The organism is Amycolatopsis sp. NPDC049691 (assembly GCF_040675005.1).
In the GTDB taxonomy this organism is placed as follows: domain Bacteria; phylum Actinomycetota; class Actinomycetes; order Mycobacteriales; family Pseudonocardiaceae; genus Amycolatopsis.
In genome coordinates this window covers 112794-168151 of sequence record NZ_JBFANX010000012.1, presented here as the reverse complement: position 1 = coordinate 168151, position 55358 = coordinate 112794, and the positions used below count along the sequence as shown (strand labels likewise).

The following is a 55358-nucleotide window of genomic DNA, read 5'->3' as shown; positions in this document are numbered from 1 at the left end:
GCGGGCCAGCAGCTCCCGGCTGAGCGGGCGGTTCAGGACTTCGTCGATGGCGCTCTGGTCCATGGCGGGTCACTCCGTGATGGTGGTCGTCGGGCCCCAGAACGGCCGCAGCTCGAGCCATTCCCCGACCGGCTCGCCGTTCTTGCCCGGCGCGGCCGACAGCTCCGCGGCCAGCTCCAGGGCACGCTCGTAGCTGTCGACGTCGATGATCGTCCAGCCGGCGATGAGGTCCTTGGTCTCGGCGAACGGGCCGTCGGTGACCGGCGGGCGGCCTTCGCCGTCGAAGCGGACCCAGCTGCCCTGCGGGGCGAGCGCCCGGTGCTCGACGAACTCGCCGGTCTCCTCCAGCCGCTTCCCGAAGTCCTCCATGTACTTCACGTGGGCCGAGATCTCCTCCGGCGTCCACTGGTCCATCGGCACGTCGTTGACCGAAGCCGGGGCGCCTCGGTAGTGCTTCAGCAGCAGGTACTTGGCCATCGTCGTTCTCCTCGGTGCGGGTGCGGCCCATCTTGGCCGCGTTCGCACCGGGGACGCAGCCGGTCACGCGTTCTCGACATCGCCGCCGGAGAAATTTTCAGGCGGTCGGCCGGCCCGCTCCGGCGTAGTCGTCGCCGTCCTTGCGGTAGGAGTGGACCTGCACGGCCTGGCCGGTCTGCGGCGCGTCGATCATCTGCTGGTTGCCGATGTAGAGGCCGACGTGGTGGATCTTCGTCGCCGGCTCGCCGTAGAAGATCAGGTCGCCCAGCTGCGGATCGGTCACGTGCGGCACGCTCCGGAACTGCGTGTCGGCCGTGCGCATCAGCTTGACGCCGGCGCTCGCATACGCCGCCGTCGTCAGGCCGGAGCAGTCGAAGCCCGGGTCGTTGCCGCCGGTGCCGTTGCCGCCCCAGATGTAGGGGAGGCCGATCTTGTCGATGGCGAAGTTCACCGCGCTCAGCACCGCCGGGTTCGGCGCCGCCGAGCCCTGGCCGACCGTGCCGTAGACGTTGACCGTGGCCAGCGTCCGGTGCAGGAACAGCGGCGCCGACTGCAGCTTCGCGACCGCGTCCCACCACGGCTGGCCCTGGGACAGGTCGGTCCCGCCGTCGCACAGCGCGCGGCCGGTGGTCAGCGCGGCGTCGTCGATGTTCTGGACGTCGGGCTTCCCGCCCGCGTAGCTCGCCTGGTACTTCGCCCAGAGCGCGGGGGAGAGCTGCATCGGCCCGGCGGCGTTCGGCGTCGAGACGACCTTGTTGTAGAAGTCGCGGACCTCGATCGTGCCGAGCGGCTTGTCGAGCACACCGGTGGTGCCGATCTGCCCGCCGCGGGCCCGGCCGTGGTCGGAGGTCACCTTCCCGACCGCGGCGAGCGTCACCCACGAGAGGTGGCAGCCGGGGATGTCCTTGCCGATTTTCGTCGTCGCCTTCGCGTAGCCCACCATCGCGCGCAACGGGACGTCGAGCCACTGGCTGGTCTTGGACGCCCAGGCGTCGAACTCGCTCGCTTCCGGCACCTTCGGCGGCGCCGACGTCTGCGGGTGCGTGGTCGTTTTCGCGACGGACGGCGTCGGCGTGCCGGTCGCGGCCGCGTTCGTGGTCTCCTGCTGCTTCGGCGCGAACTGCACGCCGACCACGAGCGCGGCGGCGACCACGACCACGGCGGCCACCACGACGGCGGCTCTCCGGCGGCGCGGCCCTGCCTTCTCCTCCGGCACGACCTCGGGCTCTTCGCTCACCGCGCGGCCCCGGTCAGCCGGTCGAGGACGAAACCGCGCAGGCCGTCGAGGTCGGTGTCCACCGCGACCTCGATCGGCCGGCCGGGGGTGAACTGCGGATCTTCCTCACCGAGCTTCCGCCGGTCGACGAGCGTCTGCCCGCGGGCCGGCCCCAGCCCGCAGTCGACGTCGACGCGGTAGGTCTCGGTGTGCAGGATCCCCGGCGAAATGGCCTCGGCGACGGCGACGGCGTCGTGCATGACCATCCGGTCTTCGCCGAAGACGCGCGTGTAGTGCTGCCGGTAGGTGGAGGTGAGGCCTTCGAGGGTGGCGCCGACCGGCCCCGACGCCGCGAGCTTGGCCAGCCACTCGCCGTCGACGGCGCACCGGTGCGTGAGGTCGAGCGGCACGAGCACGACCGGGACGTCCTCCTCGACCAGCACCCGGCGGGCCGACTCGGGGTCGCTCCAGATGTTGAACTCGGCGGCGGTGGTGCTGTTGCCGAACGTCACGCCGCCGCCCATGATCACCAGCCGCGCGATCTTCGCCGCCGCGCCCGGGTGGGCCGCGAACAGGGCGGCGATGTTCGTCAGCGGCCCGATCGGGGCGATGGTCACCGGCTCGTCCGCCGCGTCGAGGAGGTCGACCATCAGGCGGACGGCGTCGCGCTCTTCGAGCGGACGGGTCGCCTCGGGCAGCGTGTAGGAGTGGCCCGAGAGGCCGTCGCCGCCGTGGACCTCCTTGGCGTCGCGTGGCTTCGAATAGACCAGCGGCCTGCTCGCCCCGGCGGCCACCGGCACGTCGGCGCGGCCGAACAGCTCCAGCAGCCGGCGCGCGTTCGCCGTCGTGCGGTCGAGGGGGACGTTGCCGAAAACCGACGTCACGCCGAGCAGGTCGACGTCCGGGGACAGCGCCGCCAGCGCGATCGCCAGCGCGTCGTCGACGCCCGGGTCGGTGTCGATGATCAGCTTCGTGCCCACTCCACGCTCCCCTTGCCTGTGAACCCGTCCCGCACACAGGTTACGGTCACGGGCATGACGTCGATGTGGGGTGCGCCCGCGCTGTCGCGGGTGCGGGCCTGGCGCCGCGCCCGGCAGGACCCGCGGCAGGCGAAGTTCCTGACCGCCGACTCGCTGCGCTGGGTGCTGCGCAACCGCGCGTACACGCCGTGGTACCTGGTCCGGTACTACCGGCTGCTCAAGTTCCGGCTCGCCAACCCGCACATCATCCTGCGCGGGATGTTGTTCCTCGGGAAGGACGTCGAGATCCACTGCCGGCCGGGCTACGGGCGGCTGGAGATCGGCCGCTGGGTCCACATCGGCGACGGCAACGCGATCCGCTGCCACGAGGGTTCGCTGCGGATCGGCGACAAGTCGGTGTTCGGCCGCCAGAACGTGATCAACTGCTACCTCGACATCGAGCTCGGCGCGGCGACGCTGGTCGCCGACTGGGTCTACATCTGTGACTTCGATCACGTCATTTCGGACATCCACGTGCCGATCAAGGACCAGGGCATCGTGAAGTCGCCGGTGCGCATCGGGCCGGACACATGGCTGGGCACGAAGGTGAGCGTGCTGAAGGGCACCCGCATCGGCCGCGGCTCGGTGCTGGGCGCGCACGCGGTCGTCCGCGGCGACATCCCGGACTACTCGATCGCGGTCGGCGCGCCGGCGCGAGTCGTGCGCAACCGCGAAGAGGACTACGCGGCCGACGCGGCCCGTCGCGAAGCCGTCGCCGATATGGCGCGGAAGGCGAACAAGGCGCTGCAGAAGACCCTCGAGCAGTAGATCTACTCAGGTCGTGTGCTCCTTTTCCGGGCACACTGGCCGGGTGGGGGATCTCCGGACCGCGTGGTCTTCGCTCGTCGTGGCGTTGTGCGCCGTGGGCCTGCTGCTCGTCGTCCCGTTCCTGGTGCTGCTGGGCTTCCTGGCGAGCATCCCGGTGTTCGGCGAGGCCGGCGACGGCGCCCGCGGCTACCTGACGTGGGCGTCCTGGCTCGGCGCGGGCCTGCCGTTGATGGGCGTGGTCGTTTCGGCGACAACGCGGCGCCGCGGCTGGACGTGGTTCTTCGGCATCTGCCTCACCGTGGCGGCGGTGGTCGCCGCTGCGAGCTGGGTCGACCACGTGCGGCACGCGCCGCCGCCACCACCGGGGCCGCGCCACTGCGTCGAGCGCAGCGGCGGCGGCAACGACTGCCCGGGCGGCTGACCTACTCCTCGAAGGTCATCTCCGGCGGCGGCCGCCGGAAGCCGCGGGTGATCGCGGCCAGCACCACGAGGCCGATCGCCAGCCAGACCAGGCCGAAGACCAGCGCGATGCCGTCGAGGTTGACCAGCAGCCACAAATCGACCACGGCGCCGATCACCGGGAAGACCACCCAGGTCAGCACGCGTTTCCCGGTCCGGTCGCGCAGCCACGTCGCCAGCACGCTGACGTTGACGAACGTGAACGCGGTGAACGCGCCGAAGTTGATGAACGACGTCGACGTGCTGACGTCCAGCGCCAGCGCGACCAGCCCGACGAGCCCGGTCAGGACGATGCCGAACACGGGCGTCGCGAACCGCGGCTGCAGCTTGCCGAAAACGCGCGGCAGCACGCCGTCGCGGCCCATCGCGAACATCAGCCGCGACGCGCTCGCCTGCGCGGCGATCCCCGACGCGAACTGCGCGACCACCAGGCCGGCGAGGAAGAACGACGCGAAGAGGTTGCCGCCGATCGTCGTCGCGATCTCGAACGCGGCGGACGACTCGTCGGTGAACGCGCTGCCCGGGTGCGCGAGCTGGGTGAAGTAGGCGAGCACGACGAAGATGCCGCCGCCGATCAGCGCGGTCAGCAGGATGGCGCGGGGAATCGTCCGGCGCGGCTCGGTCGTCTCCTCGGTCAACGTCGTGACGGCGTCGAAGCCGAGGAACGAGTACGTCGCGAGCGCGGCGCCGCCGGAGATCGTGCCCAGCGTGCTGCCCGAGTGGAAGAACGGCTGCGTGCTCGCCAGCGAACCGCCGACGTGCAGGACCTGCTTGACCGAAAGAACGACGAAGAACCCGATCACCAGGATCTGGAAGGCCATCAGGACGAAGTTGGCCTTTTCGGCGATCTTGATGCCGAGGACGTTGAGGATCGTCGTCACCGCGATGAAAGTGATCAACCAGATCCAATGGGGCACGGACGGGAACTCGGCCGAGAGGTAGGCGCCGCCGATCAGCCAGATCACCATCGGCAGGAAGAAGTAGTCGAGCAGCACCGCCCACCCGACGAGGAACCCGGCGCGCGCGTCGACCGATTTCCGGACATAGGTGTAGGCCGAGCCGGCGACGGGGTGGGTGGCGGCCATCTTCCCGTAGCTCGCGGCCGTGAACAGCATCGCGACCAGGGCGAGCAGGTACGCCGACGGAACCGTGCCCTCGGTCGTGGTCGCGACGATGCCGAAGGTGCCGAGCACGATCAGCGGAGCCATGTAGGCGAGCCCGAACAGGACGACGCCGGGCAGGCCGAGCCGGCGCTGCAGGGTGGCCGGGGCCGCGCCCGTGGTGGTCATCGGTCGTCTCCTTCTCGTGGACTCCAGCGGTCCGGGTCGATCCGGCCCTGGTAGAGCGGCAGCTCCAGCGGAGCGTCGGCGGGGGTGAACTGCGCCCAGACGCGGTTGGTGCCGGCGGTCCCGTCGCGGCGGACGCGGGCGACCTCGTCGAGGTCGATGGTGTGGGCGAGGACGCCGTCGCCGGTTCCCGGCAACGCGCCGAGGACGTCGCCCTCGGGCCCGACGAGCAGGCTGTCGCCCATGCCGACCGGGCCGGCCGTGTTCACGCTGGCGACGAACACCTGGTTGACGATGGCGTTCGACCGGGCGAGGACGAGTTCCTGTGCACGGTCGGGGGTGGTGGTCTGGACGGGGTTGAGCACGAGTTCGGCACCCATCCAGGCGAGGTGGCGGGTCACCTCGGGGAACCAGGCGTCGTAGCAGATGGAGAACCCGACGCGGCCGGCGTCGGCCAGATCGGCGACGACGAACCGGTCGCCGGGGTCGTACGGCTCGTGCGGCCGCCAGGGGAAGACCTTGCGGTACCAGCCGGCCAGCTCGCCCCGCGGGGAAAAGACCAGGGCGGTGTTGAACAGCTCGCCGTGGTCGCCTGCTTCGCACACGGTGCCGGGCGCGAGCCAGATCCCGAGGTCGCCGGCGAGTTCGGCGAGTTCCGTGGTCCGTTTTCCGCGCAACGGCTCGGCGGCTTCGCGCAGTTGACGGGTGCGCTCGTCGCCTTCGCCGTCGACGCCGCAGAGGTGCAGCTCGGGGAACGCGGCCAGCCGCGTGTCCGGAAACCGGCGAAGGACGGCTTCGACCTCGCCGGCGAACCCGCCGTCCCCGACGGGCCGGGGCGGCGCTTGCACCAGGGCGATCGGCAGTGGTCGCGGCATGGACGAAAAATAGTCCATCTTGAACACTTAAACAAGAGTGCTCAAGATGAGCAGTTTGTGCGGTACGGTCGTTTCATGGCGACGGCAGACCTGAGCGCCCCGGCCCTGACCGGCATCCGGCGGTTGTCGGCGCTGGACACCGTCCGCGCGCGCATCGCGCTCGCGGTGGAGCTCGGCCTGCTGAAGCCGGGCGAGCGCCTGCCGTCGAATCCCGAGATCGCGCGGGCCCTCGGCGTCGCCGAGATCACCGTGCGAAGGGCGCTGGAGTCCCTGGTCGGCGACGGCCTGATCGAACGCCGCCGCGGCCGGGGTGGCGGAACATCGGTGGCCGCGAACCCGCCGGCGGAACGGGTCCGCGAGGTCGGCGCCTACCGCGAGTCCGCTGCCGAGGTCCGCGACCTGATCGACCACCGCCTGGTGCTCGAGTCGGGTTTGGTCCAATTGGTGGCGGAGCGGTCACCGGACCTGCCCCACCTGCGGACATTGGTCGCGCGCATGGACTCCGCGAAGGGCTGGGCGGAGTTCCACGAGCTGGACGCGGAGTTCCACCGAACGGTGGCGGCGCCCGGCCCGGCGGCGGCGGTCGCGCAGTACGAGGTGGTGCTGGCGGAGCTGTACCGGTTCTACTTGCCGTACCCGATGGAGAAGCTGCGCGAGTCGAACCGCGACCACGCGAAGCTGGTGCAGGCGCTGTCATCGGGCGACCCGGACGCGGCGGCCCGGGTGACGAGGAAGCACGTGCGCGGCCTGCACCAGACGATGTTCGTCGGCCTCGGCTGAGCGTGGTCCGAAGCCGGCCACCGGCCGCTCCCGGCCGTTCGGCGGGCACCATCGGCTGATCGGCCGATCTGGCGGACACCCTCGCCCCGGCAGCCTGGGCCCATGTCGATCACCCGGTTCGCCGTCCCGCTGTTCGCCGCAGTGGCGCTCGTTCCCGTCGCACCCGCCGTGGCCGTCGCCGAGGGCCTCTCCTGGCAGCTTTGCTCCGCCGTCGCGAAGGGCTGGGACTCCGCTGACCAGCGCACCGAGTGCGCCCTCGTGCCCGTCCCGCTCGACTACGCCGACCCCACTGGCCCGGAAATCGACATCGCCGTCAGCCGGGTCAAGGCGACGGGGCAGAAAACCGGCTCCGTCCTGCTGAACCCCGGTGGTCCCGGCCAGTCCGGCCTGACCATGCCGCGCAGCATCGCGGCCAGCCGCGCCGGGGGGATCGGCGTGCAGCACGACCTCGTCGGGTTCGACCCGCGGGGTGTTGGCTACAGCGCCGACCTGCCGTGCGACGTCGACTTCCCGGAGCCTGACCCCGACGAGGACAAAGCCCGCAAAGCCGCCGAGCGCGCGGCCGCGGCGAACCAGGCCTGCGTCAGTGCCCATCCCGGCTTCGTCCGGAACCTGACCACGCCCACCATCGCCCGGGACGTGGACCGGATCCGGCAGGCCCTCGGCGAGGACAAGATCGGCTACTACGGCGTCTCCTGGGGCACGGCCCTCGGCGCGCAGTACCGGTCGCTCTTCGACGACCACGTCGACAAGATGCTCCTCGACTCCGTCATGCCGCCCGAGCTGAGTGTCACCGAAATGGACGACGACCAGGCGACCGCGGGCGAGAACACCTTCCACGACTTCGCGTCCTGGATCGCCCGCTACGACGGCGTCTACCACTTCGGGACCACGGAACCCGTCGTCGCGAAAGCGCTGCTCGACCTGCGCGACCAGTACGGCGCCACCGTCAACGGCATGCTCGCCAACCCGCGTCGCGAGTGGGCCGGCCTGGCGAAACAGCTCGCCGCCCTCCGCGACGGTGGGACGGCCGAGAGCCGGAAGGTGACCACCGAAGGCTGGGACGGCGAGCCGCAAGCGTTCAACCACTTCCAGCAGACGGCCCTGCTCTGCAACGAGTCGCCGAGCCCGCGGGACTTCGACACCGTCTGGCAGCACCGCCTCGACCGGATGGCGCGGCTCCCCGTCGCGGGCGGCTACGGCTTCTACGAACAGCTCTGCGTCGGCTGGCCACTGGCCGCGCGGCCGTGGTCGTTCGAGAAAGGGACAAGCCCGCTGCAGCTCGTCGGCCACCTCTACGAGCCGGTCACGCCCATCGGCTGGGCACTCCGGATGCAGGAGAAGATCGGCGGCACGCTGATGACCGTCGAGGACGACGTCCACGGCTCGCTGTCCTCGCTGCCCTGCGCCGACGCCGCGGTCGCTTTCTTCGACACGGGTCAGACGACGGCGAAGTCCTGCCCTGGCGCACCGGTGTGAGTCAGCGAGCCCGCAGCTGCTCGCGAACCTCCATCAGCGCGAACCCGAGCAGGTTGAGCCCGCGCCAGTAGTCCGGCTTGGTCGCGTTCTTCTCCTCGCGCGCGAGGCCGGTGCCCCAGACGAGATCCTTCTTGGACGCCTCGACGAGCACCGCGTCACCGGTCCCGAGCAGGAACCGGCGCAGGTCGCGGTGGGTCTTGAACTTGGCCAGGTTGCCGTCGACGACGATGTCGAACCGGTGCCGCTCCCAGGTCGCCGCGTCGAACCCGGCGACCTCGCGGCCGAGCACCTTCGCCGTCTTCGGGTCGGGCGCCGACCGGATCAGCTCGGCCTTCTCGACGTCGCCGAACAACAGCGCCTTGCCCGCCATCATGTAGTGCTCGGCGGTCGGGTAGACGACGCCGTCGGCCTCGAACGGGTCGACCCACCACTGGCTCAGGCAGCTCGCCGTCACCCGGCCGGACTTCGCGGGCGTGTGCCCGTAGAACAGCAGGTATTCGGGCTCCGCACCCTCGTGGACCTTTTCGCGCAGCGCCTCGACACTGCGGACCCCGTCGACCTTCACCATCCGCCTAGTGGACCACGCGCTCAGAGCAGGAAGTGGAACAGGGGGCTGCCCGGCTCGATCCGCTCGACCTGCAGCGGGCTCGCGGCCATCCGGGCCAGCAGCCCGGGGAGGTCGGCCGACCGGGCGATTTCGATGCCGACCAGCGCCGGGCCCAGCTCGCGGTTGGTGCGCTTGACGTACTCGAAGCGCGTGATGTCGTCCTCGGGCCCGAGCACCTGCTCGAGGAACCGCCGCAGCGCGCCCGGCTCCTGCGGGAACCCGACCAGGAAGTAGTGCTTCAGCCCTTCGTGCATCAGCGAGCGTTCGAGGATCTCGCTGTAGCGGCTGACGTCGTTGTTGCCGCCGGAGACCACCACGACGACGGTCTGGCCCGGCTCCACCTGCACCACCGAGCCGAGCGAGGCCGCCGCCAAAGCGCCCGCGGGTTCGGCGATGATCCCGTCGGACTGGTACATCGCGAGCATCTCGGTGCAGATCGCGCCCTCGGCGACCGCGGCCAGCTCGGCGCCGCTCTCGCGGACCAGCGGGTAGGTGACGGCGCCGGCTTCGCGCACCGCGGCGCCGTCGACGAACGAGTCGAGCTCGGGCAGCCGCACCGGGTGCCCGGCCGAAAGAGCGGCTGCCATGCACGCCGCGCCCGCCGGCTCGACGCCGACGACCCGGACCTCCGGGTGGCGCTCGCGCAGCCAGCTGCCGACCCCGGCGAGCAGCCCGCCGCCGCCGACCGGGACGACCACGACGTCCGGCACGAACCCGAGCTGGTCGACCACCTCCAGCGCGACCGTGCCCTGGCCGGCGACCGTCCGGACGTCGTCGAACGCCGGCACGAGCGTCGCGCCGGTGCGCTGGGCGTCCTCGTTGGCCGCGGCGAAGGCGTCCTCGTACGTCTCGCCGACGACGATGACCTCGATGTGCGCGCCGCCGAGCGTCGCGATGCGCTCGCGCTTCTGCCGCGGTGTGGTGCCCGGGACGTAGACGCGGCCGTCGGCGCCCAGCCGGCGACACGCGTACGCGACGCCCTGGGCGTGGTTCCCGGCGCTGGCGCAGACGACCCCGAGGGCGCGGGTCGGCTCGTCGAGCTGGACGATGAAGTTGTACGCGCCGCGGATCTTGTACGACCGGACGGTCTGCAGGTCCTCGCGCTTCACCCAGACCTGGGCGTCCACCCGGGACGACAGCCGCGCGCTCGGCTCCAGCGGCGTGCGGGTCACCACCCCGGCCAGCCGCTCGGCCGCCTTCTCGATGGTCGCCGCGGTCACCGTGTCGATGTCGTGCACCCCGCTGAATCTACGACTCGCGCGAGCCGGGCAACCGCCCGGGCCTCCGGGCGCATCAAAGGGGTGACGAACAGGACAAGGGGGCGCCGGTGCGCGACTTCACCGAGTACGTGACCGCACGGTCGGACTGGTTCCGCAAGGTCGCGTACCTGCTCTGCGGCGACTGGCACCGGGCCGACGACCTGGTCCAGACGGCGATCACCCGGCTGTACGCGAACTGGCCGCGGGCCGCGCGAGCGGACAACCTCGACGGCTACGCGCGCCGGACGCTGGTCAACGCGTTCCTCGCCGAGCAGCGGACGTCGTGGTGGCGCCGGGTCGATCTGCGGGGCACCGACCACGAGCGGACCGCGCCCGGTGCGGACGTCGAAGCGGCGCTCGACCTGCGGGCCGCGCTGGACCGGCTGCCCGCCCGGCAGCGCGCGACCGTCGTCCTCCGCTACTTCGGCGACCTGCCGGTCGCGGACACCGCGCGGGCGCTGGGCTGCTCCGAAGGCACCGTCAAGAGCCAGACGGCGAAGGCCGTGGAAACGCTGCGCGAGCTGCTGGGCGACCCCATCCGGGAGGGACGAGCATGACCGACCACGAGCTGGCCACGAAGCTGAAGGAACTCGCCGACGCGCCCGCGCCGCCGCCCCGGATCGACATCGAGCGGGCGCGCCGGGTGGGGGGCCGCCGCCGGCGCGCGCGGACCACGGCGCTGGTCGTCGGCTGCGCCGTGGTGGTGACGGCCGGCGGCCTGACGGCGGTGTCGGTGTTCCGGCCGACGCCACCGGCCCCGCCGGCGGCCGTCCTGCCCAAGCCCGTGCCCGTCGCGCCGGCGCCCACCGACGACCCGCTGGTGGCGAAGGCGAGCTTCGGCTGGCTGCCGGAGCCGATCAAGGGCATCGAGTACGGCGTCGGCGACCACGGCGACTACGCGCTGGCCATCGGCCGCGGTGAGCTGGCGCCGATGATCTGGCTCGGCGTGTTCGACCGGGAACCGCCGCTGGACCGTAGGCACGACATGGGCGGGCAGGCGGTGCGCGTCCCGGTCCGGATCGGCGACCGCGACGGCTACTGGGTGACGACCGATGCCGGGGACCCGCTCAACCACGGCAACAGCTACCTGCGCTGGCCGACCCCGGACGGTCGCTGGGCCGAGCTGAACGCGTACTACCTCGCCTTGCCCGACCTGCAGCAGGTCCTGCTGAGGGTCGCCGGGGAGGTGACGATCGGGAACCGCCCGGTGCCCCTGCCGCTGCACATCTCCGGACTGCCGGAGACGTTCCGGGTCGCCGACGTCGGCCTGTGGCGCCGGCCGGACTCCGACGGCGTGCCGTGGCGGGCGGTGCTGCAGTACTCGTCGAACGGCGCACTGGCGACGATCACCGTCTCCCTCCCCGGCGGGCGGGCGGACGGTCTCGGCAAGCCCGTGTGCACGACGAAGAACGGGCTGAAGGCGTGCGTCGCGATCGACCAGCCGAAGGCGGCGGGCATCACTTCGCAGGAGCTGCTGAGCCGGATCACGCTGCTCGGCCCGGACGAGTCGAAGTGGACGACCCACGTGATCGGGTGATCAGCCTTTCGGCACCGCCGGGTAGGGGACGAAGGTGCTGGTGTTCTCGTCGACGGTGAGCTGCTTGCCGATCGTCGGGAAGGCGCGCTGGGAGCAGGCCGGCCGTTCGCAGACTTTGCAGCCCATCCCGATGGGCGTCGCGGCGGCCGGCTCGTCCAGGTCGAGACCCGTCGAGTAGACGAGCCGCCCGGCGTGGCGGAGTTCGCAGCCGAGACCGACGGTGAACGTCTTGCCCGGGCTGCCGTACCCGCCGATGTTGCGCGACACCGTGCGCGCGATCCAGAAGTAGCTCTTGCCGTCCGGCAGGGTCGCGATCTGCGTCAGGATCTTCCCCGGCTGGGTGAATGCCTCGTAGATGTTCCACAGGGGACAGGCGCCGCCGACGCGGGAGAAGTGGAAGCCGGCCGCGGACTGCCGCTTCGACATGTTGCCCGCCCGGTCCACCCGCACGAACGAGAACGGCACGCCGCGCTGCTTCGGCCGTTGCAACGTCGAGAGCCGGTGGCACACGGTCTCGAAGCCGACGCCGTAGTGGTCGCAGAGCCGTTCGATGTCGTACCGGAACCGTTCGGCCGTGGCCAGGAACGGTCCATAGGGGAGGATCAGCGCGCCCGCGAAGTAGTTCGCCAGGCCCACGCGGGCCAGCGAGCGCGCGGCCGGGCCGGAGAACGCCCACGAGTCGGCCAGCTCGGTGATCAGGTCGTCGTACTCGAGCAGCGCGATCTGCGAAGCCATGCGAAACGCCTGCTGCCCGACCCGCAGGCTCGGCGCCAGCCGCAGCACGCGCGTCACCGGCTCGTAGCGGTGCTGCTGGCCGGCGGATTCGTCGATGCCGTCGCTGGTCACCTCGACGCCGTAGCGCTGCCAGAGCCGTTCCTTCAGCGCGCCGAGCACCTGGCCGCGCTGCAACGGGATGTCGGCGGCCATCTTCTCGGCGCGTTCGTCCAGCTCGGCGACGTAGTTCTCGCGCTCGTAGAAGAAGTCGCGGACCTCCTCGTGCGGCAGCGGCGCCGCCGCGCTCCCGTGCAGGCCCAGGCCGTTTTCCGTGGTCAGCGCGGCCGTGCTCTCGACGGCGCTGCGGTAGCTGCGGTGCAGCTTGACCAGCGCCTGCGCGATCGCCGGCAGGTTCGTCGCCAGCTCGTTGAGCTCGCTGGTGGTGACGTCGATGCCGAGGACCTCGTCGAGCAGGGCTTCCTTGACGTCGGCGACCAGCCGGGACGTGTCGTTGTTGGCGAAGAACTCGGTGTCGACGCCGAACGCCTGCGTGATCCGCAGCAGCACCGGGACCGTCAGCGGACGCGAGTTGTGCTCGATCTGGTTGAGGTAGCTGGGTGAGATCTCCAGCACACGCGCGAGGTCGGCCTGGCTCATCGCCCGGCTTTCACGCAGATGGCGCAACCGCGCTCCGGCGAAAGTCTTCTCCATTCGTGCCCTCTTTCCCGGAAGGTTTCCGGCCCTGAACGGTTACGTGAACGGTCAAGAACGCGGATTTTCTCCTCGCTGCGAACTCGGCGATTCGCAACCTTTGCAAAGAGCGTACGGACCCTTCGCACAAATTGGCAAATTGGACGACTGGACCTCTTTTTCGCTGGCGTGACAGGGTCGAACCAGGCAAGGCGAGCAATCGCAAACTTCGCAACACCGGGAGAACCGATGACGGAACAGGCCAAGCAGGCGGCCGCGGAGCTGGCGGCGCAGTGGGCGAACGACCCCCGCTGGGCGGGCGTGCAGCGCTCCTACTCGGCCGAAGACGTGATCAAGCTGCGCGGCAGCGTCGTCGAGGAGCACACCCTGGCCCGCCGCGGCGCGGAGAAGCTGTGGAACCTCCTGCACACCGAGGACTACGTCCACGCGCTCGGCGCGCTGACCGGTAACCAGGCCGTCCAGCAGGTCCGCGCGGGCCTGCAGGCGATCTACCTGTCCGGCTGGCAGGTCGCGGCCGACGCCAACCTGTCGGGCCAGACCTACCCGGACCAGAGCCTCTACCCGGCCAACTCGGTGCCGGCCGTGGTCCGCCGCATCAACAACGCGCTGGGCCGCGCCGACCAGATCAACTGGGCCGAGGGCAACACCGACATCGACTGGTACGCCCCGATCGTCGCCGACGCCGAAGCCGGCTTCGGTGGCCCGCTCAACGCGTTCGAGCTGATGAAGGGCATGATCGCGGCCGGCGCCGCGGGCGTGCACTGGGAAGACCAGCTCGCGTCCGAGAAGAAGTGCGGCCACCTCGGCGGCAAGGTGCTGATCCCGACCAAGCAGCACGAGCGCACGCTGAACGCCGCGCGTCTGGCGTCCGACGTGCTGAACGTGCCGACCCTGGTCGTCGCCCGCACCGATGCCCAGGCCGCGACCCTGCTGACCAGCGACGTCGACGAGCGCGACCAGCAGTTCCTCACCGGCGGCCGCACCGCCGAGGGCTTCTACGAGGTCCGCAACGGCATCGAGCCCTGCATCGAGCGCGGCCTGGCCTACGCCCAGTACGCCGACCTGCTCTGGATGGAGACCTCGGAGCCCGACCTCGAGGTCGCGCGCAAGTACGCCGAGGCGATCAAGGCGAAGTTCCCGGACCAGATGCTGGCCTACAACTGCTCGCCGTCGTTCAACTGGAAGAAGCACCTGGACGACGCGACGATCGCGAAGTTCCAGCGCGAGCTCGGCCACATGGGCTACAAGTTCCAGTTCATCACGCTGGCCGGCTTCCACGCGCTGAACTACTCGATGTTCGACCTGGCCCACGGCTACGCCCGCGAGGGCATGACCGCCTACGTCGACCTGCAGGAGCGCGAGTTCGCTTCGGAGAGCCGCGGCTACACCGCCACCAAGCACCAGCGCGAGGTCGGCACCGGCTACTTCGACAACGTCGCGACGGCGCTGAACCCGGAGAGCTCGACCACCGCGCTCAAGGGCTCCACCGAAGAGGCCCAGTTCCACTGATCCCGGCCGCGGCCTGACGGCGGCACCCCCCTCCCGTCGTCAGGCCGCGTCCCTCCCTTTCTTTCCTTCCCCGCACAGCTCGTGGAGGCACCCCATGGTTGCTCGGCTGAACTACCGCATCGAGGTCACCGGGCCGGTCGAGGGCCGGTTCGCGGAGATCCTGACCCCGGCGGCACTCGACTTCCTGGCCAAGCTGGACAACACGTTCGCCGGCCGCCGGCGCGAGCTGCTCGACGCCCGTCGCACGCGGCGCGAGGAACTGCAGTCCGGCGAGAAGCCGCTCGGCTTCCTGCCGGAGACCCGCCGGATCCGCGACGACGAGTCGTGGCACGTCGCCCCGACCGCGCCGGGCCTGGAGGACCGCCGCGTCGAGATCACCGGCCCGACCGACCGCAAGATGACGGTCAACGCGCTGAACTCCGGCGCGAAGGTCTGGCTGGCGGACTTCGAGGACGCGACGTCGCCGACGTGGCACAACGTCATCGACGGCCAGCTCAACCTCTACGACGCCATCCGCCGCAACATCGACTTCACCACCGAGGCCGGCAAGCGCTACACGATCGGCGACGACCCGGCGACGATCGTCGCCCGCCCGCGCGGCTGGCACCTGGTGGAGAAGCACATCCGCATCGACGGGCGCCCGGTGTCGGCGAGCCTGGTCGACTTCGGCCTGTACTTCTTCCACAACGCGCGCCAGCTGCTGGCCCGCGGCGTCGGCCCGTACTTCTACCTGCCGAAGCTGGAGAACCACCTCGAAGCGCGGCTGTGGAACGACGTCTTCCTGATGGCGCAGCGCGAACTGGGCATCCCGCGCGGCACGATCCGCGCCACCGTGCTGATCGAGACGATCACCGCCGCGTTCGAGATGGACGAGATCCTCTACGAGCTGCGCGAGCACGCCGCCGGTCTGAACGCCGGGCGCTGGGACTACATCTTCAGCCTGATCAAGAACTTCGCCGCGCACGGTGCCGACTTCGTGCTGCCGGACCGCGCGCAGGTCACCATGACCGTGCCGTTCATGCGGGCCTACACCGAGCTGCTGGTGAGCACCTGCCACAAGCGCGGCGCGCACGCCATCGGCGGCATGGCCGCGTTCATCCCGAGCAAGGATCCTTCGGTCAACGAGATCGCCGTCGAGAAGGTCCGTGCCGACAAGGAACGCGAGGCCGGTGACGGCTTCGACGGCTCCTGGGTCGCCCACCCGGGCCTGGTCCCGATCTGCCGCGAAATCTTCGACGGCGTGCTCGGCGGCTGGCCCAACCAGCTCGGCAAGCTGCGCGAGGACGTCCACGTCACCGCCGAGGACTTGCTCGACGTGGCCAGCGCGGGTGGTGAGGTCACCGAGGCGGGCGTGCGCGCGAACATCAACGTCGCGCTGCGGTACGTCGACGCGTGGTTGCGCGGCACCGGCGCCGCGGCGATCCACAACCTGATGGAGGACGCGGCCACCGCGGAGATCGCGCGCTGCCAGGTGTGGCAGTGGATCCGCAACGGCACGAAGCTCGAGGACGGCACCGCGCTGACCCGCGAGCTGGCGGTCGAGTTCCTGGACGAAGAGCTGGCCTCGGTGCGCGCCGAACTCGGTTCGGAGAACCGCCTCGACGACGCCTACGAGATCTTCACCGAAACCGCGCTGGGCGAGAAGCTGCCGAGCTTCCTCACCACGGGTGCCTACGCGCGGTACCTCACGGACGCCCGGTAGCAGGGGCCCCGGCCGCCCCTACCTGACGAGGGGCGGCCGGATTCCACACTGTTGGGATGGTGTGGGTCCGGACTGACCCGGCGACGGTGGCTCCCCGTCGCCGGGTCAGTTCACGTTCAGCTCACCGCGTAGGCGCGGATCACGGTCTGCCGCACGGTGTTCCCGTCGGCATCGGCGGCGTTCGCCCGCAGGGAGACGAATCCGGTCGCCGGGTTGCGGACCACGACCGTCCAGTGGTCACCCGTCCGGATCGCGGGTGCGGGCTGCCAGGTGCGTCCGTCGTCGGTGGACACCTCGACGGCCAGTTTCGTGCCGCTGCCACCGCCTTGCCGCTCCACGTACGCGGGGAACGTGAAGACCCGGTTCGCCGGCGCGCTGTTGCACACGTCGACCGCCGGCGCGAAGCGGGTGGTGACGAGCGGCAACGCTTTGCCGTCCGCGGCGGCCGACGAGCGGAACGCCCACTCGGCCGAGACGTCCGTCCACAGTGGCCACCAGTCGGCGTGCCGGTGGACGTCCGCGGTCAGCCGGTACGCGCCGTCGGCGTCCGGCACCGGGATCGTCGCCAGGGTCGGGTCCCCCGTGGGTTCGACCGGGATCGTGACACCGTCCCTCGAGAGGCTCACCGAACCCGGGTCGCCGGGTTCGGGTTTGCGCGGGCGGCCGGCGGCGTCGCCGAACATCGGCAGCCACATGTCGAAGACGCCGTCCTTGCGCCACGCCCACGGCCGCGGCTGCTCGCCCGAGTGCGTCACGGTGAGCCCGCGCAACGACGGCCCGGCCACGGCTTCGTTCCAGCCGAGCCGGTACTTCCGGCCCGCGGCGAGGTCGAGCTGGTCGGTCAGCTCGCCGCGGAACCCGGCCGTCCACACCGTGTCCCACTTGCCGGGGGAGTAGTACTCGACGCGTTCCTGTTGCACGGCAACGGGTTCGGTGTAGCCGTACCCGACCAGCCTGCCGAAGAACTCGCGCCCGGCGACGTACCGGACCTCCCCGGGCGCGTTGTCGTGGTAGGCGGTGCGCACTTCGGCGAGGTCGCGGGTCCGGGGCCGCTGCACGCGCGCGGCCGTCACCTGCCCCTCGACCCCGTCGCCCAGCTCGTACCGGAAGCGCGGCGAGGGACGGCTGACGACCGTCGCCGAGGCGTGGCCCGTCTTCGCCAGCTCCGCGAACCGCTGCCCGGTGACGCTCGGCCCGCTCCAGACCACCGGCAGGTGCAGCGCCGGCAACCCGCCGCCGAGGACCTTGGTCCCGGTCGCCCCGCCGGAAAGGGTGACCACGCCGAGCTTCGCGCCTGCGTTCTCGACGTTCACCAGCCGCTGGTAAGCCTCGTCGACCCGGATGCCGAGCGGCAGCCGGAGGACCACGAGCTTGCCGCGGGCGTCGATCCCGGCCAGGTCCGCGGGCGTGCCTTCGCCGCCGAACACGACCGGCAGCGTGCTGGTCCCGGCCGGAGCGGCCGACTCCAGCCAGACGCCCCGGACGGCGAACGACTGCCCGTCGTCCGCGGTCAGCTCCAGGTCCGGCTCGGTGGCCCGGCGCTCCTGGCTGAAGGCGAAGGTCGCCGACGACGTCCCCGGGACCGTCGCGGCGAACGCTTCCTGGAAGCGCGGGTCGAGGTCGAAACCGTCGGCGAAGACGCACGAGCAGCTCGTGACCCGGCTCAGCCGCTCGACGCTCTGCGTGCCGCCGCGCGCGGCCGGGTTGTCCGGCTCCAGCGACACCGGCTTGCCCTCGCGGGCGTCCAAGGTCTGCGTGACGGCGTGGTCCAGCACCAGTTCGGGGTGGGTGATGAAGCTGTACGACGGTTCCCGGCCCGGCCGCGGCGTCTCGATGACGCTGTTCACGACGTAGCGGCCGCGCGGCAGCCGGAAGGTGCCCGGCTCGCCCTGGGTGAGGGTGCCGCTGTCCAGGTCGACGATCGTCACCGGCGGATAGCCCGCCGGGGTCCACGGCTTCCCGTCGCGGTTCACGAGCCCGATGGTCAGGTCGTACCTCTCGTCCTCTTGCCTGAGGGACAACGCCGTCCTGGTGCTGACGCCGTCGCCCTGCGCGGTGAGGATGCCGGAGAAGGTCCCGGGGTGGCCGTCCCGCGCCGGGAAGGTCAGCTCGACGGGGGTGCTGCCGCCCGCGGGCACGGTCACGGTCGGCGGGAAGGTGAGGCCTTCGACGGACGACCCGAGCGTCAGCGTCACCGGCGTCGCGCTCGCGTTGTACCAGGTCACGGTGGCCTTGCCGGTCATTCCAAGGTTGGGCCACGGAAGGAATGCCGACGCGCTGCCGGTGGCCGTGACGGCCGCGGTCGTCGCGCGGGCGACGTCGACGCGGCCGGTGCCGACCGCGGCGGGTCCGGCGTCGACCGGGGTGGCGGTGCTGGTGAGGGCCGCCTTCAGCCGGTCGGCAGCCCAGTCCGGGTGCTGCTGGGCGAGGATCGCCGCCGACCCGGCCACGTGCGGCGTCGCCATGGAGGTGCCGTCCAGTGCGTGGTAGCCGCCACCGGGCCACGCCGCGGTGATCGACTCGCCGGGCGCCGCGACGTCCGGCTTGGCCGCGCCGTCGCCGATCCGCGGTCCCCGGCTGGAGAACGGGCTGAGCACGTCCTTTTTGGACACACTGGCGACGGCGAGCGCGGCGTCGGCCGCCGCCGGCGTCGAGACGGACTCGTCCTGCCCGAAGTTGCCCGCGGCGATGACGAAGAGCGTGCCGTACTGGCGCGACAAGGTGTTCACGGCTTCGGACACCGGGTCGGTCCCGTCGGACGGCCCGCCGCCGAGGCTCATGTTCACGACGCGGGCGTGCGCTTCGGTCACCGCCCACTGCATACCGGCGAGGATCTCTTCGAAGGTCCCGCTGCCGGAGTCGTCGAGGACCTTGCCGACGGCGAGCGTCGCGTCGGGCGCCACGCCCCGGTACTTGGCGCCGGAGCCGGCGATCGTCGACGCGACGTGCGTGCCGTGGCCCGCGCCGTCCTCGACGCTGCCCTTGCCGGTGAAGTCCCTGCTCAGCGCGACGTGCCCGGCGAGGTCGGGGTGCGCGGCGTCGATCCCGGTGTCGAGCACCGCGACCTCGACGCCGCGGCCGGTCAGGCCCGCCTGCCACGCCGCGGGCGCGCCGATCCGCGGCACGCTCTGGTCGAGGCTCGCGCGCATCTTGGCGTTCAGCCACACCTTCGCGGTGCCGCTCGCGAGCGTGGCGGGCTCGGCGGCGAGCCGGTTCCAGAACGCCGCGGCGCCGGACTTCGGCTCGTCGAGCGCGGTGTAGCCGAGCGCGGACGGCCGGGCGGCGACGCCGGTCCGGGCCGCGATCGCCGGCCCCGCCTGGCGGACCAGCAGCGGCACGTGCGGCGTCCGGGCGTCGTCGTAGCCCTGGCGCAGCAGGCCGGTGACGTTGAACAGCTGCTCGTCGAGCCGCCCGGCCCGGACCAGCCCGGCGGCGTCGCCGGGCAGGACGTACGCGTCGCCGTGGCGCGTGTACTGCCGGAACGGCACCGGCCGGTCCCGGCGGGCGGGCAGCACCCGCACGTCGGCGCCGCTGACGAGCACCTGGTCGCCCGTGACGAGCGTGATCCGCGTGGGCGTGACAGGTGGTTCGTCGGCGGCCGCGGCGGCCGGCGCGGTGAGCACGGCCGCGGCCAGGGTCACCGCGAGGATCGCGGTGAAAGGTCGTTTCATGGGATGTTTCCTCACTGTCGTGGGTCCCTCGGCTGGGGGAACGGGCCGCGCGCCGCCGCGGGTTGCCCGGATTTCGATGCCGGAGCAACCCCGGCGTGCGCCGGTCCCGTTGAAGCGGGTGTGGGGGCGACGAGGAGGAACGCGTGAAACGGTCGGAAGAGGCGGGGTTCCGCGACTACGTCACGGCCCGGATGGACGTCCTGCGGCGGACGGGCTTCCTGCTGTGCCGGGACTGGCACCTCGCTGACGACCTGGTGTCGATCACGATCGGCAAGCTGTACCGGCACTGGCCGCGGGCGCGGCGGATGGCGCACGTCGACGCGTACGTGCGCCGGATCCTGGTGCGGACGTGGCTGGACGAGAAGGCCCGGGCGTGGCGGCGCGAGGAACCGGCGGAGACGCTGCCGGAGCCGGCCGTGCTGCCCGGCGACGACGTCGTCGAACGGCTCGGCCTGCTGGAACTGCTCGACGCGCTGCCGCCGCGGCGCCGGGCCGCGGTGGTGCTGCGCTACTACTGCGACCTGTCGGTCGAGGAAACCGCCGAAATCCTCGAATGTTCGCCCGGAACCGTCAAGAGCCAGACCGCGCGCGGGCTCGACTCGCTGCGCGCGCTGGTCGCCGCGAGCCAGAGCTGAAGGAGGGGCCGTGAGCAGGGAACAGTTCGACGCGGCCATCGGCGTCGTGCCGGTGTCCACTGTGGACGTCGAAGCGGTGCTGGACCGCGAACGCCGCCGCGCGCGGGTGCGGCGGGTGGCGATCCCGTGGACGGCCGCGGGAGCGGGCGTGGCGGCGGTGGCCGTCGGCGCGGCCTTCGTGTTCGCGCCCGGTGAGCCGGCCAGGACGCTGGTGCCCGCCAACCCGCCTTCGGCGCCGGCGTCCGAGGATCCGTGCGCCGTCAGTCCCTATCCGCCGCAGACCGGCGCGCCGATCCCGGAGAAGGTGGACGTCGCGGCGAACCGGCTCAGCGGGGTGCTGACCGCCGCCGTCCAGCAGCGGGTCGCGGCCGGGACGAAGCTGCGGCCGCACGCCCAGGGCGAGTACCCGAAGGGCAAGCAGCACGGTCCGCTGGCCTTCTACCACGTGTTTTCCGCGCAGGTGGCGCACGAGAGCTCGTGCAGCGGCGGCGAGGACTACTTCATGGCCGCGGCGACGACCGTCGACGGGTCGCGCAAGGGCAACGTCTGGGCGATCATCACCCGGCTCGGCGGCAACGCCACGCCGGCCACCGAGTGCGGCAAGCCGCCCGAGGACATGCGGCAATCGTGCGAGCGGAAGACCGGGCCGCACGGCGAGACGATCGTCGAGGAAACGCTCAGCTCGCCGGGGCAGGCGACGGCCAACCGGACGAACGTCACCAAACCCGACGGCACGGGCGTCATGGTGGAGGCGCAGAACGTCGCCGACGACGCCAAGAAGAACCATCCGGACGGGCCGGACATGCCGTCGCCGCCGCTGAGCCTCGCCCAGCTGACCGCCATCGCGCTCGATCCCGGGCTGACGCTCTACCCCTGAGCCAGAAGGACCTTCGCGGCTTCGCGGGCCGTGCTCGCCTCGCCCGGATTGCCGGTGATCGCGGCGAGCACGGTCGCGCCTTCGACGAGGGAAAACAGCTGGTCGGCGACGGTTTCGCCGGAAACGAGACCACGCAGGTAGGCCCGGACCTGGTCCTTGTGCTCGCGGATCGCCGCCGCGACACCGGGCGCCGGCTCGCCGAACTCGCCGAAGGAGTTGATGAACGCGCAGCCGCGGAAACCGGGTTCGGAGAACCAGTTCCGCAGCCAGTCGAAGACGGCGAGCGGGTCGTCGCCGCGGGCGTGGACGAATTCGCGCAACGACGCCCGCCAGCGCTCGTCGCGGCGCCGGAGGTAGGCCTCGACCAGGTCGTTCTTCGCCGGGAACGTCTGGTAGAGCCGCTTGAGGGAGACGCCCGAGCGCGCGCGGACGGCGTCCATCCCGACCGCCTGGACGCCGTGGGCGTAGAACAGCTCCTCGGCGGCCTCGAGCAGCCGGTCGGTCGCCTCCGTGGGGGTCATGTCACCTTCCTCTGGTGCGGAGAATGAGCGTTCTCTAGACTACCGGAGAACGCACGTTCTCCACTGGTGAGGAGAGATCCCATGACCCCACGTCCGCCGTTCCCGCCGTTCGACGAGGACACCGCCCGGCAGAAGGTCCAGGCCGCCGAGGACGCGTGGAACACCCGCGACCCCGAGAAGGTCTCGCTGGCCTACACGGAGGACTCGGTGTGGCGCAACCGCGACCAGCACGTCGTCGGGCGCGCGGAGATCGTCGGGTTCCTGACGGCGAAGTGGGAGCGCGAGCTGGACTACGCGTTGCGCAAGGAGCTGTGGGGCTTCCGCGGCAACCGCATCGCCGTCCGGTTCCAGTACGAGTCCCGCACCGCCGGCGGGCAGTGGTTCCGCAGCTACGGCAACGAGCTGTGGGAGTTCAGCGACGAAGGCCTGATGCGGCGGCGCGAGGCGAGCATCAACGACGTGCCGATCGACGCGTCGGACCGCCGGATCTTCGGCCCGCGCCCGGAGTCCGAGCACGGCGTCCTGCTGCCGGTCTTCTAGGCGGCCGAGCCGTCCCCGGTCCGGGGCGCGCCGTGCGGGAGGACCTTCACCTGGCCGGGCCGGGACTTCGCCGCCAGGACCGTGAAGCGCACGGTGACGGGCTTTCCCGCGCAGCGGAAGGAAACCGGATAGGTGCCGGGCGCGACGGCGGCGACGACGCTTTCGCCGAACAACGCCCACGGCTGGTGTCCTTCGGCGTTGGGGGCCGGAGGTGTCGTGATGCGCAGCGCCTTGGTCGTGACCGGGCCCGCTTCACCGTCGCACGCGACGGTGAGGGAGACCTTTTCGCCGGGATGTCCACTGTAGACGGACAGCCTCAGCCAGGTGGGCAGGGGCGGCGACGTGGTGGTCTGCGCGGCGGCCGCCGGCGTGAGCGCGAGCAGGCACGCGGCGGTGAGGGAGAGGATCTGCACGGTGACCTCCCGGAGTTCGGTTCGTGTAGTCAAGGCGTTTGCGCAGGCCAGGGGGTTGCCGGTCGAGATCCGACTGTGACGCTCGAGTCCGCCCTGAGCGGAACGAAGACCGGCCGGCGGCCACCTTGGGCAGGCTCGGGGCCATGACGGCACCGGAGTTCGGCGGCGAAGTGAGCGAGTACTACCAGCGATACCGCCGCGGCTACCCACCCGCGGTGGCGGACGTGCTGACGACGTCGTTCGCGTTGACCGGCGAGGACGTCGTGCTCGACCTCGGCTGCGGCACCGGCCAGCTCACCCGGGTCCTGGCCCCCCGGGTGGGCGCGGTGCTCGGCATGGACCCCGAACCGGCGATGCTCGCCCAGGCCCGCACGGCGACGTCGGCGCCGAACGTGAGCTGGCTCCTGGGCGCGGACACCGACATCGAGGCGCTGACGCCGGTCGTCGGCCCGGGCCGGCTGGCCGCGGTGACGGTGGCGCAGGCGTTGCACTGGATGGACCACGAGCGCCTGTTCCCGGCGGCGCGCTCGTTGCTGCGCCCGGGTGGCGGCGTCGCGGTGGTGACGAACGGCGAGCCGCTGTGGCTGCAGGACACGGGTTGGTCGTCGGCGCTGCGCGAGCTGCTGTCGTCGTTCTTGGGGACACCGCTGCACCGGACGTGCGGCACGGACCCGGTGAGCCAGACGCGCTACGCGGACGCCCTCGCGGCCGCCGGGTACGTGGTCGATTCCCAGGTCATCTCGTACGACGCGGCGTTGACCGTCGAGGAGATCGTCGGTGGCGTCTTTTCGGCCATGAACCCGTCGCAGCTGCCCGCCGCCGACGAGCGGCCGGCCTTCACCGAGCGCGTCCGGGAGGCGTTGTCGCCGTTCGGGCCACTGCGCGAACAGGTCCGGGTCCGCGTCTTGACGGGAACCCGCTGACCGGTCACGCAAGGCGAATGGGTACCGGCCCGTACAGTTCCGCTGATTGTTTCCCCGGGAACCGGCGCGGATGCTCGCTGCCAGGCGCGTCCGTGCGCCGGCCGTCCCGAGGAGTCCCCATGACCAGCAGGTTGAGAGCTGTCGTCGCCGTCGTCTTCGTCGCGTTGTCGTTTTCGGTCGGTGCCGTGGTCACGACGACCGCGCCCACCGCGGCTCGTCCGGACTGCGTCCGCCCCTGCCACTTCTGAGCGGGCCGCTACCTACAGTTCGGGCACCCCGGCGGCGACGGGCTCGAAGGCGTTCCCGGTCGCGATCTTCGGCCGCGGCAGCTCCACCGGCTCGCCCGGCTTCGCCCGCCGGTAGACCGCGACGGTCGCCTCCGCGATCCGCCCCCAGTCGAAGTCGGCGGCCAACCGGGACTGCGCCGCGCGCGCCCGCTCGGCCGCCGCGTCGGCGTCACCGAGCACCGCCGTCACCGCGTTGGCCAGTTCCGCGACATCGCCGGGGCTGAACGCGAGCCCGGTTTCGCCGTGCACGACGACCTCGCCGAGCCCACCGGCCGTCGACGCCACCAGCGGCGCCTTCGCGGCCGCGGCCTCCAACGCGACGATGCCGAACGGCTCGTACCGGCTGGGCAGCACGACCGCGTCGGCCGCCGCCAGCGCCGCCCGCAGGTCGCGGTCGGACAGGTGCCCGACGAAGTCGACGGCCCGCCGCACCCGCAGCTTCCGCGACTGTTCGACCAGCTCGTCGAAGTGCCGTCCTTTTCCGGCGACGACCACGCGGGTCCCGGGGTGGCGGCGCCGGATGCGGGGGAGCGCGGCGAGCAGGTCCTGCACGCCCTTCTCCCACTCGAGCCGTCCGAAGTACAGCAACAGCGGCGCGCCGGCCGGGCTGTAGACCTCGCGGGCGTGCGCGATTTCGTCCGCCGGCACCTGCCAGCCGCGTTCCTCGATGCCGTTGTGGATCACCGTGACGTCCTCGGCCTCGACCTCGAAGAGGTGCGCGACCTCGCGGCGCATGGCCTGCGAACAGGTGATCAGCGCGTCGGCCCGGTTCGCCAGCCACCACTCGACCGAGTGAACTTGCTGGTTCAGCGGGTGCGACAGCCAGCCGGAGTGCCGCCCGGCCTCGGTCGCGTGGATCGTGCCGACCAGCGGCACCCGCGCGACCTCGGCGATCGCGATGGCGGGGTGCGCGACCAGCCAGTCGTGCGCGTGCACGACATCGGGCTGCCAGCCGCGCAGCAGGTCGTGCGCGGCGCGGATCATGGCGTGCCCCATGGCCAGCGTCCAGGCGACGAGGTCGCGTTCGAACGTCACGTGCATCGGGTCCTCGGCGACCCGGATGATCCGCACGCCCTCGACGACGCGGTCGGTGCGCGGGTGCGTCCCGGCGTCGGTGCCCGCGGCGTGCCGGCAGAGGACGACGACCTCGTGACCCTGCCGGGCCAGGTGCGTGGCGAGCGCGTGTACGTGCCGCGCCAGGCCACCGATGGCCACTGGCGGGTACTCCCAGGACAGCATCAGCACACGCATGGGCAGAGGTTACTCGCGAGTCGGGACGCCCCGGCGGCGCCCGTGCCAGCCGACCGGCCAGGGCGGTCGGCGAATGTGACCCGATTCACTGGCGGCCCCGCCGATCTCTGCCACCATCGGCCGGGATGACTGCACCGGAGGACACCGGCTGGCGCCGGCTCGAACCGCCCTTGACCACCCCCTGGACCGACGAGGTCGGTCCGGACAACGCCCTGCCCGAGTACCCGCGGCCGCAGCTGACCCGGCCGCGCTGGCTGAACCTGAACGGCGTCTGGGAGTACGCGGGTTGGCCGTCGTCGCCGGACGAACCACGGCCGTCCGGCTACGGCGAGCGGATCCTGGTCCCGTTCCCGCCGGAGTCGGCGTTGTCCGGAATCGGACGGCGCGACGAGGTCCTCTGGTACCGGCGCCTGGTCGAAATCCCGCCGGACTGGCGCGACCAGCGGATTCTCCTGCACTTCGGCGCGGTCGACCAGACGGCGAAGGTGTGGGTCAACAACCAGCTCGTCGCGACGCACGAAGGCGGCTACACCGCGTTCAGCGCGGACATCACCGACGTCCTGCGGGCGACCGGGCCGCAGGAGCTGACCGTCCGAGCCGAGGACCGCACCGACATCGAGCCGTTCCCGGTGGGCAAGCAGCGCAACGCGCCCGGCGGGATCTGCTACACGGCGTCGTCCGGGATCTGGCAGACGGTCTGGCTGGAGCCGGTGCCACAGACCCGGGTCGAACGACTCGATCTCACCCCAGACCTCACCGGCGTGACGGTGTTCCCGCAGGTCACCGGCGGCTCGGAGGTCGTGGTCGTCGTTTCGGCCGCGGACGGCGAGGTCGCCCGCGCCTCGGGCGCGGCCGGGACGTCGGTGCGCGTGGACGTTCCGGAACCACACCTCTGGACCCCTGACGACCCGCACCTCTACACGCTGCGCGTCCAGCTGCTCGACCGGCATCGCGCGGTTCTGGACGAAGTCGGCAGCTATGCCGGCCTGAGGACGATCGGCCTGCTCCCGGACGCCGAAGGGCGCCCGCGGATCGCGCTCAACGGCCGGCCGACGTTCCTCCACGGCCCGCTCGACCAGGGCTACTGGCCGGACGGCATCTCGACCGCGCCCACCGACGACGCCCTGCGCTTCGACCTCGAGAAGACGAAAGAACTGGGCTTCAACTTCGTCCGCAAACACGTCAAGGTCGAGCCGGCGCGCTGGTACCACTGGGCCGACACGCTGGGCCTGGTCGTCTGGCAGGACATGCCCTCGCTGACGGTGTCGTTCGACGGCCCGCCCGGCATCGCCCCGGACCCCGTCCCGCGAGCGCGTGAGCTGTTCGAAGCGGAATTGACCACCATGATCGCCCAGCTGCGGCCGGTCCCGTCGATCGTGGGCTGGGTGCCGTTCAACGAGGGCTGGGGCGAGTACGACACGGCCCGTGTCGCGGAGCTGGTCAAGACCCTCGACCCGACCCGGTTGGTGATCGCGAACAGCGGCGTCAACTGCTGTTTCTCCCGCCCGGACACGGGCGCGGGCGACGTCTACGACGATCACACGTACGTGGGTCCGGGGGAGCCGGCGGTGATCGACGGCCGGGCGATCGTCGACGGCGAGTACGGCGGCCTCGGCCTCGTCCTGGACGACCACCGCTGGCCCGGCCCGCCGAACGCGTACGAAATGACGCCGACCCGGGAGCGGCTCACCGAGCGCTACGCGGAGGTGAGCACCGCTCTGGAGCGAGTGGTGGCCGAGCGAGGCCTGTCCGGCGCGGTCTACACCCAGACGACCGATGTCGAGAACGAGGTCAACGGCCTGCTGACCTACGACCGGCGGGTGGTCAAGGTCGACGCGGCGGTGGTCGCGAAGTGCGCCAGGGCGGTGATCGACGCCGGTTCGGCTTGAGGCTGCGGCCCGCAGCCTGGTCAGCTTTCGGCAACGGCTCTGACCAGGCCGTCCCGTCCGTGGTCGAGAGCCGACAACAGCGCACCGCGCAGGGCCGAGTCCGTCACCGCGCCGGCCGCCACCCGGACCGGCCCGGGCGCCGCCGCCCGGACCGTTCGCCGGATTTCGGCCACCAGGCCCGGACGGCTCCCGGCCGGCCCGCCCAGCAGCACCACGTCCGGATCGACGATCGTGCAGATCGCGGCGACGGCCCGCCCGAGCGTCGCGCCGAGCAGCCGCAGCCGTTCGGCGGCCACGGCGTCGCCGTCGGCCTCGTCGAGCGTGGTCAGAATCGCGTCGACGTCCAGCGAAGGCGCGTCCGGTCTGCCGAAACCCTGGTCGGCGAGAGCGGAGGCGAGCGTCGTCCCCGAACTGTCGAGGTACCCGATCTCGCCCGCCAGTCCGTGCGCGCCCCGCACGAGCTGGTCGCCGACGTAAAGACTGACGCCGAGCCCGGCGCCGACGTAGACGTAGGCGAAGCTCTTCGCCTCCCGCGCGGCGCCCTCGCGCCGTTCGGCGAGCGCGGAGAAGTTGACGTCGTTGTCCAGCAGAACGTCACGCCCGATTTCCCCGGCTCGGAGCCTTCCTTCGGGAAACGGCGACCCCGGCAGCTCGACGACCTCGTGCGTGACCGGGTCGACCGGGTTGGCCACCGAGATCGCGGTCGCCCGCACCGGCCCCGGCCCGGCTCCGGCCGCCGCGGCGACGGCGTCCCGGACCGCGGCGGTCATCGGCCGGTCGTCGGGGGCGTGGCCGCCGGTGGCCAGGACCGTCCCGGTCAGGTCGGTCGTCACCGTGCGGATGCCCCGCTGGTTGACCTCCGCGGCGACGACGCGGCCGGCGTCGGCGGCCAGCTCGTAAAAGGTCGCGATGCGACCACGGCGACCGGTCTGGTCGGTGCCGGTGGCCCGCAGTGCGCCCGCCGTCTCCAGGCGGCGGACCGACTCGGAGATCGTCGGCTTCGAGATGCCGGTGGTCGCGGCGAGCTCCGCGCGCGTGGTCCGCCCGTGGACGAAAACGTGGTCGAGCACCGCGCGGTCGGTCATGGCCCGCAGCATCGCCAGGCGCGGAAGCGGCCGGTCGGGGTCGGACATCGCACCTCTTGTGGCGGGAGACGGACAGGGGTTACCGTAGCCGGGACATTCTAGTAAGGAGTCCTAACCAAAAGATCGCGAGGGACACCGATGACGACCACAGAGCTGCCCGCGAACATGTCCGAGGCCGTCTCGCGGACCAAGCACGAGCTGCGCGCCCGGATCGGCGACGTCGCCGGCGCGTTCGCCGGGGTCCGCGACCGGATGCGGCGCGAGGTCGACGCCGTCGCCGCCGACCCCGATGCCTTCCCCGTCGTCCGTTATCGGGACATCGCCGACGGTGCCGTGCCGCAGCGCACGCTCGACGCCGTCCGGCGCCGCGGCTGCGCGGTCGTCAAAGGCACCTTCGCGCGCGAAACGGCCGAGACCTGGGACGCGGAACTGGCCGCCTACCTCGACCGCAACGACTTCGCCGGCACCTACCAGGGCCCGGCCGACGACGTCTTCGCCGGGCTCGCGTCGAGCCAGCCGCAGATCTACCCCGTCTACTGGTCGAAGCCCCAGATCCAGGCCCGCCAGCACGAGCACATGGTCGCCGTCCGGCGGTTCCTCAACTCCTTCTGGCGGCACGAGTCCGAGGGCCGCGTCTGGTTCGACCCCGATCGCGACACGGCCTACCCCGACCGGATCCGGCGCCGCCCGCCCGGCTCGGCGTCGCTCGGCCTGTCCGCACACACCGACTCCGGCTCGGTCGAACGCTGGCTGCTGCCCGCCTACCAGCGGGTGTTCCGCCACGTCTTCGCCGGAAACTGGGACCAGTACGACCCGTGGGACGGCGCCTACCGCACCGAAGTGGACGAATACCCGTCGACGGTCATGTGCTCGGCCTTCCGCACCTTCCAGGGCTGGACGGCGTTGTCGGAAATGCGCCAGGGCGACGGCGTGCTGCACGTCGTGCCGATCCCGTCGGCGATGGCGTACGTGCTGCTTCGCGCGCTACAGGACGACATCCCGGACGACGACCTCTGCGGCGCGGCCAACGGCCAGGCGTTGCCGGTGAACGACAAGTACCACGACGACCTGCTGCCGGCGCTGACCTCGATCCCCGACATCGAGCCGGGCGACACGGTCTGGTGGCACGGCGACGTCATCCACGCGGTCGCCGACGGCACCAACCCGGACCGCTGGGGCAACGTCATGTACATCCCGGCGAGCCCGCACTGCCCGAAGAACGCGGCCTACGCCGAGAAGTGCGGCCGCGCGTTCCTGACCGGTGCGAGCCCGGGCGACTTCGCGCCCGAAGACTACGAAGTGAACTGGACCGGCCGGGCCACGGTCGAGGACCTCACCGCCGTCGGCCGCGAGCAGCTCGGCCTGTGAACGGCGCCGCGCCGGGCCCGAAAGCCCGGCGCGGCCGGCTCACGCCGGGAGAGCGGCTTCGATGGCCTTGACGACCCGCTCGTCCTCGGGCTCGGTCCGCGGCCGGAACCGCGCCAGGACCTCGCCGTCGGCACCGACGAGGAACTTCTCGAAGTTCCACTGGACGTCGCCGGTCTCGCCGTCGGCGTCGGCCGCCTTGGTCAGTTCCGCGTACAGCGGGTGCCGGCCCTCGCCGTTGACGTCGATCTTCTCGAACAGCGGGAACGTGACGCCGTAGGTCGTCGAGCAGAACGTCTGGATCTCCTCCGCGCTGCCCGGCTCCTGCCCCGCGAACTGGTTGCACGGAAAACCGACCACGGAGAAGCCCTGGCCGCCGAAGCGCTCCTGGAGCCGTTCGAGGCCGGAGTACTGCGGGGTCAGGCCGCACTTCGACGCGACGTTGACCACGAGCAGTGCCTTGCCGGCGAGCGAGCCCAGCGAGCTGTCCTGCCCGTCGAGGGTCTTGACCGGAATTTCGTGGATCCCCATGAAGGTCCCTTCAGTCGTGCTTCAGCGCCCGGGCGTCGAGGTGCCCGAACGGTCCGTCGTCGGCGCGGTAGGCCGCGGCCAGCCGCTCGGCCCGCGCGCGGTCGCCGCGTCGCAGCGAATCGGCCAACGCGTCGAAGCGCTCGGTGTGGACCGCCGCGCGACGACGCGCGTAGTCCGCGGCCGAGTCCTTGGTGACCATGAACGCCCAGTCGCTCTCCAAGGCCAGCATCGCCTCGGCCACGGCCTGGTCGGCGACGGTGTCGCGGGCCGTGGCCGGCAACGTGGCAACGAGGTCGAGCAGCCGCCGCTGCAGCGCCGTGTTGGCGTCCACCATGTCCTTGACCTGCTCGCCGTCCCAGACGCGCCAGTCCTTGCCCGACCCCCACGACGACGCCGGCAGGTCGATCGGCTCGCCGACGAGCCCGGCGTCGAGCGCGCCCTTGAGCGTGGTCACGCGGACGCCCGCCTCCGGCAGCGCGCGCAGCACGCCTTCGAGCCACGCCGGGCCCTCGTGCCACCAGTGGCCGAACAGTTCCGTGTCGTACGCGGCGACCACGAGCGCCTCCCGGCCGTGTTGCGCCTTCAGCGAACGCAGCCGCGTGACCACGGTGTCGACGAAGTCCTTGACGTGCAGGCCCAGGACGTCCGCGGCGAGCGACGGGTCGTACGGCGCCTTGTCCACCGGCTCGACCGTCTTGCCGGTGACGCGCGACGCCTTGAGCCCGACCTCGTGCGCCCAGGTGTGGAAGTCGCGGTAGGCCGCGTGGCCGGGGTAGCCGGCCTTCGGCGACCAGACGCGGTAGGTGACCTCGAGGTCTCGTCCGAAAGCGACCACGTCGCTGCCGCCGACCGGCCGCGCCGCCCACGTCTCGCCGCGCAGCGACGGCCCGTCGACCATGAACCGCCGCACGCCCGCGGCCGCGTAGTCGTTTTCCATACCGGGCGCGTAGCCGCACTCCGGCGCCCAGATCCCTTCGGGACGCGACCCGAGCCGCAGCGCCGTGTCGGCGAGGCCCGCGGTCAGCGCGAACTCGCGCACCCGCGGGTCCAGCAGCGGCTGGAACGGGTGGGCCAGCGGCCCGCCGAGCAGCTCGATCGTCGCGTTGTCGACCAGCGAACGAAGGATCGGCGAGAAGCCGTGCCGCCAGCGCGACCCCAGCTCCTCGGCCGCGCGGACCGCGGTCCGGTGCTCGGCCGCGGCCAGCTCGCGCAGGGTCGGGTCGCCGCGCCACAGCGTCGACGCGTGCTGGGCGCGCAGCTGCCAGTGGCCGAGCCAGTCGTGGAACGCGCGGATGCTGTAGGGGTCGTCGAGCTGGGCGGCGAGTACCGGAGTCACGCCCAGCGTCAGCACGTCCTGGCGGCCTTCGGCGGCGAAGCGCTCGAGGAGGTCGACCATCGGCAGGTACGAATGCGCCCACGCCTGGTAGAGCCATTCCTCGCCGACCGGCCAGCTCCCGTGGTGCGGCAGCCACGGCAGGTGGCTGTGCAGAACCAGGCAGAACGTGCCTTCGTTCATCGGCGCACCGCCACGGCGACCAGGTCGAGGCTCGTGTCGAGGTCGTCGCCGTGGACGGCGAACCCGGTGGCCTCGATCGCGGCGACGTCGGCGAGCAGCGCGGGCGGCCACACGGCCTGGCCGGGCAGCGAGCCCATGACCACGTCGAGCTGGGCGTCGATGATCGAGCCGCCGTACCTTTCGTCGAGCGCGCGCACGGCGTCGCCGTGGTGCAGGCCGTGCAGCGATTCGACGGCGAACCCGGCGTCGGTGAGCAGCCCGGCCAGTTCGTCCGGCGCCAGCTCACGAGTGTGGAACGGGTTCAGCGGCGTGTCGCTGTCCGGGGTGAAAGTGAGCCGGTTGGGGGTCGTGACCAGCAGTTTGCCGCCCGGTGACAACACCCGGCGGCACTCGGCGAGGAACCCGGCCTGGTCCCACAGGTGCTCGATGACCTGGAAATTGGCCACGACGTCGACCACGGCGTCGCGCACCGGCAGGAACGCCAGGTTCGCCCGCGCGACGGCGACCTCGGGGTAGCGGCGGGCGACGTGCTCGGTGGTCGGCACGTCGTAATCCAGGGCGAGCACCCGGCGGGCCGTCGTCGCGAGGAGGCTCGCGCCGTAGCCCTCGCCGCAGCCGGCTTCGAGCACCGTCGCGTCCGCGCAGTGGGGGAGCAGGGCGAGGTACGCGGCTTCGTGGCGGCGGAACCAGTAGTTCTCCTCGGCGATGCCGGGGACGGTCCGTTCGCCGGTCAGGTGCAGCGCCTCGGCCCGGGTGGCTGGGGTGGTCACCTCCGCGACCCTAGCGGGTGTCACGTCCGGCCCGGCCGTCTCGTTCCGTGGTCATGCAACGGACAACCACCCGCGTACTGCTCGTCTTGTTCGGCCTCGTCGAGGCCGTCGTCGGAACCTGGCCACTGGTCTCACCCACCGGCTTCTACCAGGACTTTCCCGGGTTCCGCACCGGCTGGGTCGCGATGGACGGCCCCTTCAACGAGCACCTCCTGCGCGACTTCGGCGGCCTCAACCTGACGCTCGCCGCGCTGCTGGCCGGAGCCGCCGTGATCGGCACCACAGCCGTGGCGCGGCTCGCCGGCGTGGCGGGGCTGCTGTTCGGCCTGCCGCACTTCCTCTACCACTTGGGCCACGTCTCGCACTTCGAGCGGATCGACCAGGTGCTGATCGTCGCGACGACCGCGCTCGGCGTCGTCGTCCCGCTCGTGGTCCTGGCGATTCCGGGGCGCCGGGTCAGTACACCGGCGACACCGTGATGCCGAGCGCGCCGGGGCCGAGGTGGGCGCCGATGACCGTGCTCGCCTCGACGACCATGCTCTCGGCCATCGCCGGCACCCGGCGTTCGATCTGCCTGCCGATTTCGAGCTCGTGGTCGCTCGCGCCGAACCGGGTCACGGCGATGTCGGCGCGGAAACCGCCGGACTTCTTGACCGCGAGGTCGACCATCTTGGCCAGCGCCCGCCGCGTGCCGGGGACGCGGGCCAGCGGCGCGACCTCGCCGTCCTTGACCGTGAGCAGCGGCTTGATCGAAAACGCCGTGCCGAGCATCGCCTGCGCGGCGCCGATCCGGCCGCCCCGGCGGAGGTACTCCAGCGTGTCGACGTAGATGAACTCGGTGCTGGTGAAGCAGCGGCGCTCGGCGGCTTCGATGACGCGGGCGGCGTCGGCGCCCGCCGCGGCCGCCCGGGCCGCGGCCACCGCGGCGAAGCCGAGGCTCATCCCGGTGGTGCGGCTGTCCAGGACGTGCACCGGGATGCGGACCTGCTGGGCGGCCTCCCGGGCCGCGCGGACGGTGTCGGACATGCGGCCGGAGATGTGGATGCTGACGATGGCGGTCGCGCCGGACGCGGCCGCTTCCTGGTAGGTCCAGAAGAACGCCCCCGGATCCGGGGGCGAAGTGGTGAGCACCTGCCCGGCTCTGAGCGCGTCGATCACCTCGCCGCGGTCGAAGCGGTTTTCGTCGTCGAAGTGACCACCCAGGTTCAGCTGGATCTGGACGACTCCGATGGCCCAGCGGGAGGCGACGAGGTCGGGCAGGCAGGAGCTCGAGTCGGTGATGACGGCGATGCGCGCGGGCATGGTGGGGGAGGTTAATGCCTGACACCCACTGCGAGTAGGCCGTGGTTGGTCCGATCGGACGAACGGCTGTTCAGGTGGGGTAACCGGTCGACTACCGGGACGATGGTCCCATTAGATTGCGCATCCAGGTGAAAGGCGTCACCTCGGCGGGTGCTGCGCGCCGATCAGCCCTAATCTACCGGCCAGTAGAGCACTGTCCCGTGGTCGACCGCGGGCCACGAACCGGGAGGTCGAAGCAGACCCATGACCAACATCGTCGTCCTGGTCAAGCAGGTACCGGACACCTACTCGGAGCGGAAGCTCAACGGGTCCGACCACACCCTTGACCGCGAATCCGCCGACGCCGTGCTCGACGAGATCAACGAGAAGGCCGTCGAAGAGGCGCTGAAGATCAAGGAAGCCGGCGAGGGCGAGGTCACCGTGATCTCGGTGGGCCCGGACCGCGCGACCGACGCCATCCGCAAGGCGCTGTCCATGGGCGCCGACAAGGCCATCCACGTCTCGGACGAGGCGCTGCACGGCTCCGACGCGATCGCCACCGCCAAGGTGCTCGCCGCCGCGATCGGCAAGGTCGAAGGCTACGACCTGATCATCGCCGGCAACGAGTCCTCGGACGGCCGCGGTGGCGCCGTCCCCGCGATCCTCGCCGAGCTGCTCGGCCTGCCGCAGGTCACCTACGCCCGAGAGGTCACCGTCGAGGGCACGACCATCAAGGCCGTCCGCGAGACCGAGGACGGCCTGACCCGCCTCGAGGCGAACCTGCCCGCGGTGGTCAGCGTCGGCGAGAAGATCAACGAGCCGCGCTACCCGTCCTTCAAGGGCATCATGGCCGCGAAGAAGAAGCCGGTCGAGACGTTCACCATCGCCGACCTGGGCATCGACGCGGGCGAGGTCGGCCTCGGCAACGCCTGGTCCACCGTGACCGAATCCGCGCCGAAGCCGCCGCGCACCGCCGGCGAGAAGGTCGAAGACGAGGGCGACGGCGGCACCAAGGTCGCCGAGTACCTGGTCGGCCAGAAGCTCATCTGACAACGGCTCTTCGAGGAGGAAGTAGAACCATGGCTGAAGTACTCGTCCTCGTCGACCACGTCGACGGTGAGGTCAAGAAGGTCACGCTCGAGCTGCTGACCGCCGCCCGCGCGCTCGGTGAGCCGTCGGCCGTCGTCGTCGGCCCGACCGGGACCGCCGCGAAGGCGAAGCAGGCGCTGGCGTCGCACGGCGCCGCCAAGGTGTACGTCGCAGAAGGCGACGACGCCGCGAACTACCTGGTCACGCCCAAGGTGGACGTGCTCGCCGCGCTCGCGCAGCAGGCGTCCCCGGCGGCCGTGCTCGTCACCGCCAGCGGTGAGGGCAAGGAGGTCGCCGCCCGTCTGGCCGTGCGCCTGGGCTCCGGCCTGATCTACGACGCCGTGGGCGTCAACGGCGACGGCGTCATCGACCAGTCCATCTTCGGTGGCGCGTTCTCGGTCAAGTCCAAGTCCACGAAGGGCGCGCCGGTCGTCTCCATCCGCCCGGGCGCGGTCGAGGCCGAGCCGGCCGAGGGCGCGGCGGCCGAGGAGACCGTCGAGATCCCCGCCGTCGACGCGGCGAAGGCCACCCGCATCACCGGCGTCGAGCCGGTGACCGGCGGTGACCGTCCGGAGCTGACCGAGGCCTCGATCGTGGTCTCCGGTGGCCGCGGTGTCGGCTCGGCGGAGAAGTTCGACGTCGTCGAGAAGCTGGCCGACTCGCTCGGCGCGGCCGTCGGCGCGTCGCGTGCCGCGGTCGACTCCGGCTACTACCCGGCGCAGTTCCAGGTGGGCCAGACCGGCAAGACCGTGTCGCCGCAGCTGTACATCGCGCTCGGCATCTCCGGCGCGATCCAGCACCGCGCCGGCATGCAGACGTCGAAGACGATCATCGCCGTCAACAAGGACCCGGAGGCGCCGATCTTCGAGATCGCCGACTTCGGCATCGTCGGCGACCTGTTCAACGTCGCGCCGCAGCTGACCGAAGCGGTCGAGAAGCGCAAGGGCTGATTGCCTCCTCCGAAGGGCCTTCCGGGACTTCCCGGAAGGCCCTTCGCGCGTTTTCGGGACACGGAACCCGCCATTCACCGAACATGCACTAATCGGTCATCGGATGGCACTCTCCGCGGCTGCCAACGCGCAGGTACACCTTGACCATGACGACGTCACAGCTCCTCGTCAGCACTGATCAGGCGGGTGCCGGCCTCCCCGCGGACGCGCCCCGGTACTCCCTTCTCGTCGCCCACGCGAACGAAGAAGTGGTCGCCGCGCAAAAGCTGCGCCACCGGGTTTTCGCCGAGGAGATGGGCGCGCGGCTGCACTCGCCGGTCGCCGGACTCGACGTCGACGAGTTCGACGAGTTCTGCGACCACCTCGTGGTCCGCGACGACAACACGGGCGAAATCGTCGGCACGTACCGGATGCTGCCGCCCGACCGCGCCGTCCAGGCGGGGAAGCTCTACGCCGACAGCGAGTTCGACCTGAGCGCCCTCGACGCGCTTCGGCCGTCCCTGGTCGAAACCGGCCGGTCGTGCGTGCACCCGGACCACCGCAGCGGCGCCGTCGTCAGCCTGGTCTGGGCCGGGATCGCCCGCTACATGCTGCTGTCCGGCCACCGCTACCTCGCCGGCTGCGCGTCGGTCCCGCTGGTCGACGGCGGGTCCTTCGCCGCCGGCGTCTGGGACGTCCTGCGCACCAAGCACTACTCGGACGAGGCCACCCGCGTCTCGCCGCTGATCCCGTGGGACGCGTCGGGGATCGAACGTCCTGACCGCTCGATCCTGCCGCCGCTGATCAAGGGCTACGTCCGGCTCGGCGCCAAGGCCTACGGCCCGCCCGCGCTCGACGCCGACTTCGGCGTCGCGGACTTCTTCGTCGTGCTGGACCTGCACAACGTCGACGAGCGCTACCTCAAGTTCTTCCTCGGGGTCCAGGGATGAGCCACGCGTGGATGCCGACGTCGCCGTGCGGCGACGGCTGCCTGACCGACGCCGACCCCGTGGTCGCTTTTCCGCGACGGGTCGTGCGCGTCACCGCGGCGATCCTCGTCGTTCTCGCGGCGCTGCTTTCGGCGCCGTTGCTGCTGGTGTCGTGGGGTCGTGAGGGGCGGGTCCGGCTGATCTTCCGCGGCATGCTGCGGGCGTTCGGCGTCAGCCTGGACATCCGGGGCGGCGCCGACTTCCTGACCGCGCCCGCCGGCCGTGGCGCGCTGGTGGTCAACAACCACATCTCGTGGCTGGACATCGTCGCGATCAACGCGCTGCGGCCGATGCGCGCGCTGGCCAAGAAGGAGATCGCGGGCTGGCCGGTGCTGGGCGGCCTGGTCCGCCGCGGCGGCAGCATCTTCCTCGACCGCGAGCGGCTGACGACGCTGCCGGCCACGATGGCGTCGCTCGCGGACGCGCTCCGGACGGGCTCGCTGGTGAGCGTGACCCCGGAGGGCACGACGTGGTGCGGCCTGGCGTCCGGCCGGTTCACGACGGCGACGTTCCAGGCGGCCATCGACGGCGGCGTCCCGGTCCGCCCGATCGCGCTGCGGTACCGCCTGGCCGACGGCCGCGAAACGAGCCGTCCCGCGTTCATCGGCCCGGAGTCGCTGATCGCGTCCCTGCGCCGGGTCGCGGCGCTGCGCGGGCTGGTGCTCGAGGTCCACATCTGCCCGGAGATCGCGCCGGGCCGCGCGGAGAACCGCCGCGAACTGGCCGCGCTCGCCGAGGCGGCCGTGCACTCGGCGCTGGGGACGGTCAAGATCCCGGCCCAGCAGCGGCGCCGAAGCGCTGCCCAGCGGGTCCCACTGGCTTCGCCTCCCGCGAAGTGATGCGGGCCTGTCGCCGCGATCCGGCGACAGGCCCGTTCGCGTTCAGCCGATCGCGAGCGTGAGCTTGCCGCCGGGGTGGCCGTCCTCGCTCTCGATCTGCGCGGCCGCCGCGTCCTCGAGCGGGTAGCTCCTGCCCTGCGCGATCCGGACCCCGCGGTCGGTCACCCAGCCGGCGATCCCGGTGAGGACCTCGCGCGACTGCTCGCCCCCGCTCGAGAACGGGATCCCCAGCTCGAAGGCCGCTCCGTCGGCGATGGTGACGATCCGGTCCTTCGTGCCCCGCAGCTCGACCGACCCGGGCAGCACGCCGTGCCCGGCGGCGTCGAACACGGCGTCCACCGGCCCGGGCGCGGCCTCGCGGACCCGCTCCACCCAGCCGTCGCCGTAACGCACCGGGATGATCCCCAGCGACTTGAGGTCGTCGAGGTTGCGGCTGCCGGCGGTGCCGATGACGGTGGCGCCCTGCGCGACGGCCACCTGCGCGGCGAAGCGCCCGACCGTGCCGCTGGCGCCGAGCACCAGCAGCGTCTCGCCTTCGCGGACCTCAAGCAGCCCGAGAACGCGAAGCGCGGTCTCGCCGGCGACCGGCAGCGCCGCCGCGTCCGCCCACGAAAGGCCGGCGGGCTTGGGCGCGAGCGTCTTCGCCAGCGCGTACTCGGCGTAGGCGCCGGTCTCGGACCAGCCGAACACCTCGTCACCGACGGCGAAGTCCGCGCCCTCGCCGACGGCGTCGACGACACCGGCCACCTCGAGACCGGGGGTGTGCGGGAAGGCGACCTGGAAGTTCTGCTGCATGTAGCCGTTGCGGATCTTCCAGTCGATCGGGTTGATCCCGGCGGCCCGGACGGCCAGCCGCACCTGCCCCGGGCCGGGTTCCGGCACCGGGACCTCGGACAGCTGCAGGACGTCCGGCCCGCCGTAGGTGGAGAAGGTGATCGCTCGCATGGTTGTCTGCGCTCCTCGTTTCGTGACTCTCGAACGTCCTCCCCAACGAGTGAACTCGCGTGGTATTCCTGCGCCTGGAGCCGGTGGCCCACCGCACCGCCCGAAATCGGCTTGACCTCCAGGGGGCTGGAGGTTGCACGCTGCTGATCATGGCCTCGACGCTCGACTCCGCACCCCGTCGCCGCAGTGTGCTGTGGACCGCGGAACACCGCCTGACCACGATCGCGCTGCTGCTGGTGGTCACGTTGGTGGCGTTCGAGAACATGGGCGTCGCGACGGCGATGCCGACCCTGGTCGCCGACCTCCACGGGCTGTCGCTGTACTCGTGGCCGTTCACGATCTTCCTGATCTCGAGCGTGGTCGCGACGGTGCTGTCCGGCCGGATCGGCGACCGCCGCGGCCCGGCGCCGGCGTTGCTGGCGGGGCCGGTGCTGTTCGCGGCGGGCTTGGTCGTCGCGGGGACGGCGACCGGCATGCCGACGTTCCTCCTCGGCCGCGCGCTGCAGGGCTTCGGCTCGGGGCTGCTGCTGGTGTCGGTCTCGTTGCTGATCGCGTTGACGTTCACCGACCGGGAACGCCCGGTGATCTACGCGGCGAACGCGGCGGCCTGGGTCCTGCCGGCGGTGATCGGGCCCTCCGTGGCCGGCGTGGTGACGGTCGGCATCGGCTGGCGCTGGGTGTTCCTGGGCCTGGTCCCGCTGGTGGTCGTCGGCGTGACGATGCTGGTGGTCGTCGTCCGCCGCCTCCCGGCCCACTCGCCGTCGGCCGGCGGCCGGCGCGCGGGCGTCGTCCAGGCGATCATCGCGGCGCTCGGTGTCGCGGCGTTGACGTGGGCGGCCCAGCACCCATCGCTGCCTGCTCTCGCCTATGGCGCGGCCGGTCTCGTGGCCTTGGGCTACGCCCTCCGGACGCTGCTCCCGACCGGGACGCTGTCGTCCCGCCCCGGCCTGCCGACCGTGGTCGCGTCCCGCGCCCTGATCGCCGGCGCGTACGCCGGGATGGAGGCGTACCTGCCCCTGACGATGACCGCGGTCCACGGCTACAGCCCGGCCCTCGCGGGCCTGCCGCTGACCATCACGGCGCTGGGCTGGTCGGCGGCGTCGGCAGCGCAAGGGCGGTACCTGAACTGGTCCCGGGAGGCATCGCTGCGCACGGGGTTCTGGCTGGTCGCGGCCGGTCTGGTCGTCTTCGGCCTGGTCTCCCAGCCCTGGTTCCCCGCGTGGCCGGCGTTCGTGGCGTGCGCGGTCGGCGGCGCCGGCATGGGGATCGCGATGCCGGCGATCTCCGTGCTCCTGCTCCGCTACTCACCCGAGGGCGAGCGTGGGTTCAACACCTCCGCGGTGCAGCTGGCCGACTGGGTGGGGTCGGCGCTGCTCATCGGCCTGGGTGGCGTCCTGCTCGCCGTGGCCGGCTCGGTCCTCGAGCCGTCACCGGCGATGGCCCTGCTCACCGTGGCCTTGGTGGCGCTGGCACTGTTGGGGGTCCGGCTGACCGGACGCTGGCCGTCGAAGGTGTGACAGCCCACTTCGAGGGCCAGGGTGGGCTTCGTCACGCGGTGGAGCGGACTACCCTGAAGGAGCGATGACCTATCTCGACCACGCGGCGACCACTCCGATGTTGCCCGAAGCCGTAGCGGCGATGACCGAGGCGCTGTCCAACGTGGGCAACGCCTCCGCGCTGCACTCTTCGGGCCGCCGCGCCCGGCGGATGGTCGAGGAAGCCCGCGAAACCATCGCCGAGGCCGTGGGGGCCCGCCCCTCCGAGGTGATCTTCACCGGCGGCGGCACCGAGAGCGACAACCTCGCCCTCAAGGGCATCTACTGGGCCCGCCACGACGAGCGGGAGCAGCGTCGCCGCATTCTGTGCGGCGCCGCGGAGCACCACGCCGTGCTGGACACCGTCGAATGGCTCGAATCCCACTGCGGCGCCGAGATCACGCTGCTGGACGTCGACAGCCAGGGCCGGGTCTCGCCGGAGGTCCTCCGCGCCGCCATCGCCGCGGACCCGGAGTCCGTCGCGCTGGCGACGGTGATGTGGGCCAACAACGAGGTCGGCACGATCAACCCGATCGCCGAACTGGCGGCGGTGTGCGCGGAGTTCGACATCCCGCTCCACACCGACGCCGTTCAGGCCGTCGGCGCCGTGCCGGTCGACTTCGCCGCCAGCGGTGCCGCCGCACTCACGTTGACCGGCCACAAGCTCGGCGGCCCGTTCGGCGTGGGCGCGCTGCTGCTCGGCCGCGATGTCACCTGCGTGCCGTTGCTGCACGGCGGAGGCCAGGAGCGCAGCGTTCGCTCCGGCACCCTCGACGTTCCGGCGATCGTCGGTTTCGCGGCCGCGGTCCGGGCCAGTGTCGCGACCCGAGTCGAATACGCGAAGCGCGTCGAAGAGCTCCGAGACGGACTCATCGAAGTTGTCCGGGCCGAGGTGCCCGACGCGATTCTCAATGGTGGCGACGGCGATCGGCTGCCGGGCCATGCTCACTTCACGTTCCCCGGTTGCGCCGGCGACAGCCTCCTGATGCTGCTCGACGCCAAGGGCATCGAATGCTCGACAGGCTCCGCCTGCACGGCGGGTGTCGCCCAGCCGAGCCACGTGCTGCTCGCCATGGGCGCCGATCCGGCGGCGGCGAGGGGCTCTCTCCGATTCTCCCTCGGTCACACATCCACTGCCGCGGACGTCGAGGCCGTCGCGGCCGAGATCGGCGGAGTCGTCACGCGCGCACGCCAGGCCGGCCTGGCCGGAATGCGCAAGCAGACCCAGAAGCAAGAGGTGTAAGGCAATGCGGGTGTTGGCCGCGATGAGCGGAGGAGTGGACTCGGCGGTCGCCGCCGCGCGTGCGGTCGACGCCGGGCACGACGTCGTCGGCGTGCACCTGGCGCTGTCCGCCAAACCGGGCACCTTGCGGACCGGCTCGCGCGGCTGCTGCACGATCGAAGACTCGCATGACGCCCGGCGGGCCGCCGACATACTCGGAATTCCCTTCTACATCTGGGATTTCGCGGAGCGCTTCACCGAGGAGGTCGTCGAGACCTTCGTCGGCGAATACGCCGCCGGACGCACGCCGAATCCGTGCGTCACCTGTAACGAGAAGATCAAGTTCGAAGCTCTTCTCGAGAAGGCGATGGCACTCGGCTTCGACGCGGTCGCGACAGGCCACTACGCGCGCCTTTCCGTTGTGGACGGTGTGCCCGAATTGCGCCGCAGCGCGGACAGCGGCAAGGACCAGTCCTACGTGCTCGCCTCCCTCACCGCTGAGCAGCTGAGCCACGCCATGTTCCCGTTGGGCGGTTCGTGGAAGACCGAGGTCCGGGCGGAAGCCGAGCGACGCGGTCTGTCCGTCGCCAACAAGCCCGACAGCCACGACATCTGCTTCATCCCGGACGGCGACACCAAGAAGTTCTTGGAAAACCGGCTGGGCCAGCGTCCTGGCGAGCTCGTGGACGCGGAGACCGGCGCCGTGCTCGGCCGGCACACCGGAGTCCACGGATTCACCGTCGGTCAGCGCAAGGGCCTCGGGATCGAAGCTCCCGCGCCGGACGGCCGTCCTCGCTACGTCCTTTCCCTCGAGCCGGTTTCCGGTTCCGTCAAGGTCGGTTCCGCCGCCGGGCTCGGCGTCAAGGTGATCGAGGCCGATCGCGCCAGCTGGCCCAGTGGCGCACCGCTGACCGAACCGACCGAATGCGTGGTGCAGGTCAGGGCCCATGGCGGCATCGTCGACGCGGTGGCCGACGTGGACGCCGACGCGATGACGCTGCACCTGCGCGAACCCCTGCGCGGCGTGGCCCCAGGCCAGGTCGTCGTGCTGTACCGGCCGGATGCCGAAGGCGGGGACGTCGTCCTGGGCAGTGCGAAGATCTCCGGCACGCGCTGACACCGTTGTGGGTCAACGGTTTGGTGCTCAGAGCTTGAGCTTGAAGCCGGTGTGGCTCGGAACGAAACCGAGGCGTTCGTAGAACCGGTGCGCGTCGGTCCTCGCGACGTCCGAGGTGAGCTGGACGAGTGCGCAGCCACGTCGCCGAGACTCGTCGATCGCCCAGCGCACGAGATCCGCGCCGAGCCCGGAACCTCGGTGGTCGGCGTGAATCCGGACGGCCTCGATCTGACCGCGGAGCGCACCGCGCCGGGCGAGACCGGGAATGACCGTCAGCTGCAGTGTCCCGACGGGTTCGTCATCGAACGTCAAGACGACGAGGAACTGGTTCGGGTCGGCGTCGATGTCCTCGAAAGCCCGAAGGTAGGGCTCGAGGTCGCCGGGATCGTCCCGGGTCGCGCCGAGCTGGTCGTCCGCCAGCATGCGCACGATCGCGCCGATGTCGTCCCGCCGTGCCCGGCGGATGCTGTAGTCGGTCACGGCGCCAGTATCACAGGACGCGGGTGAATCCCTGATAGCTGTGCTCGAACCCGAAGCGCGCGTAGAAGTCTCGCAAGTCGGCACGCGCCAGGCCGGAATCGAGGTGGATGCGGCTGCAACCTAGGCGTCGGGCTTCGTCGATACCCCAGGTCAGCAGGGCGCTGGTGACTCCCCGCCGGGCGGCGCGGACGCCTTCGAGCAGGCCGCGGGTAGCGCCTTCCCACATGAGCCCGCGCAGCACCGTCAGTTGCGCGGTGCCGACCACGCCGTTGTCGTCTTCGGCTACCACCAGCGTGACGTGCGACGTGTTCATGAGCTGGCGGAGCGCGGTTGCCAGCGGCTCGCCCGGTGCACCGAACAAGCGCCCGAGCGCCTCGACGTCCGAAGCCCTGGCGCGTCTGATGACATCCATTTCACCCAGTATGCAGGAAGCTCACGCCGAGAGCGCTCAGGTCGTGTAGTGGCGAACACCGTCGACGACCCGAGCGGCCAGCTTGCCCTGGGACACCAGGAGATCAAGATGCGCCGCTGTCTCGAGAACGGCGAGCATCTGGTTGAACGAGTCCATTTCGGACAGTTTGCGGTTGCGGCGGGTCCAGCCGATCCGGTGTGCGGCCTCGTATGCCGTGCTCGCGCCGGCCGTGATCTGGGAACCGATCGTCTCGAGGCGTTGCCGGTGGTGGTCCAGCAGCTCGTCGACCCGCGTGTGCACGCTTTCGGACACCGGACCGTGCGCGGGCAGCATGCGCCGGTCCGGCATCGCGCGCACCAGGCGCAACGAGTCGATGAAGTCGTTCAGCGGCAATTCGGCGGGCACGGGCTGGAAGCCGATCGACGGCGTGATGTGCGGCAGCACGTGGTCGCCCGAAAACAGCAGATCGGCGGTGTCGTCGACGAACACGACGTGGCCGGCCGTGTGCCCGGGAGTGGCGACGACGTCGAACTCGCGGCCGGGCAGGATCGGGCGCGGTCCCGGTGTCAGCCACTCGTCGGGCGCTTCCCAGAGATCGGCCTCCGTGTGCCGGCGGTTCGTGCCGAACTCGCGGGCCAGGGCTTCGACGACGTCGCCCGCGCCCGCCTGGACCAACAGGTCGACCTGAGCTTCCATCGGCAGCCGGTCGGGGTTGCCGGAAGCTTTGAGCGACGGCTCTTCGTCCTGCCCCAGGGCGATCTTGGAGCCGAATTCCCGACGGAGGACGACCGCCTGCGAATAGTGGTCCCGGTGGACGTGGGTCACGAGGAACTCGCTGACGTCGGCGAGTTCCGCGCCGATGCCGCCGAGTGCGGCCGCGAGTTGTTGCCGCGCGACGGTCAACGCCCAGCCGGAGTCCACCAGGACCAGCTTCTCGCCATCGGTGACCGCGTAGACGTTGACCGCGCGCAGAGCGTCGTTGGGCAGGGGCAACGGGATCCGGTAGACGCCGGTCGAGACCTCGTAGATCCCGGGCTCGGTCCAGTTCCTGTCGCTGCTTTCCGGCAACGGTTCCACGGTGACCTCCGTCCCGGCGAGACTGCGGCGTCCCGGCCTTCGTTCACCCTGAGCCGTGCCGGGCCCGCTGTCCACCTGGCGAAGCTGAGACGCCGGTCACTCGCTCAGTCGGAGTCCTGTTTCAGGGCGGTGTCGATCGTGAGGGCGGCCGCGACCACCATGCTGGCGAGCGGATCCGGAAGCGGGTGGGGGATCTCGACGACGTAGTTGTCGGCGGTCGTGAAGGCGGCTTTGAGGAACCCACCCCAGGTCTTGGTCACCCGGGCGACCTCGGTGCCGGCGTGGTCGCGGATCGAGAAGTTCCAGGCTCGCCAGTTCTCGGCGAAGATCCCGCCCACCGAGCGGCCGTCGACGACGAAGCCGAAACGGATCTTCCCGAAGACGTTTTCCTGGACGATCTCGCCGATCGGGGTCTCGTCGGCTCTCGTCACGAGGAAGCGTGACTTGAAGACCTTCGCGGGGCGCGTCACCTTGAGCACGGTGCTGTGGTTGGCGTCCCGGACCTCGAACTTGTGGGTCAGGAACTGGTCGTACTTCGTCAGCAGCCGGATCGCCTTCTTCAGCGTGCTCTGCCCGACCTCGACGACGCCGCCGAGCCGGTTGCCGTTCTGGTCGAAGACGCCGAACTCGTTGGCCATCTCGATCAGCTTGGCGCGCTGGTTGACCACCAGGACCGGCTCGGTGAACAGCGTCCCGCCGCCCGCGCGCGCGGCGCCCCGGCCACGCGTCGCGCGGTTGACCTGGTCCTGGATCCGGGCCGGGTCGTGCGCCCGCTCGATGTCCAGCTCGATCGGCGCGGAGTCGCTCGGCGGCGGTGCCTGGTAGGCCGGTCGGGTGTTGGCCGTCCAGGCCCGGCCGTCCCACCAGCGGTGCAGACGGGGGTCCCGCGCATCGGGGTACCAGCCCGGTTGCGGTGGCGAACTCGTCATGGCGGGTGAGCCTATCCGCGCGGGCCGCGTCACGGTGCCGGTAACGGCAAATGCGGCGTATGTCTGCCTCGGGACGGCTCGGCGCGGCAGCCCGGTCGGCGCGGCCCGCGGGCGGTCGACCAGAATCGGGAGTTGTGAGCGAGCGAGTTTGGCCCAGCGGTGCCGCGACGGCGATCGGCTCGATGCCGGGCACCGACCCCGCGGAAGCGGCGGCGATCGTGTTCGGCGAGCTGCCGGACTTCCCGCACCTGCCGGAGCTGCCCGCCCGCGGCGTCGGCGCGGACCTGCTCGGCCGGACCGCGGCGCTGCTGGTGGACCTGGCCGTCGACGTCGTGCCGAGCGGCTACCGCGTGGTGACGCGGCCGGGACACGAGCACCGCCGGGCCGTCGACCTGCTCCGCTGGGACCTCGACGCCGTGCAAGAGGCGCGCGAGAAGGCCGGAGCCACCCCGCCGGTCTTCAAGATCCAGCTGGCCGGGCCGTGGACGCTCGGTGCCGGGATCGAGCTGCCCCGCGGCCACCGGGTGCTCACCGACCGCGGGGCGTTGCGGGACTTCACGTCGTCGCTGCTGGACGGCCTCGCCGGCCACGTCGCCGAGGTCCGCGCCAGGACCGGCGCGCCCGTGGTCGTCCAGTTCGACGAGCCGTCCCTGCCCGCCGTGCTGGCCGGCGGCCTGGCGACGCCGTCCGGCTACGGGAACGTCCCCGCGGTGCCGGAGCCCGAGGCGCGTGACCTGCTTTCGACGATGATCGAAGGCGCGAAGGCGATCACCGGCCGGCCGGTGATCCTGCACTGCTGCGCCGCGAAACCGCCGCTCGGCCTGCTGCGCGAAGCAGGCGCGGACGCTCTGGCCTTCGACCTCGCCGCGCTCGACGGCGCCTCCGCCGCGTTCCTCGACGAGATCGGCGAAGTCTGGGACGGCGGGGCGACCTTGTTCCTCGGCGCGGTCCCGTCGACGGCGCCCGCGTCGCCGCCGTCCCTGAAGGACGTCGGGGAACCGGCGTTCCGGCTGGCGGACCGGCTCGGCTTCAACCGCGGCGTCCTCGCCGAACGCGCGGTGCCGACCCCCGCGTGCGGCCTCGCCGGCGCGACGCCGGAATGGCTGCGCCGCGCCCTCTCGCTGACGCGCGACCTCGGCAAGGCCTTCGTCGAGCCCCCGGAAGGCTGGTGACGGACCATGCGCCTGTTCCGCCGCAAGAACGCCGCCGCCGACCCGCCCGACCCGCGCACCGCGTGGCCCGAGCAGCCCGTGCCGGACGACCCGGCGGCCGCGGCGGAGGCGTTCTGGCAGGGCTGGTACGACTTCCTGCCGATGGTCAGCGCGGCGCTCGGGGAGGGCGAGCCGCACCGGGTCGAGCACGAGCTCTGCCAGCTGGTCGAAGCGCTGCACCCGCGGCTGCACTTCTCGCTCGAACGTGGTCGTCAGTCGATCTACGCCCTGGTCGTGACCGGTCAGGAGGACCCGGAGCTGCGGCCGTTCACCGACGCGTGGCGCGCCGCCGCCCCGCCGGACGACGCGATCTGGGAGTACCACGACTCGGTGCCGCCCGTGCCCGATCCGACCGAGGTCACCGTCAACCTCGGTGAGCACCGGATCGCGCTGGCCGACGTCCGGGTCGTCGCGCAGGTCGACGACGACGAGCACGTCGTCGACGTCGCCGTCTTCCACCCGGGCTTCGCCGACCTCGACGACGCCGCGCGGCAGACCATGACGTTCCTGCCGCTCGACGCGACATTGGGTGAACGGCTCGCCGCCGAACGGCTACGGCGCGTCGAGACCGCGGCGGTCGAGCCGGCCGGTGCGATCACCCTTTTGGAGTTCCGCGAACTGGTCCGCGGGCTGGGCGCCGGCGGACACGAAAATGTCGGTCCCCCCGACTAGGGTTACCACCCGTGAGCAGCACCGAACTCCCCCAGGACCCGGCCCCGGCGGCCGCCGAGGACGTCACCGACGTGCCGGCCGACGTGCGCGAGCGGCACGGCGCCCTCGCCGAGGAACTGCGCGACCACCAGTTCCGCTACTACGTCCTGGACTCGCCGATCATCTCCGACGGGCAGTTCGACGAGCTCCTGGGCGAGCTGCAGCGGATCGAGGACGAATACCCGGGGCTGGTCACGCCGGAATCGCCGACTCAGCGCGTCGGTGGCACGTTCTCGACCGAGTTCACCGCGTACGACCACCTCGAGCGCATGCTCAGCCTCGACAACGTCTTCGACAGGGACGAGTTCCTCGCCTGGTACGAGCGTGTCGAGAAGGAGGTCGGGCGCACCGAGTTCCTCGCCGAGCTGAAGATCGACGGCCTGGCGATCAACCTCTTGTACGAAAACGGCCACCTGACCCGCGCGCTCACCCGGGGTGACGGCCGCACGGGCGAAGACGTCACGCTGAACATGCGCACGCTCGACCAGGTGCCCGAGACGCTCACCGGCACCGACCAGTTCCCGGTGCCGGCCCTGGTCGAGGTGCGCGGCGAGGTCTACTTCCGCGTCGAGGACTTCCTCGAGCTGAACGCGAAGATGGTCGAAGCGGGTAAGCCGCCGTACGCGAACCCTCGCAACACCGCGGCCGGCTCGTTGCGGCAGAAAGACCCGAAGATCACGCGCGAACGCCGGCTGCGGCTGATCTGCCACGGGCTCGGCAAGCGCGACGGTTTCGAACCGCAGCGTCAGTCGGAGGCGTACGACGCGCTGGCCGCGTGGGGCCTGCCGGTGTCGCCGCACAGCAAGGTCCTGACGACGGCCGAGGAGCTCACCGAGCACATCACCTACTGGGGTGAGCACCGGCACGACGCCGAGCACGAAATCGACGGCGTCGTCATCAAGGTCGACCGGGTGGCGCTGCAGCGGCGGCTGGGCACCACCTCGCGGGCGCCGCGGTGGGCGATCGCGTACAAGTACCCGCCGGAAGAGGCCATCACGACGCTGCTGGACATCCAGGTCAACGTCGGGCGGACCGGCCGGGTGACCCCGTTCGCGGTCACCGAGCCGGTCAAGGTCGCCGGGTCGACCGTCGCGCGGGCCACCCTCCACAACCAGGAGGAGGTCAAGCGCAAGGGCGTGCTGATCGGCGACCGGATCGTCATCCGCAAGGCCGGCGACGTCATCCCCGAGGTGCTCGGCCCGGTGGTCGACGCGCGGACCGGCGACGAGCGCGAGTTCGTCATGCCGACGCACTGCCCCGCATGCGGCACCGAGCTCGCGTACCAGAAGGAAGGCGACAAGGACATCCGTTGTCCGAACAGCCGCTTCTGCCCCGCGCAGCTGAGGGAGCGGCTCTTCAGCCTGGCCGGGCGCGGCGCGTTCGACATCGAGGTGCTCGGGTACGAGGCCGCGGTCGCGCTGCTCGACGCGCGCGTGGTCGCCGACGAGGGCGACATCTTCGACCTCGACGAAGACAGCCTCGCCGAGGTCGAGCTGTTCCGGACCAAAGCCGGCGAGCTGTCGGCGAACGCGCGAAAGCTGCTGGCCAACCTCGACGTGGCCAAAGATCGGCCACTGTGGAAGGTGCTGGTCGCTTTGTCGATCCGGCACGTCGGGCCGACCGCGGCGCAGGCGCTGGCCCGCGAGTTCGGCTCGATCGAACGCATCGAGCAGGCCACCGAGGAGGAGCTGGCGGACGTCGACGGCGTCGGCCCGACCATCGCGCGGGCGACCCGGGAGTGGTTCGAGGTCGGCTGGCACCGGGAGATCGTCGAAAAGTGGCGACGCGCCGGCGTGCGGATGGAGGAGGAGCGCGACGACTCGATCCCGCGCAACCTCGAAGGTCTGTCGATCGTGGTGACCGGCTCGCTCGACGGCTTCTCCCGAGACGAGGCCAAGGAAGTCATCATGGCGCGCGGCGGCAAGGCGGCCGGGTCGGTCTCGAAGAAGACCGCGTTCGTCGTCGTCGGGGATTCGCCGGGTTCGAAATACGACAAGGCCGTGCAGCTAAAGGTGCCGGTGCTGGACGAAGGCGGTTTCCGCGTCCTGCTGGAGCAGGGTCCCGAGGCGGCGCGGGAGGTGGCGCTGCCGGCCGGCGACGAGACCGCCGAGGACGAATCTGGGGAGTCGGATGAGTGATGTCGAAATACGGCCACCGCGGCCCGAGGAGTACGCCGCGGCGGGCGAGGTCACGGTGCGGGCCTACGACGTCGACGGTCACCTGGCCGGCGATGTCGGGTACGACGCGGAGCTGCGGGACATCGCGCGGCGGGTCGAGCTGGCCGAGGTGCTCGTCGCCGTCGACGCGGCGGGGGAGGTGCTCGGCACGGTGACCATCGTGCGGCCGGGGTCGCCCTACGCCGAGATTTCCCGTCCCGGCGAGCTGGAGTTCCGGATGCTCGCGGTAGCGCCGTCGGCGCGGGGGCGGGGCATCGGCGAGGCGCTCACCCGGGCCGTGCTCGACCGCGCGCGGGCGCTGGGCATCCGCCAGGTCGTGCTGAGCAGCCTGGACGGGATGCGCAGCGCCCATCGGCTCTACGAGCGTCTCGGCTTCGAGCGCCTCGCCGAACGGGACTGGCGGCCGTACCCGCACATCAGCCTGATCGCCTACCGGATCGACGTCTGACCTGCGCGCTGCCGAGATCCGGCCGAAATCCGGCGACGCGCGCGTCAGCCGTCGAGCACGACCGCGACGATCCCGGCGAGGTGCGCGAGCCGGGCGACCTCGGCGGCGCGGAAGGCCGGGCCGCCCGGTCGCGCGACCAGCAGCGCCTTGCCCGGCTTCCCGAGCGGCGTCGCCGCCAACTCGGTGCCGAGCTCCTTCCAGGTCTCCGGGATCCAGGCTTCTTCGCCGTCGAGCACCGTCGCGCGCTCGAGCGGCAGCCACGGCAGGTCGGTGATCGGGGTCTCGGGCGCCGCGCTCGACGACGCCAGCCGGAGCGCGCCGGTCTCCGAGTGCTCGACGATCATCGCCCAGCCGGCGCGCACGATCCGGGGCACGCCCTCGGCCAGGATGTCGAGGCCGGACTTCGGCTGCGCGGCGATCTCTTCGACGAGTTCGAGCTCGCGGTGCGTGTCCAGCACGCCCGCGTACGGGCGGACCGCGTCCACTTCGACGCCTTCGACGCTTTCCGCCGCCGTGATGAGCGCGTCGGGCAGACGACCGGACGGGAGCTCGACCACGAGGTCGTCCACCGCCACTCCGGTGCCGCGCTCGACGACGTCCACGCTGAGGATGTCGGCGCCCACCGTGCCGAGCGCCGTGGCGACCGCGCCGAGGGTCCCCGGGCTGTCCGGAAGGATGACCCGGATCAGGAACGACACCACGCGCCCCTCTCGCCTCTGCGTCCCAGCCTTGCCGTGGGACGCTTGATGCCGGTCGCCGATTGTGACAGACCCACCCGGCCCGCGGGACCCGCTGTCCGCCGGGCGGGATGCGAGCGTCGCCGGACGGCACCCGGCCTGCGCCGGGCGTAACCCAGTCGAGTCCGCCCGCGCCGTCACCATAGACTTGCAGCTTCCGAGACAACCCGCACAGCACAACCCGGGAGTCACCCGCGTGCCCAACATTTCCCGAGACGAGGTCGCGCACCTCGCGAAGCTGGCCAGGCTGGCCGTGACCGACGACGAGATCGACGTCTTCGCCGGCCAGCTCGACCAGATCCTGGACTCGGTGGCCAAGGTGAGCGAGGTCGCCGCCGACGACGTGCCGCCGACGTCGCACGCCGTGCCGCTGACGAACGTCTTCCGACAGGACGTCGTCGTCCCCGGGCTCACGCAGCAGCAGGCGCTGGCCGGTGCGCCGGCTGCCGAAGACGGGCGTTTCCGGGTGCCGCGGATTCTGGGGGAAGAGCAGTGACCGAGCTCGTCAAGCTGACCGCCGCCGAGCTGGCGGAGAAGATCCACGCGCGTGAGGTGTCCGCGGTCGAGGTCGCCCAGGCCCACCTGGACCGGATCGCCGAGGTCGACGACCACATCCACGCGTTCCTGCACGTCGACACCGAGGGCGCGCTGGCCGCGGCCAAGAAGGTGGACGAAGGCCTCGCCGAGGGCAACGCGCCCGCGTCGCCGCTGGCCGGGGTGCCGCTCGCGCTGAAGGACGTCCTCACCACCGAGGGCATCCCGACGACCTGTGGATCGAAAACGCTCGAAGGCTGGATCCCGCCCTACGACGCGACCGTGACGCGCAAGCTGCGCGAGGCCGGCGTCGTGATCCTCGGCAAGACGAACATGGACGAGTTCGCCATGGGTTCGTCGACGGAGAACTCGGCGTACGGCCCGACGCACAACCCGTGGGACCACGCCCGCATCCCGGGCGGGTCGGGCGGTGGCTCGTCGGCGTCGATCGCGGCCTTCGAAGCCGCCATCGCCATCGGCACCGACACCGGCGGGTCGATCCGGCAGCCCGGGTCCGTAACGGGCACCGTCGGGGTCAAGCCGACCTACGGCGGGGTGTCGCGGTACGGCCTCGTCGCGTTTTCGTCCTCGCTCGACCAGGCCGGGCCCTGCGCGCGGACGGTGCTCGACGCCGCCCTGCTGCACGAGGTCATCGCCGGGTACGACCCGCGGGACTCGACGTCCATCGACGCGCCGGTGCCGCCGGTGGTCGCCGCGGCCCGGCAGGGCATGACCGGTGACCTCAAGGGCGTCAAGGTCGGCGTCGTGAAGGAATTCGGCGGCGACGGCTACCAGCCGGGCGTGGAGCGGTCCTTCCAGGCCGCGGTCGAGCAGCTGCGCGCGCTGGGTGCCGAGGTCGTCGAGGTCTCGTGTCCGCATTTCGTCTACGCGCTGCCCGCGTACTACCTGATCGCGCCGAGCGAGTGCTCGTCGAACCTCGCCCGGTTCGACGCCATGCGCTACGGCCTGCGCGTCGCCGACGACGGCACGCACAGCGCCGAAGAGGTCATGTCGCTGACCCGCGAGAAGGGCTTCGGCGCCGAGGTCAAGCGGCGGATCATGCTGGGCACCTACGCGTTGTCGTCCGGCTACTACGACGCCTACTACGGCTCGGCGCAGAAGGTGCGCACGCTGATCACGCGCGACTTCGCGGCCGCGTTCGAAAAGGTCGACGTCCTCGTTTCGCCCACGACGCCGACCACGGCGTTCAAGATCGGCGAGCGCGTGGACGACCCGATGGCGATGTACCTCGCCGACCTGTGCACGATCCCGTCGAACCTGGCCGGCAACGCCGCGATGAGCGTGCCGAGCGGGCTGTCCGACGAGGACGGCCTGCCGGTCGGCCTGCAGATCATGGCCCCGGCGCTCGCCGACGACCGGCTCTACCGGGTCGGCGCCGCCTACGAGGCCGCCCGCGACGCCGCGGCCGGCGGGGCGCTCATCCACAAGGTCCCGGAGCTGGGAGGAACGAAGTGACTGCCGTGGCCGAGTTGATGGACTACGCCGACGTCGTCGAACGGTTCGATCCGGTGCTCGGGCTCGAGGTGCACGTCGAGCTGAACACCAACACGAAGATGTTCTGCGGGTGCCCGAACGAGTTCGGCGGCGAGCCGAACACCAAGGTCTGCCCGACCTGCCTCGGCCTGCCCGGGGCGCTGCCGGTCGTCAACGGCAAGGCCGTCGAGGGCGCGATCCGGATCGGCCTGGCGCTGAACTGCGAGATCGCCGAGTGGTGCCGGTTCGCCCGGAAGAACTACTTCTACCCGGACATGCCGAAGAACTTCCAGACGTCGCAGTACGACGAGCCGATCGCCTTCAACGGCTACCTCGACGTCACGCTCGACGACGGCGAGGTCGTGCGCGTCGAGATCGAGCGCGCGCACATGGAGGAAGACACCGGCAAGTCGCTGCACGTCGGCGGCGCCACCGGCCGGATCCACGGTGCCGAGCACTCGCTGCTGGACTACAACCGGGCCGGCGTGCCGTTGATCGAAATCGTGACGAAGCCGATCGAGGGCACCGGCGAGCGGGCCCCCGAGGTCGCGCGCGCCTACGTGACGGCGTTGCGTGACCTGCTTCGCGCGCTCGACGTGTCCGACGTCCGGATGGACCAGGGCTCGCTGCGGTGCGACGCGAACGTTTCGCTCATGGCGAAGGACGCGACCGAGTTCGGCACCCGCACCGAGACGAAGAACGTCAACTCGCTGCGCAGCGTCGAACGCGCCGTCCGCTACGAGATGACGCGGCAGGCGGCGATCCTCGCCGAGGGCGGTTCGATCAAGCAGGAGACGCGGCACTTCCAGGAGGCCGACGGCACCACGTCGTCGGGCCGGACCAAGGAGACCGCGGAGGACTACCGGTACTTCCCGGAGCCCGACCTGGTCCCGATCGCGCCCGCGCGCGAGTGGGTCGAACAGCTGCGCGGCACGCTGCCGGAGATGCCGTCCGAGCGGCGGAAGCGCATCCAGCAGGAGTGGTCGCTCTCCGACGAAGCCCTGCGTGACCTGCTGAACGTCGGCGCCGTCGACCTCGTCGCGGCCACGGTCGAGGCCGGCGCGTCGCCGGACGAGGCGCGTGGCTGGTGGGTCAACACCCTGGCCCAGGAGGCGAACGCGCGCGAGGTCGAGCTGGCCGACCTGGCGATCACGCCGAAGCAGGTGGCCGAGGTCATCGGGCTGGTTTCCTCCGGTGAGCTGACGAACAAGCTGGCCAAGGAGGTCGTCCAGGGCGTGCTCGCCGGTGAGGGCGAGCCGCGCGAGGTCGTCGAGAAGCGTGGGCTGAAGGTCGTCTCGGACGACTCGGCCCTGCTCGCGGCCATCGACGAGGCCCTGGCGGCGCAGCCGGACGTCGCGGACAAGATTCGCGGCGGCAAGGTGGCCGCGGCGGGTGCGATCGTCGGCGCGGTCATGAAGGCGACCAAGGGGCAGGCCGACGCCAAGCGGGTCCGCGAGCTGATCATCGAACGCGTCGGTTCCTGACCCGTTTTCATGACACAGCCGTTTTCCGTCAAGAGCGTCACCTGGCGTGAGTGGCTCGGCCTGGCGGCCGGGCTGCTCGCGCTGGGCTCGACGTTCCTCCCGTGGACGACGCTGAGCACGAACAAGCCGGACATCGAGGTCGTGCTGTCCTCGTTGCCGCAGAGTGACGTCGTCCGGAACGCGTGGAATGCGAGCTTCTTCGCGTGGTGCCCGCCGCTGGCGCTGGTGCTGGCCGGGGTGGTCGTGGTCGTCTTCGGACGATTCCGGAAGGCGCGGGTCGGCGGCCTGCCGCACCTGTGGCTGGTGGTCGCCGCGGCGGCGCTGCTGCTGATGGTGATCGGCTGGTTCACGCTGGACTGGGAGTTCGACGCCGACCAGCGCGGAATCTTCGACGCCGCCGGCATCGCCATCGACGCCGGGTTCGGGCGGTTCCTCGGGGTGCTGGCGGGGCTCGTGTCGGCCGTTGCCGCTTTCTTGGACATGCTGGCGGCGCGGGCCGAAAGCCGGCAGCCGCGGAAGCGTCAGCCTCGGAGCAAGAGCCGCTGACCGTTCCCGGCGAACCGGCCGGACTCGTCGGCCCGGCATGTGTCCGGGTCTTGGGTGGCCGAGTCGTCCGTTCCGGTTGTGGGCGTGCGGTGACAACGTTGACATCGTTGGTGGCCGTTGCGTGAGAAAGCGCTTTCTGAGACGGTCGAGACGAGTTCTCAGGGGCGCAAGTCGAGCGGTGGAGGGAGGTTCCGGTTGGCTCGGGGAAAGCGCTTGCGCGTTGCCATCGTCGGGGCCGGCGCCATTGCCGGCAGCCATCGGACCGCCTTCCAGGCTCACGGCGACGACGTCGATCTCGTGGCCGTCGCGGATGTCGACGAGGCTCGGGCCCTCGCCTTCTGCGCCGCGACCGACCATGCCCGGCCCTACCGCGACCTCGACACCCTGCTCGCCGAGCAGGAACCCGACCTCGTCTCGATCTGCACACCTCCCGGCCTGCACGTCGAACAGACCAAACTGGCCCTCGAAAGCGGCGCCTGGGTCTGGTGCGAAAAGCCCCC

56 protein-coding genes (2 of these 56 cut by a window edge) are annotated in these 55358 nt (G+C 71.4%); 32 read left to right on the top strand and 24 right to left on the bottom strand.

Features of this window, described 5'->3' with window-relative positions:
* From AB0J40_RS26770 to AB0J40_RS26755, 4 genes are all read right to left on the bottom strand, one after another.
* Positions 1–63 carry the 5' portion of a pyridoxamine 5'-phosphate oxidase family protein gene (locus AB0J40_RS26770; protein WP_364457603.1) on the bottom strand. 435 nt of this gene lie to the left of the window's left edge, so only the first 63 of its 498 coding nucleotides appear in the window; its start codon is at positions 61–63; its stop codon lies beyond the left edge, outside the window.
* A gap of 6 nt (positions 64–69) precedes the next feature.
* Positions 70–477, bottom strand: coding sequence for a YciI family protein (locus AB0J40_RS26765; protein WP_364457601.1), 408 nt, complete (start codon positions 475–477; stop codon positions 70–72).
* Between the two features lie 97 nt (positions 478–574).
* Positions 575–1693, bottom strand: a complete 1119-nt coding sequence (locus AB0J40_RS26760; protein ID WP_364457812.1) for a C40 family peptidase — start codon at positions 1691–1693, stop codon at positions 575–577.
* A 17-nt stretch (positions 1694–1710) separates the two neighbouring features.
* Positions 1711–2673, bottom strand: coding sequence for a nucleoside hydrolase (locus AB0J40_RS26755; RefSeq protein ID WP_364457599.1), 963 nt, complete (start codon positions 2671–2673; stop codon positions 1711–1713).
* Between the two features lie 54 nt (positions 2674–2727).
* Here AB0J40_RS26755 and AB0J40_RS26750 point away from each other — a divergent pair, with 54 nt between their 5' ends.
* Positions 2728–3480, top strand: a complete 753-nt coding sequence (locus AB0J40_RS26750) for an acyltransferase (protein WP_364457597.1) — start codon at positions 2728–2730, stop codon at positions 3478–3480.
* 43 nt (positions 3481–3523) lie between these two features.
* Entirely contained in the window at positions 3524–3901 is a 378-nt protein-coding gene (locus AB0J40_RS26745; protein ID WP_364457595.1) for a hypothetical protein, read from the top strand.
* A gap of 1 nt (position 3902) precedes the next feature.
* On the opposite strand, the gene AB0J40_RS26740 is transcribed toward AB0J40_RS26745, so the two are convergent.
* Together AB0J40_RS26740 and AB0J40_RS26735 are read right to left on the bottom strand one after the other, a co-directional pair.
* Positions 3903–5228 (bottom strand): APC family permease, encoded by a 1326-nt coding sequence (locus tag AB0J40_RS26740; RefSeq protein WP_364457593.1) that lies wholly within the window; start codon positions 5226–5228, stop codon positions 3903–3905.
* Positions 5225–6100 carry a carbon-nitrogen hydrolase family protein gene (locus AB0J40_RS26735; protein WP_364457591.1) on the bottom strand — a complete coding sequence of 292 codons (876 nt, stop codon included), beginning with the start codon at positions 6098–6100 and terminating at the stop codon, positions 5225–5227. The genes AB0J40_RS26740 and AB0J40_RS26735 overlap by 4 nt, the downstream gene beginning before the upstream one ends.
* Before the next feature lie 75 nt (positions 6101–6175).
* Here AB0J40_RS26735 and AB0J40_RS26730 point away from each other — a divergent pair, with 75 nt between their 5' ends.
* Positions 6176–6880: an FCD domain-containing protein gene (locus AB0J40_RS26730; RefSeq protein WP_364457589.1), complete on the top strand. Its 705-nt coding sequence runs from the start codon at positions 6176–6178 to the stop codon at positions 6878–6880.
* 102 nt (positions 6881–6982) lie between these two features.
* Positions 6983–8359 (top strand): alpha/beta fold hydrolase, encoded by a 1377-nt coding sequence (locus tag AB0J40_RS26725; protein WP_364457587.1) that lies wholly within the window; start codon positions 6983–6985, stop codon positions 8357–8359.
* A gap of 1 nt (position 8360) precedes the next feature.
* Here AB0J40_RS26725 and AB0J40_RS26720 read toward each other — a convergent pair whose 3' ends face one another.
* Positions 8361–8927, bottom strand: a complete 567-nt coding sequence (locus AB0J40_RS26720) for an NADAR family protein (protein ID WP_364457585.1) — start codon at positions 8925–8927, stop codon at positions 8361–8363.
* A gap of 20 nt (positions 8928–8947) precedes the next feature.
* Positions 8948–10204 carry a threonine ammonia-lyase IlvA gene (gene ilvA / locus AB0J40_RS26715; RefSeq protein WP_364457583.1) on the bottom strand — a complete coding sequence of 419 codons (1257 nt, stop codon included), beginning with the start codon at positions 10202–10204 and terminating at the stop codon, positions 8948–8950.
* A gap of 89 nt (positions 10205–10293) precedes the next feature.
* On the opposite strand from ilvA, the gene AB0J40_RS26710 reads away from it, so the two are divergent.
* A complete protein-coding gene (locus AB0J40_RS26710) occupies positions 10294–10782 on the top strand; it encodes a SigE family RNA polymerase sigma factor (RefSeq protein WP_364457581.1) in 489 nt (162 codons plus the stop codon).
* A complete protein-coding gene (locus tag AB0J40_RS26705) occupies positions 10779–11762 on the top strand; it encodes a hypothetical protein (protein WP_364457579.1) in 984 nt (327 codons plus the stop codon). Before AB0J40_RS26710 ends, AB0J40_RS26705 begins: the two co-directional genes overlap by 4 nt.
* Here AB0J40_RS26705 and AB0J40_RS26700 read toward each other — a convergent pair whose 3' ends face one another.
* Positions 11763–13187 carry a short-chain fatty acyl-CoA regulator family protein gene (locus AB0J40_RS26700; RefSeq protein WP_364457577.1) on the bottom strand — a complete coding sequence of 475 codons (1425 nt, stop codon included), beginning with the start codon at positions 13185–13187 and terminating at the stop codon, positions 11763–11765.
* Positions 13188–13415: 228 nt separating this feature from the next.
* On the opposite strand from AB0J40_RS26700, the gene aceA reads away from it, so the two are divergent.
* Positions 13416–14696, top strand: a complete 1281-nt coding sequence (gene aceA, locus AB0J40_RS26695) for an isocitrate lyase (protein WP_364457575.1) — start codon at positions 13416–13418, stop codon at positions 14694–14696.
* A 94-nt stretch (positions 14697–14790) separates the two neighbouring features.
* Positions 14791–16398 carry a malate synthase A gene (gene aceB / locus AB0J40_RS26690; RefSeq protein ID WP_364457573.1) on the top strand — a complete coding sequence of 536 codons (1608 nt, stop codon included), beginning with the start codon at positions 14791–14793 and terminating at the stop codon, positions 16396–16398.
* 116 nt (positions 16399–16514) lie between these two features.
* Here the strand turns inward: aceB and AB0J40_RS26685 are convergent, their stop codons facing one another.
* Entirely contained in the window at positions 16515–20069 is a 3555-nt protein-coding gene (locus tag AB0J40_RS26685) for a S8 family serine peptidase (RefSeq protein WP_364457571.1), read from the bottom strand.
* Between the two features lie 143 nt (positions 20070–20212).
* Here AB0J40_RS26685 and AB0J40_RS26680 point away from each other — a divergent pair, with 143 nt between their 5' ends.
* Together AB0J40_RS26680 and AB0J40_RS26675 are read left to right on the top strand one after the other, a co-directional pair.
* Positions 20213–20704, top strand: a complete 492-nt coding sequence (locus tag AB0J40_RS26680) for a SigE family RNA polymerase sigma factor (protein ID WP_364457569.1) — start codon at positions 20213–20215, stop codon at positions 20702–20704.
* A gap of 10 nt (positions 20705–20714) precedes the next feature.
* The gene (locus tag AB0J40_RS26675) at positions 20715–21581 is read left to right on the top strand and encodes a hypothetical protein (protein ID WP_364457567.1); all 867 of its coding nucleotides are present in this window, start codon (positions 20715–20717) and stop codon (positions 21579–21581) included.
* Here AB0J40_RS26675 and AB0J40_RS26670 read toward each other — a convergent pair.
* Positions 21572–22102: a TetR/AcrR family transcriptional regulator gene (locus AB0J40_RS26670; RefSeq protein ID WP_364457565.1), complete on the bottom strand. Its 531-nt coding sequence runs from the start codon at positions 22100–22102 to the stop codon at positions 21572–21574. The genes AB0J40_RS26675 and AB0J40_RS26670 overlap by 10 nt on opposite strands.
* A gap of 81 nt (positions 22103–22183) precedes the next feature.
* Between AB0J40_RS26670 and AB0J40_RS26665 the strand changes: the two genes are divergently transcribed.
* Complete coding sequence (locus AB0J40_RS26665; protein ID WP_364457563.1) at positions 22184–22642, top strand: nuclear transport factor 2 family protein; 459 nt, start codon at positions 22184–22186, stop codon at positions 22640–22642.
* Here the strand turns inward: AB0J40_RS26665 and AB0J40_RS26660 are convergent.
* The gene (locus tag AB0J40_RS26660) at positions 22639–23055 is read right to left on the bottom strand and encodes a hypothetical protein (RefSeq protein ID WP_364457561.1); all 417 of its coding nucleotides are present in this window, start codon (positions 23053–23055) and stop codon (positions 22639–22641) included. The two genes, AB0J40_RS26665 and AB0J40_RS26660, sit on opposite strands and share 4 nt — an antisense overlap.
* 143 nt (positions 23056–23198) lie before the next feature.
* Here AB0J40_RS26660 and AB0J40_RS26655 point away from each other — a divergent pair, with 143 nt between their 5' ends.
* Both AB0J40_RS26655 and AB0J40_RS26650 read left to right on the top strand, forming a co-directional pair.
* Positions 23199–23978 carry a class I SAM-dependent methyltransferase gene (locus AB0J40_RS26655; protein WP_364457559.1) on the top strand — a complete coding sequence of 260 codons (780 nt, stop codon included), beginning with the start codon at positions 23199–23201 and terminating at the stop codon, positions 23976–23978.
* Positions 23979–24097: 119 nt separating this feature from the next.
* Positions 24098–24226, top strand: a complete 129-nt coding sequence (locus tag AB0J40_RS26650; RefSeq protein WP_364457557.1) for a hypothetical protein — start codon at positions 24098–24100, stop codon at positions 24224–24226.
* Between the two features lie 12 nt (positions 24227–24238).
* On the opposite strand, the gene AB0J40_RS26645 is transcribed toward AB0J40_RS26650, so the two are convergent.
* Positions 24239–25516, bottom strand: coding sequence for a glycosyltransferase family 4 protein (locus AB0J40_RS26645; protein ID WP_364457555.1), 1278 nt, complete (start codon positions 25514–25516; stop codon positions 24239–24241).
* Positions 25517–25641: 125 nt separating this feature from the next.
* On the opposite strand from AB0J40_RS26645, the gene AB0J40_RS26640 reads away from it, so the two are divergent.
* Entirely contained in the window at positions 25642–27405 is a 1764-nt protein-coding gene (locus AB0J40_RS26640) for a sugar-binding domain-containing protein (protein ID WP_364457553.1), read from the top strand.
* Positions 27406–27425: 20 nt separating this feature from the next.
* Here the strand turns inward: AB0J40_RS26640 and AB0J40_RS26635 are convergent, their stop codons facing one another.
* On the bottom strand, positions 27426–28538 hold the full coding sequence (locus tag AB0J40_RS26635; protein WP_364457551.1) for an ROK family transcriptional regulator: 1113 nt from the start codon (positions 28536–28538) through the stop codon (positions 27426–27428).
* A 90-nt stretch (positions 28539–28628) separates the two neighbouring features.
* Here AB0J40_RS26635 and AB0J40_RS26630 point away from each other — a divergent pair, with 90 nt between their 5' ends.
* A complete protein-coding gene (locus AB0J40_RS26630) occupies positions 28629–29858 on the top strand; it encodes a YbiU family protein (RefSeq protein WP_364457549.1) in 1230 nt (409 codons plus the stop codon).
* Positions 29859–29897: 39 nt separating this feature from the next.
* Here the strand turns inward: AB0J40_RS26630 and AB0J40_RS26625 are convergent, their stop codons facing one another.
* From AB0J40_RS26625 to AB0J40_RS26615, 3 genes are read right to left on the bottom strand one after another with little or no spacing between them, the layout of a single operon-like run.
* On the bottom strand, positions 29898–30386 hold the full coding sequence (locus tag AB0J40_RS26625; RefSeq protein ID WP_364457547.1) for a glutathione peroxidase: 489 nt from the start codon (positions 30384–30386) through the stop codon (positions 29898–29900).
* 10 nt (positions 30387–30396) lie between these two features.
* Positions 30397–31902, bottom strand: a complete 1506-nt coding sequence (locus AB0J40_RS26620) for a glycoside hydrolase family 57 protein (RefSeq protein WP_364457545.1) — start codon at positions 31900–31902, stop codon at positions 30397–30399.
* Positions 31899–32672, bottom strand: coding sequence for a methyltransferase domain-containing protein (locus AB0J40_RS26615; RefSeq protein ID WP_364457543.1), 774 nt, complete (start codon positions 32670–32672; stop codon positions 31899–31901). Before AB0J40_RS26615 ends, AB0J40_RS26620 begins: the two co-directional genes overlap by 4 nt.
* A gap of 53 nt (positions 32673–32725) precedes the next feature.
* Here AB0J40_RS26615 and AB0J40_RS26610 point away from each other — a divergent pair, with 53 nt between their 5' ends.
* Positions 32726–33151 (top strand): hypothetical protein, encoded by a 426-nt coding sequence (locus tag AB0J40_RS26610; RefSeq protein ID WP_364457541.1) that lies wholly within the window; start codon positions 32726–32728, stop codon positions 33149–33151.
* On the opposite strand, the gene AB0J40_RS26605 is transcribed toward AB0J40_RS26610, so the two are convergent.
* Positions 33129–33974 (bottom strand): DegV family protein, encoded by an 846-nt coding sequence (locus AB0J40_RS26605; RefSeq protein ID WP_364457539.1) that lies wholly within the window; start codon positions 33972–33974, stop codon positions 33129–33131. The two genes, AB0J40_RS26610 and AB0J40_RS26605, sit on opposite strands and share 23 nt — an antisense overlap.
* A gap of 243 nt (positions 33975–34217) precedes the next feature.
* Here AB0J40_RS26605 and AB0J40_RS26600 point away from each other — a divergent pair, with 243 nt between their 5' ends.
* From AB0J40_RS26600 to AB0J40_RS26585, 4 genes are all read left to right on the top strand, one after another.
* A complete protein-coding gene (locus tag AB0J40_RS26600; RefSeq protein ID WP_364457537.1) occupies positions 34218–35003 on the top strand; it encodes an electron transfer flavoprotein subunit beta/FixA family protein in 786 nt (261 codons plus the stop codon).
* 29 nt (positions 35004–35032) lie between these two features.
* Positions 35033–35992 (top strand): electron transfer flavoprotein subunit alpha/FixB family protein, encoded by a 960-nt coding sequence (locus AB0J40_RS26595; protein WP_364457535.1) that lies wholly within the window; start codon positions 35033–35035, stop codon positions 35990–35992.
* A gap of 146 nt (positions 35993–36138) precedes the next feature.
* Positions 36139–36921 (top strand): GNAT family N-acyltransferase, encoded by a 783-nt coding sequence (locus AB0J40_RS26590; protein ID WP_364457533.1) that lies wholly within the window; start codon positions 36139–36141, stop codon positions 36919–36921.
* Positions 36918–37799, top strand: a complete 882-nt coding sequence (locus AB0J40_RS26585) for a lysophospholipid acyltransferase family protein (RefSeq protein ID WP_364457532.1) — start codon at positions 36918–36920, stop codon at positions 37797–37799. The genes AB0J40_RS26590 and AB0J40_RS26585 overlap by 4 nt, the downstream gene beginning before the upstream one ends.
* Positions 37800–37841: 42 nt before the next feature.
* Here the strand turns inward: AB0J40_RS26585 and AB0J40_RS26580 are convergent, their stop codons facing one another.
* Positions 37842–38744: an NADP-dependent oxidoreductase gene (locus AB0J40_RS26580; protein ID WP_364457530.1), complete on the bottom strand. Its 903-nt coding sequence runs from the start codon at positions 38742–38744 to the stop codon at positions 37842–37844.
* Positions 38745–38893: 149 nt separating this feature from the next.
* Here AB0J40_RS26580 and AB0J40_RS26575 point away from each other — a divergent pair, with 149 nt between their 5' ends.
* The 3 genes from AB0J40_RS26575 to mnmA all read left to right on the top strand — a co-directional run bounded on the left by AB0J40_RS26575 (position 38894) and on the right by mnmA (position 42618).
* On the top strand, positions 38894–40261 hold the full coding sequence (locus AB0J40_RS26575) for an MFS transporter (RefSeq protein WP_364457528.1): 1368 nt from the start codon (positions 38894–38896) through the stop codon (positions 40259–40261).
* Between the two features lie 64 nt (positions 40262–40325).
* Positions 40326–41522, top strand: a complete 1197-nt coding sequence (locus AB0J40_RS26570; protein ID WP_364457526.1) for a cysteine desulfurase family protein — start codon at positions 40326–40328, stop codon at positions 41520–41522.
* 4 nt (positions 41523–41526) lie between these two features.
* Positions 41527–42618: a tRNA 2-thiouridine(34) synthase MnmA gene (mnmA, locus tag AB0J40_RS26565; protein WP_364457524.1), complete on the top strand. Its 1092-nt coding sequence runs from the start codon at positions 41527–41529 to the stop codon at positions 42616–42618.
* A 27-nt stretch (positions 42619–42645) separates the two neighbouring features.
* Here mnmA and AB0J40_RS26560 read toward each other — a convergent pair whose 3' ends face one another.
* The 4 genes from AB0J40_RS26560 to AB0J40_RS26545 all read right to left on the bottom strand — a co-directional run bounded on the left by AB0J40_RS26560 (position 42646) and on the right by AB0J40_RS26545 (position 45516).
* The gene (locus AB0J40_RS26560) at positions 42646–43098 is read right to left on the bottom strand and encodes a GNAT family N-acetyltransferase (RefSeq protein WP_364457522.1); all 453 of its coding nucleotides are present in this window, start codon (positions 43096–43098) and stop codon (positions 42646–42648) included.
* Positions 43099–43108: 10 nt separating this feature from the next.
* Positions 43109–43510 (bottom strand): GNAT family N-acetyltransferase, encoded by a 402-nt coding sequence (locus AB0J40_RS26555; protein ID WP_364457520.1) that lies wholly within the window; start codon positions 43508–43510, stop codon positions 43109–43111.
* A gap of 36 nt (positions 43511–43546) precedes the next feature.
* On the bottom strand, positions 43547–44587 hold the full coding sequence (locus AB0J40_RS26550; protein ID WP_364457518.1) for an MBL fold metallo-hydrolase: 1041 nt from the start codon (positions 44585–44587) through the stop codon (positions 43547–43549).
* 104 nt (positions 44588–44691) lie between these two features.
* Positions 44692–45516: a phospholipid scramblase-related protein gene (locus AB0J40_RS26545; protein ID WP_364457516.1), complete on the bottom strand. Its 825-nt coding sequence runs from the start codon at positions 45514–45516 to the stop codon at positions 44692–44694.
* Between the two features lie 134 nt (positions 45517–45650).
* On the opposite strand from AB0J40_RS26545, the gene AB0J40_RS26540 reads away from it, so the two are divergent.
* From AB0J40_RS26540 to AB0J40_RS26525, 4 genes are read left to right on the top strand one after another with little or no spacing between them, the layout of a single operon-like run.
* Positions 45651–46688: a methionine synthase gene (locus AB0J40_RS26540; protein WP_364457514.1), complete on the top strand. Its 1038-nt coding sequence runs from the start codon at positions 45651–45653 to the stop codon at positions 46686–46688.
* Between the two features lie 6 nt (positions 46689–46694).
* Entirely contained in the window at positions 46695–47399 is a 705-nt protein-coding gene (locus AB0J40_RS26535; RefSeq protein ID WP_364457513.1) for a hypothetical protein, read from the top strand.
* An 11-nt stretch (positions 47400–47410) separates the two neighbouring features.
* Entirely contained in the window at positions 47411–49576 is a 2166-nt protein-coding gene (gene ligA / locus AB0J40_RS26530) for an NAD-dependent DNA ligase LigA (protein WP_364457511.1), read from the top strand.
* Positions 49569–50063 carry a GNAT family N-acetyltransferase gene (locus AB0J40_RS26525; protein ID WP_364457509.1) on the top strand — a complete coding sequence of 165 codons (495 nt, stop codon included), beginning with the start codon at positions 49569–49571 and terminating at the stop codon, positions 50061–50063. The genes ligA and AB0J40_RS26525 overlap by 8 nt, the downstream gene beginning before the upstream one ends.
* 44 nt (positions 50064–50107) lie before the next feature.
* Here AB0J40_RS26525 and AB0J40_RS26520 read toward each other — a convergent pair whose 3' ends face one another.
* Positions 50108–50761, bottom strand: coding sequence for an amino acid-binding protein (locus AB0J40_RS26520; RefSeq protein ID WP_167379908.1), 654 nt, complete (start codon positions 50759–50761; stop codon positions 50108–50110).
* 235 nt (positions 50762–50996) lie between these two features.
* Between AB0J40_RS26520 and gatC the strand changes: the two genes are divergently transcribed.
* The 5 genes from gatC to AB0J40_RS26495 all read left to right on the top strand — a co-directional run.
* The gene (gene gatC, locus AB0J40_RS26515; RefSeq protein ID WP_308670337.1) at positions 50997–51296 is read left to right on the top strand and encodes an Asp-tRNA(Asn)/Glu-tRNA(Gln) amidotransferase subunit GatC; all 300 of its coding nucleotides are present in this window, start codon (positions 50997–50999) and stop codon (positions 51294–51296) included.
* A complete protein-coding gene (gene gatA, locus AB0J40_RS26510; RefSeq protein WP_364457507.1) occupies positions 51293–52810 on the top strand; it encodes an Asp-tRNA(Asn)/Glu-tRNA(Gln) amidotransferase subunit GatA in 1518 nt (505 codons plus the stop codon). The genes gatC and gatA overlap by 4 nt, the downstream gene beginning before the upstream one ends.
* A complete protein-coding gene (gatB, locus tag AB0J40_RS26505) occupies positions 52807–54312 on the top strand; it encodes an Asp-tRNA(Asn)/Glu-tRNA(Gln) amidotransferase subunit GatB (protein WP_364457505.1) in 1506 nt (501 codons plus the stop codon). Before gatA ends, gatB begins: the two co-directional genes overlap by 4 nt.
* A gap of 9 nt (positions 54313–54321) precedes the next feature.
* Complete coding sequence (locus AB0J40_RS26500; protein ID WP_364457503.1) at positions 54322–54858, top strand: hypothetical protein; 537 nt, start codon at positions 54322–54324, stop codon at positions 54856–54858.
* Positions 54859–55071: 213 nt separating this feature from the next.
* Positions 55072–55358 carry the beginning of a Gfo/Idh/MocA family oxidoreductase gene (locus AB0J40_RS26495; RefSeq protein ID WP_364457501.1) on the top strand. It continues 769 nt past the right edge of the window, so only the first 287 of its 1056 coding nucleotides appear in the window; its start codon is at positions 55072–55074; its stop codon lies off the right edge, out of view.

What these genes read in the sequence shown, in the direction of transcription:
- AB0J40_RS26765 (WP_364457601.1), bottom strand. Translation starts at nt 477, where the DNA reads ATGGCCAAGTACCTGCTGCTGAAGCACTACCGAGGCGCCCCGGCTTCG.
- AB0J40_RS26750 (WP_364457597.1), top strand. Translation starts at nt 2,728, where the DNA reads ATGACGTCGATGTGGGGTGCGCCCGCGCTGTCGCGGGTGCGGGCCTGG.
- AB0J40_RS26740 (WP_364457593.1), bottom strand. Translation starts at nt 5,228, where the DNA reads ATGACCACCACGGGCGCGGCCCCGGCCACCCTGCAGCGCCGGCTCGGC.
- AB0J40_RS26735 (WP_364457591.1), bottom strand. Translation starts at nt 6,100, where the DNA reads ATGCCGCGACCACTGCCGATCGCCCTGGTGCAAGCGCCGCCCCGGCCC.
- AB0J40_RS26730 (WP_364457589.1), top strand. Translation starts at nt 6,176, where the DNA reads ATGGCGACGGCAGACCTGAGCGCCCCGGCCCTGACCGGCATCCGGCGG.
- AB0J40_RS26725 (WP_364457587.1), top strand. Translation starts at nt 6,983, where the DNA reads ATGTCGATCACCCGGTTCGCCGTCCCGCTGTTCGCCGCAGTGGCGCTC.
- AB0J40_RS26720 (WP_364457585.1), bottom strand. Translation starts at nt 8,927, where the DNA reads ATGGTGAAGGTCGACGGGGTCCGCAGTGTCGAGGCGCTGCGCGAAAAG.
- AB0J40_RS26705 (WP_364457579.1), top strand. Translation starts at nt 10,779, where the DNA reads ATGACCGACCACGAGCTGGCCACGAAGCTGAAGGAACTCGCCGACGCG.
- AB0J40_RS26700 (WP_364457577.1), bottom strand. Translation starts at nt 13,187, where the DNA reads ATGGAGAAGACTTTCGCCGGAGCGCGGTTGCGCCATCTGCGTGAAAGC.
- aceA (WP_364457575.1), top strand. Translation starts at nt 13,416, where the DNA reads ATGACGGAACAGGCCAAGCAGGCGGCCGCGGAGCTGGCGGCGCAGTGG.
- aceB (WP_364457573.1), top strand. Translation starts at nt 14,791, where the DNA reads ATGGTTGCTCGGCTGAACTACCGCATCGAGGTCACCGGGCCGGTCGAG.
- AB0J40_RS26685 (WP_364457571.1), bottom strand. Translation starts at nt 20,069, where the DNA reads ATGAAACGACCTTTCACCGCGATCCTCGCGGTGACCCTGGCCGCGGCC.
- AB0J40_RS26670 (WP_364457565.1), bottom strand. Translation starts at nt 22,102, where the DNA reads ATGACCCCCACGGAGGCGACCGACCGGCTGCTCGAGGCCGCCGAGGAG.
- AB0J40_RS26665 (WP_364457563.1), top strand. Translation starts at nt 22,184, where the DNA reads ATGACCCCACGTCCGCCGTTCCCGCCGTTCGACGAGGACACCGCCCGG.
- AB0J40_RS26655 (WP_364457559.1), top strand. Translation starts at nt 23,199, where the DNA reads ATGACGGCACCGGAGTTCGGCGGCGAAGTGAGCGAGTACTACCAGCGA.
- AB0J40_RS26650 (WP_364457557.1), top strand. Translation starts at nt 24,098, where the DNA reads ATGACCAGCAGGTTGAGAGCTGTCGTCGCCGTCGTCTTCGTCGCGTTG.
- AB0J40_RS26645 (WP_364457555.1), bottom strand. Translation starts at nt 25,516, where the DNA reads ATGCGTGTGCTGATGCTGTCCTGGGAGTACCCGCCAGTGGCCATCGGT.
- AB0J40_RS26640 (WP_364457553.1), top strand. Translation starts at nt 25,642, where the DNA reads ATGACTGCACCGGAGGACACCGGCTGGCGCCGGCTCGAACCGCCCTTG.
- AB0J40_RS26635 (WP_364457551.1), bottom strand. Translation starts at nt 28,538, where the DNA reads ATGTCCGACCCCGACCGGCCGCTTCCGCGCCTGGCGATGCTGCGGGCC.
- AB0J40_RS26630 (WP_364457549.1), top strand. Translation starts at nt 28,629, where the DNA reads ATGACGACCACAGAGCTGCCCGCGAACATGTCCGAGGCCGTCTCGCGG.
- AB0J40_RS26625 (WP_364457547.1), bottom strand. Translation starts at nt 30,386, where the DNA reads ATGGGGATCCACGAAATTCCGGTCAAGACCCTCGACGGGCAGGACAGC.
- AB0J40_RS26620 (WP_364457545.1), bottom strand. Translation starts at nt 31,902, where the DNA reads ATGAACGAAGGCACGTTCTGCCTGGTTCTGCACAGCCACCTGCCGTGG.
- AB0J40_RS26610 (WP_364457541.1), top strand. Translation starts at nt 32,726, where the DNA reads ATGCAACGGACAACCACCCGCGTACTGCTCGTCTTGTTCGGCCTCGTC.
- AB0J40_RS26605 (WP_364457539.1), bottom strand. Translation starts at nt 33,974, where the DNA reads ATGCCCGCGCGCATCGCCGTCATCACCGACTCGAGCTCCTGCCTGCCC.
- AB0J40_RS26600 (WP_364457537.1), top strand. Translation starts at nt 34,218, where the DNA reads ATGACCAACATCGTCGTCCTGGTCAAGCAGGTACCGGACACCTACTCG.
- AB0J40_RS26595 (WP_364457535.1), top strand. Translation starts at nt 35,033, where the DNA reads ATGGCTGAAGTACTCGTCCTCGTCGACCACGTCGACGGTGAGGTCAAG.
- AB0J40_RS26590 (WP_364457533.1), top strand. Translation starts at nt 36,139, where the DNA reads ATGACGACGTCACAGCTCCTCGTCAGCACTGATCAGGCGGGTGCCGGC.
- AB0J40_RS26585 (WP_364457532.1), top strand. Translation starts at nt 36,918, where the DNA reads ATGAGCCACGCGTGGATGCCGACGTCGCCGTGCGGCGACGGCTGCCTG.
- AB0J40_RS26580 (WP_364457530.1), bottom strand. Translation starts at nt 38,744, where the DNA reads ATGCGAGCGATCACCTTCTCCACCTACGGCGGGCCGGACGTCCTGCAG.
- AB0J40_RS26575 (WP_364457528.1), top strand. Translation starts at nt 38,894, where the DNA reads ATGGCCTCGACGCTCGACTCCGCACCCCGTCGCCGCAGTGTGCTGTGG.
- AB0J40_RS26570 (WP_364457526.1), top strand. Translation starts at nt 40,326, where the DNA reads ATGACCTATCTCGACCACGCGGCGACCACTCCGATGTTGCCCGAAGCC.
- mnmA (WP_364457524.1), top strand. Translation starts at nt 41,527, where the DNA reads ATGCGGGTGTTGGCCGCGATGAGCGGAGGAGTGGACTCGGCGGTCGCC.
- AB0J40_RS26555 (WP_364457520.1), bottom strand. Translation starts at nt 43,510, where the DNA reads ATGGATGTCATCAGACGCGCCAGGGCTTCGGACGTCGAGGCGCTCGGG.
- AB0J40_RS26545 (WP_364457516.1), bottom strand. Translation starts at nt 45,516, where the DNA reads ATGACGAGTTCGCCACCGCAACCGGGCTGGTACCCCGATGCGCGGGAC.
- AB0J40_RS26535 (WP_364457513.1), top strand. Translation starts at nt 46,695, where the DNA reads ATGCGCCTGTTCCGCCGCAAGAACGCCGCCGCCGACCCGCCCGACCCG.
- AB0J40_RS26525 (WP_364457509.1), top strand. Translation starts at nt 49,569, where the DNA reads ATGAGTGATGTCGAAATACGGCCACCGCGGCCCGAGGAGTACGCCGCG.
- AB0J40_RS26500 (WP_364457503.1), top strand. Translation starts at nt 54,322, where the DNA reads ATGACACAGCCGTTTTCCGTCAAGAGCGTCACCTGGCGTGAGTGGCTC.